Genomic DNA, 46184 nt, shown 5'->3' on the forward strand with positions numbered 1-46184 from the left:
ATTGGCGAGAAATCGGCAAGAGAAAACCTGAACATCAACTATCCCCTCATCGGAGCTTTGGGATATTCCGGAATGATGATCTGGCACGGTGGTATTTCCGGATCAGCTCCCTTAAAAGCAGCTGAAAAGGGTCACTTGCATTCACTTATGAGAAGTATCCCTCCGGGATTGCCCTCAGAAATTTCTACTTCTGAAACAATTTTCAGTTTAAGCAATCTTATCATTTTTGGAATAATTCTTTTAGTGGTTCCTCTCATTTTTAGAAGCATTAAGCGGAAATCATCTTCAAATCTTGAGGCCTCAAGGTTTTTAAGCTTCGATCATTTAAAACACGCCGGGTCTCTTAATCGGATAGAATCCAAAGGAGAATCAATTCATCCTTTGGAAAAGAATAATATATTAACCCTCATTTTTGGGGGTTTGATTACGCTATGCTTTTTTGTTGTTTATGGTGAAAACCTTCTCCAGTTGAACATAACCCCTAACCTGCTCAACTTTCTGATGCTGGGCTTGGGAATTTTATTTCATAAATCCATATCACACTATCTGGCTTCATTGGCAAAAGCGATCAAAGGCGCTTCGGGTATTTTAATTCAATTCCCTTTGTATTTTGGCATTATAGGAGTGATGAAAGAAAGTGGACTGGCAGTGAGTTTTGCCCAGTTTTTTGTAAACATTTCAACCGAAGCAAGCCTGCCCATTTTTACGTTTATAAGCTCTGGTATTGTCAATATTTTTGTACCTAGCGGCGGCGGACAGTGGGCTATACAAGGCCCTATCGTTTTGGAATCGGCTTCTAAGCTGGGTGTGCCCATTCCTAAAATCATTATGGCGTTAAGCTATGGAGATCAGGTTACCAATATGCTTCAGCCATTTTGGGCCTTACCACTTCTTGCTATAACCAAGTTAAAGGCAAGTGATATTTTTCCATTCACTTTTTTATTATTTATCATTGGCAGTATAATATTCATCACTGGTTTACTTATTTTTTAATACATGTATAAACTGACAAAAGACATCATATTTCCACATCCCAAATTTGCAGATGAAAAGGGTTTACTGGCCTTTGGGGGTGACCTAAGCTTGGAACGCCTGAAAGTTGCCTATGAAAACGGAATATTCCCCTGGTATGAAGAAGGACAGCCCATACTTTGGTGGAGCCCAGACCCCAGAATGGTTTTATTCCCTGAAAACCTAAAGATATCTAAATCCATGAAAAAGCTTTTTAAGGAAAAAGCTTTTAAAGTTACCTATAATGAGGATTTTGAATACGTGATTCGGCAATGTGCCAACATCAATAGAGAACGACAGGACGGGACCTGGATTACTGAAGATATGATTGAAAGTTATATCAAATTACATGAGGCAGGACTGGCGAAATCTGTTGAAGTCTGGAAAGACGACAAAATTGTTGGCGGTCTTTACGGGATATTGTTGAAAGATAAAAATGCATTCTGTGGTGAAAGCATGTTTACCCAAGTCGATAATGCTTCAAAATACGGATTCATTACTCTGGTCAAAAATATGGCGAAGAACGGCATCAGTCTTATCGATTGTCAGGTGTATACCAAACACCTTGAAAGCCTTGGGGCAGAGGAAATCAGCAGGCATAATTTTTTGACTCTTCTGCATTCTAAAGTTTAAGAAATCCGGGTTCCATTTTCGACCCTATGGTCCGGCGATAGCAGAGAAGTTCCTAAACCACCATCTACAGCGGCCAATACCAGACACTCACTCATCATCGTAGCGATTTGTTTGGGAGGAAAATTGAGCACAGCAATAACCTGTTTACCGATCAGTTCTTCTGCCTTATAAAGTTTTGTGATTTGAGCGGATGAACGCCTGATGCCAAACTCACCAAAGTCAATGTCAAGCTTCAGGGCAGGATTTCTGGCTTCCTTGAAAATTTCAGCTTTTAAAATTGTTCCTACCCTCATCTCAACCTTTTGAAAATCAGACCAGGTCAACTTGTGTTCAGAGGTATTCTTCATAAATATTTGGTTTAAGTATAAGTTTTATTTATAGCGAAATCAGTACAAGTTACTTTGTTTTATAATTGCCTTAACGAACAGGGATTTAATAAATATTAAGTTTACAAAAAAAAATGCAACTATGAGTAAGCAAGCATTATTAAAACCTATTCAAATAGGTGATATGGAATTGAAAAACAGAGTGATTATGGCTCCAATGACGAGAAATAGAGCCAATAACGAATATAATATGCCTACAGATCTTCACGCCAAATACTACAAGCAGAGGGCAAGTGCCGGCCTGATTATCAGTGAGGGATCTCAGATTTCATCTCAGGCTATAGGTTACATTTATACCCCTGGAATCTACAAGCCGGAACAAATTGAAGGTTGGAAAAAAGTTACCGAGGCTGTTCATGAGGAAAACGGTAAAATTTTCATTCAGTTATGGCATGTGGGCAGAATATCTCATCCAGATTTCCATGATGGAGAAAAACCTGTTGCGCCTAGTGCTTTGAATCCAAATACTCAAGCATATACCCATGAGGGTTTTAAAGATACTGTCGAACCAAGAGCAATGACAACAGATGAAGTAAAGCGAACGGTTCAGGACTTTAAAAAAGCGGCTAAAAATGCGGTAGATGCTGGCTTTGATGGTATTGAGATTCATTCGTCCAACGGCTACTTGCTTCATCAGTTCTTCAACAGAACATCCAACCAGCGGTCAGATCAATATGGAGGGTCCATTGAAAACAGAGCCAGAATTCTGTTTGAAATTCTTGATGCGGTTAAAGTGTTTTTTCCAGAAAATAAAATTGGCGTCCGGTTGAATCCGTCGCTGCACGGCATTTTTGGAATGGAAGCCGATGAAGAAACCATTCCAACGTTTGAGTATATCGTCAAAAAACTAAATGACTATAATTTAGCCTATTTACATTTATCCGAACCCTTTAACGATGTAAGTGATAAAGATTTTTTGGTCTCTAACATCGCTGAACATTTCAGACCTCTATATACTGGAAATCTGATGATCAATGCAGGATTCGATCAGGAAAGCGGGAATAAAGTGATTGAAGAAGGAAATGCTGATATGGTTTCTTATGCCAAACTATTTATTTCCAATCCCGATTTACCAGTCAGGTTTGAAAAAAATGCCGAATTACAGGACTGGGATGAAGATACTTTTTACGTTCCTGGAAAAGAAGGTTATACGGATTATCCGAAATTAGAGGATAAAAAATAAGTATACTTTGTTTATTAATTAACAATAAATAATTAAACAATATTTAATTTTATGCTGATTAATCATCAGCCTATTTTTATGACTCATTTTTCGAAACAAGACATCCTTAATTTACCAGGTTTAGAGCGCATGCACCTCATTAATTCGTGTGGTGGTTTAAAGTCGGCTAATCTCATCGGTACAATTTCTGAAGCGGGTGTGAGTAATCTCGCTGTATTCAATTCTGTTATTCATCTTGGCAGCAATCCTCCCATGCTAAGTTTTATGCTCAGACCTACCACAGTAGAGCGTCATTCTTACACTAATTTTAAAAAAAACAGTCACTTTACCGTGAATCATATCCACTCGGATTTTGTAAATAAAGCGCACCAGACCTCGGCAAAATATGATGAAGAAGTTTCAGAGTTTAAAGAAGTTGGATTCACTGAAGAATTCATAGCAGATTGTAAAGCGCCTTTCGTCAAAGAGTCTAAAATCAAAATGGGCTGTAAATACATCAACGAATATTACATCGAAGAACATGCCTGTCGGTTAATCATTGGAGAAATTCAGCACTTAGTTGTCGAGGAAGGAATTATGGATCAAGATGGGTTTTTGGATTTAACCAGGGCCGGTTCAGCCGGAATTATAGGGCTGGATGGCTACGTTAAAACTGAACTCATCGAGAGGTACGCCTACGCCAGACCAAATCAGGAACTAAAACCTCTAAAACCCTAATGGCACATAAGAAAGTTCATTTACCCGAAAAGGTATGCGCCACCTGTGGCCTGGCATTCACCTGGAGAAAAAAATGGGAAAAAAACTGGGATAACATCAAATATTGTAGCGAAAAATGCAGAAGAAACAAGACCTAAATATCGTATGGTTTAGAAATGACCTGCGTACAAAAGATCAAAAATCATTATATGAAGCCTGTCAGCAACCGGAACCTGTTCTCGGTGTCTACTGCTTTGACCCCAAGCAGTATGAAACCACCAAATACGGTTTCAAAAAAACAGAGAAATACAGAGCTAAATTTCTCATAGAAATGGTTTCACAGCTTTCGGATAACCTAAAAAGTTTAAACATCAGTTTACAGGTAGAACAGGATGCACCGGCAGGGGTATTTGAAAAATTATCAGAAAAATATAATATTAAGAATGTTTTTTTTCAGGCAGAATGGACCGAGGAAGAAAAGCAGGTAGAAAATGCGGTCAAATCGGTATTGAAAGACACTCAGTTTGCAGAGCAGTACAACCAGTTTTTATTTCATCCCGAAGATGTGCCTTATGATGACTTTAGCCAGGTTCCAGAGGTGTATACCGATTTCAGGAAAAAATGCGAAAAACAGTGTGAGGTAAGAGACGAAATTCCTGTTCCGGAAGCACTTACCCGGGAAAACTTACAGCATGTGAACACCAAAATACCAGGCCTGGCCGATCTGGGTCTGGAAGACTTTGAGACAGATGAACGTTCTGCTTTTCCTTTTCAGGGAGGCGAAGACGCTGCCTGGAAGCGATTAAAATATTATTTTTGGGAGACCAAAAAGTTGCAGTTTTACAAGAAAACAAGAAATGGACTGCTCGGTACAGACTATAGTTCTAAGTTTTCGGCATGGCTTGCCAATGGCAGCATATCTGCTGTATCTATCTATCATGAAGTCAAGAAATTTGAGAAGGAAGTCAAAAAAAATCAGGATACCTACTGGCTGATATTTGAGCTGATTTGGAGGGACTATTTTAAATACATTTCGCTCAAACACGGAAATAAAATCTTTCAGCTTGGTGGAATTTCAAACAAGGAATACGACTGGGGAAATAGTGAAAAAGCCTTCAAACAGTGGATTAACGGAAACACTCCAGAGTCTTTTGTCAATGCCAATATGATCGAAATACGAGAGACAGGTTTTATGAGCAATCGGGGCAGGCAGAACGTGAACAGCTACTGGGCCAAGGAGTGGAAACAGGACTGGAGAATCGGTGCGGCGTATTTCGAAGCCATGCTTATTGATTATGATGTCCACAGCAACTGGGGCAACTGGATGTATAACTCTGGTGTTGGCAACGACCCGAGAGATCGGAAATTCAACATAAAAAAACAGGCAGAGCGCTACGATACCAACGGAAAATTTCAGCGTACCTGGTTGCAGGAAAGTTTATTTTAGAGGTTAGAGGTTACAAAAAATAGTTATTCAAAAATTCAGGTTATGAAAAAGACTTTACGATTCATACTGGGCGATCAGCTTAATCACAAGCATTCCTGGTTTCAGGAAAAAAACGAAGATGTCATTTATTTCATGGCAGAAACGCTACAGGAAACCAGTTATGTCAAACACCATATACAAAAAGTAGTTGCCTATTTTCTGTCCATGAGAAATTTTGCCAAAGAACTTCAAAAGGACGGGCATCAGGTCATTTATTATCAAATCGACGATCAAAATAATGAACAGGATCTGCCCTCCAACCTCAACAAGATCATTGAGCAGGAACATATAGAACATTTTGAATACCTATTCCCGGATGAATACCGTCTGGATATCAAATTAAAAACCTTTTGCAATAAGCTGGAGATTACCAGTGAAGCTTATGACACCGAACATTTCTATACCCAAAGAGAAGACATTGAAAAATTTTTTGAAGGGAAGAAAGAAATGACGATGGAGTATTTCTACAGAGATATGCGAAAAAAACAGGGGATCATGATGCTGGATGATAAAAAACCAGAGGGTGGAAAATGGAATTATGACAAAAGCAATCGCAAAAAATGGACCGGGAAACCAGAAGTTCCTGAGGCTAAAACATTCGACAAAAATATAGAAGAGGTCTTAAAGCAAATAAAAGCCATGGATATAAAGACTATGGGGAGAATTGATCAAGACCACTTCCCCTGGCCAACTTCGAGAGAAGAATGCCTTGAGGTCTTAGATTATTTTTGTAAAAATCTTCTGATTCATTTTGGAGATTATGAGGATGCCTTGCATACCGACCAGAAATTTTTATTTCACTCCAGACTCTCTTTTGCAATGAACAGCAAAATGTTATCACCTAAAGAAGTCCTCGAAACTACCTTAGACTATTACTATGAACATAAAGAGGATATCGATATTTCTCAAATCGAAGGTTTTGTGAGACAAATCTTAGGCTGGAGAGAGTTTATGAGAGGAATTTACTGGAAAGAGATGCCTGGTTATAAATCCAAAAATGAACTTGGAAATACCAATAAACTTCCAGAGTTCTACTGGACAGGAGAAACCGATATGAACTGCCTGAAATATGCGGTAAATCAAAGCCTGGATGAGGCCTACGCACATCATATTCAGCGGCTCATGATTATAGGGAATTTTGCCTTGCTGACGATGACAGACCCCGACGAAGTAGACGCCTGGTATTTGGGTGTTTATATAGATGCTATAGAATGGGCCGAACTGACCAACACCAGAGGTATGAGCCAGTTTGCAGATGGAGGCATTGTAGCAACCAAACCTTATGTCTCCAGCGGGAGTTATATCAATAAGATGGGGAACTACTGCAAATCCTGTAAATATTCAGTCAGTAAAAAAGAGGGGGAGGATGCCTGTCCTTTCAATAATTTATACTGGAATTTTCTACATGAAAAACAGGAACATTTCAAGAATAATCAAAGAATGAATATGATGATGAGCCTTCTTAAAAAGATGAACAAAGACACCCTGAATAAGCATATAAATCGCTCAAAAGAAATTATAAATAATCCAGACAATTTTTAAAATATTTCATAAAATTATATACTTTTGGCACTTAAACAAAATCAAAACAAAATGAAAAAATCAATTTTATCAATCACTATGGCTGCTTTACTTGGATTAGGAGTAATAAGCTGTAGAGAGGAAAAAACCGAAGCTGAAAAAGCTGGTGAAGCGGTTGAAGAATCTATGGAAGAAACTGGCGATGCAATGGAAGATGCAGCTGATGAGACTGGTGATGCTATGGAAGAAGCTGCTGAAGAAACTGAAGAAGCTGCTGAAGAGACTAAAGAAGAAATGTAGTCAAACTAAATTTACCTTTTTAAAAAGCTTATATATCGTGATGTATAAGCTTTTTTAGTTAATGTATTTTGACATCGCACTTTGTAAATCTAGTGCTTTTTGTCCTGCCTTTTCTGCAAAATCTTCTTGATGTGAAGCATAAATAATGCCTCTAGACGAATTGATGAGCAATCCATAATCCCCAGTTAGTCCAAATTTACAAACCTCTTCTAAGGATCCGCCCTGAGCACCAACTCCCGGAATAAGCAAAAAACTATCTGGCAACAGCTTTCTTACGGTTTTAAGATAATCTGCCTTGGTCGCTCCAACGACATACATGAGCTGCCGGCTGTTTTTCCAGGTTTGAGAGGTTCTAAGCACTTTTTCGAATAAAAAATCAGAATCAGATTTTAAAAATTGGAAATCTTCAGCACCTGAGTTCGAAGTCAATCCAAGCAGTATGGTATGTTTGTCTTCAAACTCTAAAAAAGGCTCAACCGAATCTTTCCCCATATAAGGAGCCACCGTAATGGAATCAAAATTTAAATCTTCGAAAAAGGCTTTGGCATACATCGCAGAGGTATTCCCGATATCCCCGCGTTTAGCATCTGCAATGGTAAACTGATCTGGATACTCATCGTTGATGTAATCTATAGTGCGTTTTAAAGCCTTCCAACCTTTTACTCCGTAGGCTTCATAAAATGCGATGTTAGGTTTATAGGCTATGCAATACGCTTGTGTGGCGTCAATAATCGCTTTATTAAATTCAAAGATGGGATCATCAAGAACGAGAAGATGTTTGGGGATTTTATCCAAATCTACATCCAGGCCAATACAAAGCATGGATTTTTTAGTTTTAATCTGTTGGATGAGCTTTTGAATATCCATAAGGCTCTATAAATCGTCTGAAATATTCTTAAGCTTCTCGGTATTATCGACAAGTTTCAACTCATTAATAATTTTTTCAATATCCCCGTTGATGATGTTGTCCAAATCGTAAAGGGTAAGGTTTATTCTATGATCGGTTACCCTGCTCTGGGCATAATTATAGGTTCTGATTTTTGCGCTTCTATCTCCGCTAGTAACCATAGACCCACGCTTTTCCGCATCTTCTGCCTGCTTTTTGGCAAGTTCCATTTCGTAAAGTCTGGAACGCAAGACTCTAAAGGCTTTCTCTTTATTCTTATGCTGAGATTTTTGATCCTGACACTGAGCTACAATTCCCGTAGGTTCGTGGGTAAGTCTTACAGCAGAATAGGTAGTATTAACCGACTGACCTCCAGGACCTGAAGAACAGAAATAATCGATGCGAACATCTTTAGGGTTGACTTCAATATCGAACTCTTCAGCTTCGGGAAATACCATAACCGTTGCAGCGCTGGTGTGCACACGGCCCTGAGTTTCGGTTTGCGGAACGCGCTGTACCCGGTGAACTCCAGCTTCATACTTTAAAGTTCCGTAAACATCTTCACCGGAAACTTCAAACTGGATCTCTTTATAACCTCCATTGGTTCCTTCGCTATAATCCACAACATCTACTTTCCAGCCTTTAGCTTCGCTGTATTTAGACAACATTCTGAAAATATCCCCTGCAAAAATACTGGCCTCATCTCCTCCTGCTCCTGCTCTTACTTCCACCACTGCATTCTTCGCATCCTCGGGATCTTTAGGAATCAGCATCATCCTTATCTTCTCTTCAAGCTTAGGCAGTTCATCCTTGGCCTCATCGTATTGGAGCTTTGCCATTTCTACCATTTCGGGATCAGATTCACCGGAAATGATTTCCTCTGCTTCTTCAAGATTATTTTTCAATTCTACATAAGACTCTCGCTCATCCATGATGGCTTTGAGGTCTTTATACTCTTTAGAAAGTTCTATATATCGTTTTTGATCCGACATAATATCGGGTTGAATGATCAAATCACTAACCTCATCGAATCGTTGTTTTATGAAATTTAATTTATCTAGCATATGAATTTAATGTGATGCAAATTTAAGTGAATTATAGCGAATTATGGAATGGATAGCAAGCTTATTACGCCGTGAAAATGAAGATGGTTTTACAAGTCTAAAACTATACCGACACCGAGTTGCTGCTTAAGTTGTATTCTGGACCCCGCTTCTACAAGAGTGCCGTCTGCTGCCTCTTCTTTGATCTTAATATCATCATCATACCTGATGTGGGCACCAAGACTCGCTCTCATGAAATTATTGATCTTAAAATCGAAAACCAGTTCCCAATCCACATCTATGTTTCCGAAGTTATTGATGTAATCGGTATATAAAGTCAATCGGCTGGAAAGCACAGTACTGTCAAAAAGCTTTTGTTTAAACTCATTGGTCACTAAAATTCCCAGTTCATTTCTCGAGGTTTTACCTTCTCTTATAATATTCCCTTGTTCATCTCTAAGCGCTGCCTGGACACCAAAAGCTCCCTGATTGGCCAGACGCTGGTTCAAAACAAAGGTCGATTTTTGAGTCAGGGGAGACAGATAAAGTTCAAATTCCTCATTAGGTTCAACAAACTTAGCCCCCACACCTAAAAACACATAACCCGGAGCCATAAATTCTGATATAGAAGTCTCTATATCTGGATAATTATATCCTCTGGCAACTTGTGTTTTAAATCTAAATTTCCCTGAATAAAACCATTTGGAGTTTTTAGATACCTCATATCCAAAAGATGAAGTAAGTTCTAAATCATCTTCAGTTTTTCTTAATTCTTGACCTTCTTGCTGGTTAATCCCATACCTGAATAAAAATTGATTATCCCATCTAAAACCATCGTTTTTATATATTCTGCCTATATTCATTCCATAAAGACCAGATATAGAATTAGATCCACCCGCATTCCAATTCAAAAATGCAACTTCACTCAGATCCAGAGTAAACTTATTTATCTTTTCCCAAAAACTTGTCCTTCCAGTTGTTGGAACCAGTTCATTAAATTCAAATTGGTAAAAATCGACAATGTCAAAGCTTGTGCTTATTAAGGGCATTGCTCCTATAGGATAAATTTGATCCCCGATAGGCTCAACTTTTTGAATTTCACCAAAGGATTGTGCATTTACCTGGACAGTAAATCCCAAAATTAATATGCTGGTTAAAAGCTTTTTCATCAAAGTTTATTGATACTCGAAATGACCATGTTCTGAAAAAATACTCAAAGACTTCTGTTGTGATGATTCTACCCGACCCACGATTTGAGCATCAACATTAAAGCTTTTGGAAATCTCTATAAGCTCCTGAGCAATGGCTTCATCGACATAAAACTCTAGCCTGTGACCCATATTAAAAACCTGATACATTTCTTTCCAGTCGGTCTGACTTTCGTTTTGAATGAGTTTAAATAACGGAGGTATATCAAACATATTATCTTTTATAATTCTTAGATTATCAACAAAATGAAGTATTTTAGTTTGAGCGCCACCACTGCAATGTACCATCCCATGGATAGAGTGTCTTCCTAGTGTTTCAAATATTTTTTTTACTATTGGAGCATAAGTTCGTGTTGGTGATAATATAAGTTTACCAACATCCGGCAGATCTTCAGAAATAAGGTCTTTTAGAGATTTGGAGCCTGAATAAACTAAATCATCTGGAACTGAAGGATCAAAAGATTCTGGATATTTTTCAGCCAACGCATTATTCAGTACATCATGTCTTGCTGAAGTGAGTCCATTGCTTCCCATACCTGCATTGTATTCTGTCTCGTAAGTAGCCTGACCACTGGAAGAGAGTCCTACAATCACATTTCCGGTTTTTATATTAGCATTATCTATAACTTCCTCCCTTTTTAACCTTGCCGTCACCGTTGAATCGACAATAATTGTACGAACTAAGTCACCAACATCAGCCGTTTCACCTCCCGTTGTATAAATATTGACCCCATGAGTTTTTAAATCATTGACTAAATTTTCAGTTCCATTGATAATTTCTGCTATGATTTCCCCTGGGATTAGATTTTTATTCCTTCCAATGGTAGAAGACACCAAGATGTGGTCTGTTGCCCCTACGCATAGCAAATCATCAATATTCATGATAAGAGCATCTTGAGCAATGCCTTTCCATACTGACAAATCACCGGTCTCTTTCCAATATAGATAAGCCAGTGAAGATTTGGTGCCTGCACCATCTGCATGCATGACGACACAGTGCTCTTCGCTACCGGTAAGATAATCGGGGATAATTTTACAAAAGGCTTTCGGAAATAGACCTTTATCTATGTTTTTTATAGCATTATGAACATCTTCCTTTTGGGAAGAAACCCCTCTTTTAGCATATCTGGCTTGATCACTCATATTAATAATTTGTGCAAATTTATAAAAAATAAACCCAGTCCTGAGTGTTATCCAAAACTGGGTTTATAAGAAAATTTAATATTATTCCTATTTAGTGAACAATAACTCTCTGTATTTAGTCATTGGCCAAATTTCATTATCTACCAATAATTCCAGTTTATCACAATGATAACGGATATCATCAAAATAAGGCTTAACTTGATCGCAATAGGCAAATGCCATTTTAGTAGGATCTTTCAGTGCGTTGGATTTTTTACGCTCTTCAATCATTTGTTCTACTTTTTCGTTTATCTCTTCAATATGCTTAGAAATAGCCTCAATGATATTCATTTGTTGCTTAGCTTGATTTTTAAATTCAGAGCCGTAAATTTCTTTGAGTCCCTTTACATTCTTGATAAGTACGTTTTGATATTTAATAGCTGTAGGAATAATATGATTTCTGGCGATATCGCCCAGCACCCTTCCTTCAATTTGGATATGCTTGGAGTAATCTTCAATTTCGATTTCATATCTGGCTTTGACTTCCCTTTCATTCATGATGTTTAATTCGCCAAAAAGGTCAATAGCTTTTTTAGAAATCTTGGCTTTAAGGGCTTCCGGAGTGTTTCTATAGTTACTCAAACCACGCTTTTTTGCTTCAGCTTCCCAGGCTTCACCATAGCCATCTCCTTCAAATCTAATTTTGTTGGATGATTTGATATACTCTCTTAATACGTTGAAGATCGCATCATCTTTTTTCATTTTTTTATCAGAAATAAGACCATCAACTTCTTTTTTGAATTCGATAAGCTGTTTGGCAACAATGGCATTAAGCACTGTCATTGGATCGGCACAGTTGGCAGTAGACCCTACCGCTCTTAATTCAAATTTATTACCTGTAAAGGCAAAAGGAGATGTTCTGTTTCTGTCTGTATTATCCAGTAAAATTTCTGGTATTTTACCAACAACATTCAGTTTTAATTCTGTTTTCTCCTGGGGAGAAAGTTTTCCATCGGTTACTTTTTCCAATTCGTTTAAAACCTTGGTGAGCTGTGACCCGATGAAAACCGACATAACAGCTGGCGGCGCTTCATTAGCACCTAGTCTGTGATCATTGGATGCTGAAGCTATAGTCGCTCGTATTATCTCTTCGTTTTCATAAAAGGCCTTAATGGTATTGATGAAAAAAGTTAAAAACCTCATGTTTTTCATAGGGGTTTTTCCTGGACTTAGCAGATTAGAGCCTGAGTCTGTCGCCAATGACCAGTTATTGTGCTTCCCACTCCCATTAACCCCCTGAAAAGGCTTTTCGTGGAATAATACTTTAAAATTATGTCGTTCTGCAACTTTATCCATCACATCCATCAATAGTGAATTATGATCGACAGCCAGGTTAACTTCTTCAAAAATAGGGGCGAGCTCAAATTGGTTTGGGGCTACTTCATTATGCCTCGTTTTTACCGGAATTCCCAACAACATACACTCCCTTTCCAGGTCTCGCATATAACTCAAAACCCGGCTTGGAATAGATCCAAAATAATGATCATCCAATTGCTGACCTTTTGCCGGAGAATGGCCAAGCAGTGTTCTTCCGGACATCATTAAATCCGGACGGGTAGAAGCCAGAGCGGAATCCACTAAAAAATACTCTTGTTCCCACCCCAGAGTAGTTATGACTTTATTTACTTTTTTATCAAAATATCTTACCACGTCGGTTGCCGCTTTATCTAGTGCAGAAACAGAACGCAATAAGGGTGTTTTATAATCTAAAGCTTCACCCGTATAAGATACGAATATGGTTGGAATGCATAGCGTTGGCCCCCATATAAAGGCTGGCGAGGAAGGATCCCAGGCTGTATAACCTCTGGCTTCAAATGTATTTCTTATCCCACCGTGCGGCAGACTTGAGGCATCAGGTTCCTGCTGGACGAGTTGAGAACCACTAAATTTCTCCATGGCATCGCCATCTCCATAGGTGTCAAAAAATGCATCGTGCTTTTCTGCAGTAGAACCGGTAAGCGGTTGAAACCAATGGGTGTAGTTGGTAGCCCCTTTTGATATAGCCCATTCTTTCATTCCAGTGGAGATATTATCCGCTAGAGAACGGTCTATTTTATGTCCCTTATCAATCACATTGATTAAGCTATCATAAGAGTCTTTAGTGAGATACTGGCGCATGGCCTTTTTATTGAAAACATTTCTGCCAAAAAGGTCTGATCTGCGTTCAGTTTCTTCTATTTTAACCGGAGTACGATGAAGTGTTTCTTTTAAAGCATTAAATCTTAAAATTGCCATATTGATTAAATTTTAAATTCAATCAAAAGTAAATAATTTTGAGATATGAATAAAAAAACGAGGGTGTAAATTCAAAAAATAAATTTTAATCAATCTCTACCCCTATTATTTACCCCCTAAAAGCTAAAAATATAAATACTAAGTAGGCTAAAAACAGGAGAACACCTTTATAGCGAGATATTACATTTTTTTTAGGCAAGAATACCAAAGGCAAAAGAATTAACGCAAATCCTATCATCCATAAAATATCAACCGACAGCACTTCTTTAGATTGAAGAAAAATAGGCTGAATGAGCGCGGTAATACCAATTACTGAACCAATATTGAAGATATTGGAACCGATTAAATTACCTAAGGAAATGCCGTTTTCTTTCTTTAAGGCTGCAATAACGGATGCAGCCAGTTCCGGAACACTGGTACCAATAGCAATCATAGTGACTGATATGACTCTTTCGCTAACTTCGAAAGACTCTGCAATGCCCACAGCGCCTAAAACGAGAAATTCTGAGCCAAAATAAAGGCCAATGCCTCCAATGATAAACCAGATAATGATTTTGAATCCAGAGGTTTGAGTTAAGTTCTCATCGACTTCATCTGCGACCTCTACCTCTCCTTTCATGGCTTTTCTTATCAAAACCAAAATAAAAATCACCATAAAAATAATCAGGGCTATTCCCTCTATTCTTGAAATTTCATTTTCTGTATATAAAAAAACATAAAGCAGACCAGATAAAACCATCATCACAGGCCAGTTCATCTTGAGAAAATCTTTGTCGATATCCATTGAAGAAATGATGGCGGTTAAACCTAAGACCAGACCTATATTGGCAATATTGGAACCTATGACATTACCCAATGATATATCAGAATAACCAGATAGTGCCGCTTGCAAACTCACCAGGAGTTCTGGAGCTGAAGTGGCAAATGAAACCACCGTTAAACCGATGATCATTTTTGAAATATTGAATTTTAAAGAAAGGGCTACAGAAGATCTTACCAGGAATTCACCGCCAACTACCAAAAAAGTTAATCCTATTATCAGTAAAAAAATATCCATTTAAATAAATTTTTAGCGAAAATAGGATTTTGAGGGAAATCTCTTAGCCTTCTTAAAGATTAAATGCTAGTGTCAACCTATAATTATTAAAGATACTTTGAATTTCAGATTCTTGGGTCAAACCTGTAAAATATAAAACACCCTGTCTGTCCTGAATAACGCGCTGATAGGAAAAATCTAAAGTAGCATTTCCGAAATTATAGCCTAAACCAAAGGATGATCCCTCGGTATCTCCAAGAAAACTTTCATTTTCATAAGGGCTCTCCTGGAAGAAATAGCCGGCTCTTAAACTTACATTATTAATTTTATATTCACCTCCTAAATTAAAAGTCGAAGCACTAGTCATCAAGTTTGAAATATCTTGATTTTGAGTTTCAAATCCACTTGATGTAAACTCCATGGCTGAATAGTCTTTGTAGCTATAATCAAAACTTATCAATCCGGAGCCACCAAAAACATAAGCGGTGCTCAGTGACAGCCGCCCTGGTGTTTTGAAGCTATACTCAGGATAAATATTTAAAACCCTGGGATCCAGAATAGAAACATCCCCTCCGGATCTCACAGTCTCTATAGTTTGCAAAAGCTCATCAGAAATGCTCATCCAGGTCGGAGAATCATAGGTAAATCCAACTCTCCAGGCGTCAGTAATTTTAGCAATACTTCCCAGTTGGAAAGAAAATCCACTCCCTCGGGTGGATAGATCATTATCAAAGAAAATGTCGGTTACACCAGAGCCTGAGTTGAACTCGTCAAAGAGAGTTAATCGCCTGTAATCTAAAAAATGGTAATTCAAATTGAGGCCCAGGTGTATTCTATCCCCAATCATTCCACCTCCATTTAGGGTGTATTTACCAGAATTACCTCTTGATTCTTGAAAATACGTTTGCCTAAAATCAGATCCGGTTACATTGCTCACATACTGTGTATTATCCAAATCCGCGGAATTTAAAGCATCAATAATGAAAGTTTCATAACCCAAAAAGGCTTGCTGTGCTCCAAAATCCTGATTTTCACCTAAAAACCTATATAAGTCTGCAGGACTTTCACCATCACGAGGGGTGAGTAAATCCAAGGGAACACCTTGTGCGTTATTTAGAAAATAACCAGCTACACTCTCATTATTGCTCCCGCTTACGGAATATTCATCATTAAAGTTATTCGTCCGATTATATGAAAATCCTAATGTAAGTTTTTTAAACAAGGTGTTTTCATTAGTCGTTGTAAAAACAAACACGGCACCCAATTGATTTAAATCAAAATCGGAGCTGGATGAGGTGGTAAAACCACCTCCATAAAATGAATCGTTATCAATAGTACTTAAGTCCAGGGAAGCAGAAAATTTATTATTCAAAAAAATCGCCGAGCTTGCCGGATTAATTTGAATAGCTGAAATATCCCCTCCAAGAGCGCCAAAAGCTCCACCCATAGCAGTATATCTGGCGGTACCATTAATACTATTGCTGGAAAATCTTAAAGCATCTGTAATATCCTGAGCGAAAACACTCGAACTCATAATTAGAAATAATACAATTAGTTTTTTCATTATAACTTATTTAGTTTCAATTATCTTCTACCTGAACCTCTTCCTCCTGATGATCTGCCTCCGGAAGATCTGCCTCCAGAGGATCTAGAACTTCCGCCACTGCTTCTTACACCAGAACTTCTGGAACTGCTGCTTGAGCTTCGTGTACTGGAACTTCTGGTGGTTCTGGATGAAGAACGCACGCCATTGCTTCTACTGCTTCTGCCTGATGAGTTATAAGATCCTGACCTCGTTGAGGTATTTCCATAACGGCTGTTCGAGCGTGTTCTGGCATTTACACCATTGGTATTTCTTATACCAGCTCTAGAATAGTTGCCAGAGGTTCTGACGCCAATATTTCTGGAATTTCTAACTCTGTTTGAATAAGCAGAAGAGTTGTTTCGTGAACTTCTGGAAACGTTTTCATTTGATCTGCTTCCAGATCTTCTGGCTACACTACTTCTGGAAGTATTAGCACGGTTAACATTAGACCTTCCTCTATCTGCATATCTGTTATCAATCTGAGATCTTGTAGCGTTTCTTAAAGACATTCTATTTCGACCAAATCTGTTTGTTCTATTATAAGCTATATCATAATAACCTCCGTAGCCTGGATAAAACGGATGTCCAAATCCAGGACCGTAAAACCCAGGACCATAGAAGCCTCCGAAACCTCCGTAAAAACCACCGAAACCTCCGTAAAAACCACCGAAAAAGGGATCAGCAAAACCAAATCCCGGGCCATAGAAACCTCCAAAGCCGAATCCGCCCCATCCCCATCCAGGGCCATAAAATCCTCCCATAAAAGGATTACCAAATCCACCCCAGCCCCAAACAGGACCAAAGCCATTGTTGATATAATTTATACTTACGTTAGTAGGGTTAGTTCCCCACCCTGCATTATTACCATTGTATATTGGTTCTTCATAATATTTTTCTTCTTCCATATAATTTCCATCATCAGAAGAGTAATCATCTATATCAACAAATACTTCATTATTTAAATTTCTGGCTTCTGAAATCATCTGCCCTTGATCTTCAAAAAACTTTGTATAAGTTTCAGATTCTTTATTTACATTTCTTTGTGTTTCATTTGCATTAGAAATTGATCTTCTGGTCTCCGAAGGGACGCTAGATCCATAAATTCCATCAGGTGTAGAATTTACATTTCTGTAAGACGAACACGAAGTCAAGAAAACCACAGATAACATTCCTAGTGTTACCGAATTAAAAATTTTGTTTGAGTGTATCATAACTTGTGGTTTTATATTAATAAGTATTATCAAATTTAGTTAGTTTTGTGCTAACAAACATAATCATTAACATAGGTACAAGTTTTGTGCCAAACCAAACATAATGGGAAAGAGCCTGACGAGTAGAAAAGAAGATTATTCCAAGTGGTATAATGAATTGGTCGTTAAAGCAGACCTGGCAGAAAACTCTGCAGTACGGGGCTGTATGACCATAAAACCCTATGGTTATGCCATATGGGAAAAAATGCAAGCCGAATTAGACAGGAGGTTTAAAGAGACGGGACATGAAAATGCTTATTTTCCCTTATTTGTTCCTAAATCTTTATTTGAAGTTGAAGAAAAAAACGCTGAAGGCTTTGCCAAAGAATGTGCCGTTGTAACACATTATAGATTACAAAACGACCCTGATCGACCAGGTAAATTAAGAGTAGATCCTGAAGCAAAATTAGACGAAGAATTGGTAGTAAGACCTACCTCAGAAGCTGTGATCTGGAACACCTTCAAAGGCTGGATTCAGTCCTACAGAGACCTTCCCCTCAAAATAAACCAGTGGGCTAATGTGGTAAGATGGGAAATGAGAACGCGACTTTTTCTCAGAACCACAGAATTTTTGTGGCAAGAAGGACATACTGCTCACGCCACTAAACAAGAAGCTATTGAAGAAGCTGAGCTGATCAATTCTTTATATGCAGATTTTGCTGAAAATCATTTAGCTATCCCCGTTATTGAGGGATTGAAATCTGAAAGTGAAAAGTTTGCCGGTGCTGAAGAAACCTATTGTATTGAAGCCATGATGCAGGATGGAAAAGCTTTACAAGCAGGAACTTCTCATTTTTTGGGGGAGAATTTTGCTAAGGCTTTTGATGTTAAATTCACTTCAGATCAAGGTAAACAAGAATATGTATGGGCAACTAGCTGGGGAGTTTCTACAAGATTGATGGGTGCACTAGTGATGACACATTCAGATGATAACGGGCTGGTATTACCTCCAAATTTAGCTCCGATTCAAGTTGTTATTGTTCCGATCTTTAAAAATGAAGAACAACTCGATCGTGTATCCGAAAAAGCAAATGCTATTGCAGATGCTTTGAGGTCCAGGGGAATACGTGTAAAATACGACAACAGGACAACACATAAACCAGGCTGGAAATTTGCAGAATACGAGCTGAAAGGAATTCCTTTAAGAATTGCCATTGGTCCAAAAGACCTTGAAAAAGGAACTGTTGAATTGGCCAGAAGAGATTTATTATCCAAAACATTTGAAAATCAAGAAGGTTTGGAAAACCTTATAGAAAATCTTTTGAAAGAAATTCAACAGGAATTATTCATCAAAGCCAAAGCATTCAGAGACGCACATATTACTAAAGTGGATAACTTTGATGAATTCAAAGAGGTCTTAGAATCTAAAGGGGGTTTTATTTCGGCGCACTGGGATGGCACCTCAGAGACAGAAGAGAAAATAAAAGAACTGACCAAAGCTACCATCCGATGCATTCCCTTTACAGGAGATAAAGAAGGTGGAAAGTGCATGTTTACAGGTAAAGATTCTGCTCAGCGCGTTTTATTTGCAAAAGCTTATTAATTTTTCGAATAAAACATTTGTGCAATTTAAATAATTGGTTATTTTTGCACTCGCAAATTTAATGGTCCGTTCGTCTAGGGGTTAGGACGCCAGGTTTTCATCCTGGTAACAGGGGTTCGATTCCCCTACGGACTACAAAGTTTAAGTTCATTAATCACATTATTAACACGGTCCGTTCGTCTAGGGGTTAGGACGCCAGGTTTTCATCCTGGTAACAGGGGTTCGATTCCCCTACGGACTACTATTAAAATTTTATACTTAAAGCTATGGCTAATCATAAATCAGCATTAAAAAGAATAAGAAGCAACGAGGCAAAGCGCTTAAGAAATCGTTATCAGCACAAAACAACTCGTAATGCGATCAGAAGATTAAAGTCTACTGAAAACAAAGAAGAGGCGCTGAAAAGTCTTCCAGAAGTTATCTCTATGGTAGATAAGTTGGCAAAGAAAAACATCATTCATGATAATAAAGCTGCTAACTTAAAGTCTCAGTTAACCAAATATGTTGCTGCTTTATAAGCTTTAACACAGAACCCTTATTGTGGTCTCTTTGAGGAGACCATTTTTTTTGCGAAAAAAAGTTATTAATAATAAGTCTAAATAAGTTTAGTTATTTAAATTTGTAAAAAAAATAAAACCATGCAAAAAATACTTTACTTACTCTTTATCTCAGTTATTGTATTTGGATGTAAATCTGACAACAAAAAAGAAACTGAAAATGAATTAACTGTTTACACTCACAGACATTACGAGTCGGATCAGAAATTATTCAAACGCTTTGAACAGGAAAGCGGAATCAAACTCAATATCGTCAACGCCAGTGCCGACGAATTAATTCAAAAAATGAACCTGGAAGGTGAGCAGTCGCCTGCCGATGTACTCATCACTGTAGATGCCGGCAGACTATACCGAGCAAAATCCCAGGGTCTACTGCAGTCTTTTTCATCCAAGCTTATAGATTCCATAGTTCCAGAACATCTTAAGGATGAAGACGGACAGTGGGTTGGTTTAACCAAAAGAGCACGAGTCATTGCTTATGCCAAGGACAGAGTTGATTCGACTCAATTATCCACCTATGCTAATTTAGCTTCTGAAAAATGGGATAATGAAATATTGGTAAGAAGTTCTTCCAATATTTACAACCAATCGCTTTTAGCTTCTATAATAGCAAATCAAAGTAAGGAATTTGCCGAAGAATGGGCGCAGGGCATCGTTGAAAATATGGCACGAGCTCCTAAGGGAAATGACAGGGACCAGGTGAAAGCGGTAGCCAATGATGAAGGAAACCTCGCTATTGTAAATACCTACTATATAGGAAAGCTTTTGAATTCTGAAGATCAAAGCGAAGTAGAAGCCGGGAAAAGCGTCAATATCTTTTTCCCAAATCAGGAAACCACGGGAACCCACATTAATGTGAGCGGTATAGGTGTTGCAAAATACTCCCCCAATAAGGAAGCCGCAATACAATTTATTGAATTTCTTCTTCAAGAAGAAGCTCAGAAAATCTTTGCAGGTTCCAATTTTGAATATCCAGTAAATCCAAATGTAGAACCCGCGGAAATTTTAAAATCCTGGGGAGACTTTAAAGAAGATAATTTATCCCTCAATAAACTAGGAGAATATAATAAGGAAGCCGTCATTATTTTTGATAAAGCAGGCTGGAAATAGTTTTTAATTGAATCTAAAAAATAGATTTTTCAAACTCAAAAGAGACCTCAATCGATGGTCTCTTTTGTTGTTGTTGGTTCTGGGTATTGTCTCTATTCCAATTTTGACCATCGGTTTTAAATTATTTGGTGGTCCGGGGGAAAGCTGGAATCATATTGTAGACTATGTTTTATTCGATTATTTAAAAAATTCTTTCCTTCTTGCTCTTTTTTGCTCAATCATTGTTATTCTTTTTGGAGTGACGACAGCCTGGCTGGTGTCCAGGTTCGAATTCCCCTTTAGAAAACAACTGGAATGGCTTCTCATCCTCCCTTTATCTGTACCTGCTTACATCATGGCTTATGCATATGCAGGTGTTTTTGGATATTCCGGGATTTTTTCAAAGTTCATGGGGTTTATCGGGATTGGTGATTTCAGAATAGAGATCATGAATATTTATGGATTGTCCCTCATTCTCAGTATTTCGCTTTTCCCCTATGTGTATGTGAGCAGTAGAACTTTCTTTCTTGCTCAAGCTACCAATTTGCTTGAAGCTTCTAGAATGCTGGGGATAAGCGAATTCAAATCTTTTTTCAAACTCATTTTTCCCTTAGCCAGACCAGCCATCATAGCAGGACTGGTTCTGGTGCTGATGGAAGTTTTAAACGATTACGGGGCAGCAAGCTATTACGGAGTAAGCACGTTCACAACGGGAATCTTCAGGTCGTGGTTTTCACTCGGTGAACCGGAAACTGCCATCTATCTTTCTGCTATCCTACTATTGATTGTTTTTGGTCTGATTCTTTTTGAAAAATGGCAGAGAAGACATCTGAAATTTACTTCAGCAAAAACTTCAAAACAAAACTATAATTCGAGAATCAAGCCCAGGAAAGTCAATCAGATGTGGTTCAGTATCATTTGTTTTATCCCAGTTTTTTTGGGTTTTATTCTACCTGTTATTCAACTTTTTATTTGGTTAAAGCAAACCTTTTCAACCGTCTGGACTGCTGAATTCATTTCGATTACTTTAGAAAGCTTTGGAATCGCATTTTTAACGGCATCCGTAACTGTTTTCGTAGCTTTACTCCTGCTCTTCTTTACCAAATGGAATAAAATCAGATTGCTCAAAATCAGTTCAAAACTTGGTGTTTTGGGTTATGCTATTCCCGGAATAATTATAGCCATTGGTGTTTTGATTCCTAGTCTGTATTTAGACAAATGGCTCATTGAAAAAAACATAACTTCAAAATTGATTCTGAATGCAACGCTGATCGCTTTAGTCTATGCCTATGTTGTCCGATTTTTGGCAGTAGCATATCAGCCTCTGGAATCCTCAAGCCTGAAAATCGATCGAAGTTTATCCGATTCTTCAAAGGTTTTAGGTCAAGGGAATTTCAAAACGTTTTTCAAAATTGAATTTCCTCTGATAAGAGTTGGACTGCTGAGTGCCTTTATTTTAGTCTTCATAGACATTTTAAAGGAATTGCCACTTACTTTAATTATGAAGCCCTACGACGTCAATACCCTGGCCGTGAAAGCTTTTGAATATGCAAGTGACGAAATGGTAAGTTCCGCAGCACTTCCTTCTCTTCTCATAATATTAACGGCATTAATCCCGGCCATTTTTTTAAATAAGTTACTTTTGAAGAATGCAAGCAACTCTTAACATTACCAACTTGTCCAAATCTTTCGACCAGGGAAAGGTGAAAGCTCTGGATGGCATTACTTTCCAGGTGAATCCTGGTGATATTTGTGCTGTTGTAGGTGAAAGCGGAAGCGGTAAAACGACACTTATCCGCCTTATAGCAGGTCTCGAGGAATTAGATTCTGGAGAGATCCATATTGAAAATCACCTTGTAGCCTCCATCAAAAAGAATGTGGCTCCAGAGAAAAGAGATGTAGGAATGGTATTTCAGGAATATGCATTGTTTCCCCACCTTTCAGTCCTGGACAATATTGTGTATGGGATTAAAAAATCTAAATCAAAGAAAGATACCGCTCTGGACACTTTAGAACTTGTGGGGTTAAAAGGCTATGAAAATAGGTATCCACACGAATTATCTGGCGGACAACAACAAAGGGTAGCCTTGGCCAGAGCTCTAGCCCCAAAACCTTCGGTGTTGATTCTTGATGAACCTTTTAGTAATCTCGATGCCATGATGAGATACAGGCTCAGAAATGAGGTCTTCAATATCATAAAAAAAACAGGCGTAACAGCTATTTTTGTAACCCATGATACGCAAGACGCTCTGGCGGTAGCCGATGAAATTTTAATTCTTCAAAACGGAAGACTGGTTCAGAAAGATGAAGCTTCGGCATTATATAAAAAACCTCAATCCATATACGTAGCTTCGTTATTCGGGAATACAGTACAGCTTAATAAAGGCCTGCAAACAGCTTTCAAATGTCCTTTAAAAGAAGATTGCTGTCATGCGATTAGAAACGAAAATTTGACCGTCAATCAGGACTGTGATTATGTTTCTGAAGCTGAAATATTGAAAAGAACTTTTTTGGGCACGCATTCACAATTACTCCTAAAACTGGATAACGGTGAGCATCTCACTGTTGTCACCAATGAACCCGTACTGGGAAAAACCATTAAAATCGGATTTAATTCTAAGGATGTTTTAGCTTTCGACGAATAGCTACTGTCCTCTGAAAAAGATGATCGTGCTAATCGTTTTAAGTAAAATTCTCAAATCGAGAAAAACACTTCTATGTTTGATATAATAGAGATCGTACTGTAACTTTTCAATCATGTCCTCATTAGAATTAGCATACTTGGAATTGACCTGGGCCCAGCCGGTGAGACCTGGCTTAATTATTTGTCTAACTTCATAGAAAGGAATTTTTTCGGAAAGTGTTTTCACAAATTCAGGACGTTCAGGACGTGGCCCAATCAGACTCATATCACCTTTAAGGACATTGAAAAACTGAGGTATTTCATCAAATCGGGAACGCCTTAAAAATTTACCAAATTTTGTAATTCTCACATCTCCCTTTGAAGCGAATTGAGCTCCGTTAGATTCAGCATTCTTCACCATCGTTCTGAATTTTATGATATAAAATTCCTTACCCGATTTGCCTACTCTCAATTGTCTGTAAAACAGACTACCCCTATTGCCAATTAGATTACCGATGAGAATAATAAACACTATGAAAATTCCAAAAATTAATCCTATAATACTTATTATAACATCAACAATTCTCTGATACAGCAGGTAAAGCCGATTTTGATTACTCCTGCTAAATGGAAAATAAAAGTAAAAATCGTTATTCACATACTGCACGGGAACTTTACTTGTAATTTCTTCATAAACATGGGCATAGGCCTTAATAGGAAAACCAGTTTTAAGCAAAGGCACAAGAGCCTGATAGAGTTCAGAACTCAAGCCCTCTGTAGAATTGGATACTACAATTTCTCCAATTTTATACCTTTCCACAACATCCTGTATCTCACCCAAAGGATATGAATCAAAATCTGAAGACTCTCTTTTCGTCGAACTTATATAGCCTTTGATTTCATAATTCGGATCATTTTTGAGCAAATCATTACCAATTTTATCAATATCAAAATCATCACCAACAATAAGAACTCTCTTAAAAAAACGCGGAGAAGTAATAAGTCCGATATAAAGGAATCTCCAAATCAATAAAGTTGAAACCATAATACCAAAAAAGTACAGAATTTGAAATCTGTTTTCCGGAAGTGGTGGTGAAAGTATGGGTGTAAGCAGAAAGAAAAGAGTCACCAAAAGGCAGGTTAGAACCACGTTTTTTACAGTTGCCTTTTTAGATTCTGCCTTCTGAAGATTATAAATTTCGAAGACTGTACCAAATAATAAAATATAACAGCTGAGGGTGATAAGCCATACCCATACACTGGACTTAAAAGAAAAATAAGTGAAGCCTAAATTCTCTGATATAATATAGAGCGCTAAACTCACAAATACAACGTCAAAAACTCTTAGCAGTATCTTTCTCTCAGAAATTTCAAAATGAGTGACTCGGTTAATTTTCATGGTCTAAAATGCAGAAACAAATTTAGGAAAAGATATCTAAACGCCCCTTTTTTAAACCTCTTCTTTGGATATTTGTTTTTAACATTTATCTTTAAAATCCCTCATTTTTAAAGTAAATTTGAAAAAAAAAACGATTTGAAAAATATACTTCTTGCTGTAGCTTCAGGTTTACTTTTAGCTTTAAGCTGGCCTACCAATGGCTTTAGTCCCCTAAGCTTTATAGGATTTGTCCCCCTCCTTTTTGCTGAATTTAATACTAGACACGATCATTTTAAAAGAAAAAATTTAAGAACTTTTGGCCTTGCCTATCTCAGTTTTTTCATTTGGAACGCAGTTACCACCTATTGGCTTTACTTCTCCACTCCCTTTGGTGGAATATTTGCCATTTTGGCCAATTCTCTATTGATGAGTCTCATCTTACTGATTTACCATGTGGTTGCCAAGCGAGTAGCCTTTACTGCTGCCTCCAGTTTTTTTATCGCCCTTTGGTTAAGTTTTGAAAAACTACATTTAAGCTGGGAATTTTCATGGCCCTGGCTCAACCTGGGAAATGTCTTTGCTAATGACATAAATTTAATTCAATGGTATGAATATACAGGAACTTTTGGGGGAAGCCTTTGGATTTTAATCGCCAATTTTGTTCTTTTCAAAGGGATATTGCTTTACAGACGGCATAAAAAATCAAACATTCTGCTAAGGACCGGGGTCAGGCTCTTTCTAATTATAGCATTACCTATAAGCCTTAGCTTTTTAATAAAACCTGATACACATTCAGAAAACACCATTGAAACCCTGAGTTTACAACCGAATGTAGATCCTTATACAGAGAAATATTATACAGATAACCTAAAGATTTCCGAAAGTTTAATTGAATTAGCAGAACCTCTTTTTAAAGATAAACCTCAACTGCTTATCGCTCCAGAAACTGTTTTTGCTGAAGGTATTGAAATCAATGACTACAGATACTCGCAAGCCAAGCGATTTTCTCAAGACCTTTTAAATCAAAATGAGCAGCTCAATATTTTGTTTGGCATTTCGATGTATCAAATTCTTCGTGATGAAAGTCAGGTTTCAGGTCAAAGCAATGTTTTAAGAAAAGGAGTCTGGTTCAATGATTTCAACAGCGCTGTTTTTGAACGAAAGGACGTAGAACATGAATTTTATCACAAATCAAAATTGGTCGTAGGTGTAGAAAATTTCCCCTACCAATCCACTTTGAAACCCCTACTCGGTGATATCATGATAGATCTTGGAGGAACGGTCGCCATGAAAACCACACAAAAAGAACGCAGTGTTTTTAAATTAAACAACGGTTACAGCATCGCCCCTATTATCTGTTACGAATCGGTTTATGGTGAATTTGTAAACGGCTATGTCTCCAATGGAGCCCATGCCCTTGCCATCATCACCAACGATGCCTGGTGGGGAGATACTCAGGGCCATAAACAACACTGGATATTCGCTAAACTTCGAGCCATTGAAACCAGAAGGGCTGTGGCGAGAAGTGCTAATACCGGGATTTCTGGTTTTATTGATAAAGATGGATCTGTTCTGAAAAAATCAAACTACAACGAGAAAACGATTTTAAAATACGATTTACCCTTATATGAAGGAGAAACCTTTTATGTAAAACACGGAGATTATATTCCAAGAATCTCTAACTTTTTAGCTTTATTCATTTTATTATTTGCAGTAACAAGAAGAAGGGAATAAAGGTGTATCCCCAGACAGAGCTATCCAGTCATCTTTCTGATATTAAAGTGCTGTCAAATATTAGCATTTGAAGGAAAGCGGCTGCTTATTTATACAACCCAAGCAGGATGTATTGAAGAGTTCACTTCTAAAACTCTCTTAGAATCTTATCGTAAATTTTGGACTTTAACATATAAGTCTCACCTATAGGCTAAGTAGTTGAGCGTTTTTGATATTATTTATTCTGCTCGCTCTGAGGCCCTGGTATCATGACAGATAGCATGAGATAAACCAAAATGATGATAGGAATCGCTACAAACTGAAGCCAGACTAAAGCAACAATAGAAAATACTACAATAAAATACCTGAACCAGTTTTCCTTAAACTTCAGGTTCTTAAATTTTAAGGCAAACAGCTTTATTTCTGCATTGAGCAGCAAAACACTAAGCACAGAAATAGTAACAAGTACGTAAGCATTCTCAATCCAGGGAGTGATAAAAGATTCCGGATGGTATTCTAAGATGAGACCTAGACTCAAAATCAGAAGCGCGTTGGCTGGTGTTGGCAAACCTATAAAGCTATCGGTCTGCCGTTCATCTATATTAAATTTTGCCAACCTGTAGGCCGATCCTAAAGTGATAATAAGACCGATAAAAACCATCCAGCTGGTTTCCGGAGAAAAGAAATCTAATTCTGAAGACGGGTTTAAACTTCTAAACAATAGCTGACACATCACTATACCCGGAACCAAACCACTGGTAACCATATCTGCCAGGGAGTCGAGCTGTAAACCCATGTCGCTTTTTACGTTGAAAGCTCTCGCAGCCAGGCCGTCGAAAAAATCAAAGAAAACACCTATAGCCACGAATAAGGTAGCCATGCTAAGCTCTCCTTGAACTGCAAAAACACTGGCTACACTTCCCGCAAGCAAATTCAGTAAGGTTATAAAATTAGGGATTTGTCGTTTTATCAATGTCATAAAGTAGAATCTTGGATGCAATAAGAAAAAGCAAAATAAGTTTTAATATTATTAATTGTAGCATATTTGCCCAAAATAATTAGTGTATTGAAGAGGTTTAGCTTCACATTGATTTTTGTATCTGCTTTATCTGCTTTTTCACAAACTGCAAAATATTCCAATGAATTTTTAAGTATTGGCGTAGATGCTGCAGCATTTGGAATGGCCAACGCAGTGACAGCAACTACAAAAGATGTAAATTCCGGCTACTGGAACCCGGCCGGTCTGGTTCACCTGGAAGACAATCAGGTTTCAGCCATGCATGCCAATTATTTTGCAAACATCGCTACCTATAATTATGTGGCTGGGGCTATGCCGCTCGACAGCAAAAGCGCCGTTGGGTTCAGCATAATTCGCTTTGGTGTGGATGATATTTTAAACACCACTCAACTCATCGATGAGCAAGGGAACATAGACTATAACCGCATCAGTTTGTTTTCCAATGCAGATTATGCCTTCACCTTATCTTATGCCAGGAATCTGCCTTTGGAAGGGTTTTCTTACGGAGTGAATGCGAAAGTAATAAGACGAATTATCGGTGATTTTGCACAAGCCTGGGGGTTTGGATTTGATGCAGGAATTCAATTTCAAAAAAACTCCTGGTCTTTTGGAGCCATGGCAAGAGACATCACTACCACTTACAATACCTGGACCTTTAATGATGCTGAACTGGCTACCATACAGGATGCCGTTGAAGGTCAAAATCAAGTCGTCCCGGAAGCTTCTGAAATCACCTTGCCCAAACTTCAACTTGGGGTGGCTAAAACTACACCCATCCGAAGGGATTTTGAACTCACCACCTCCTTAAATATAGATATGAGGTTTGCTCAAACCAACGATATTGTTTCTTCTGGCGCTATGAGTATGACCCCAGCCTTCGGTTTTGAAGTGGGTTACATCAATTTGGTTTACTTGCGCGGAGGTGTAGGCAACTTTCAAAATATTGAACAACTTGGCGGTAACGGAACTGAAATTGGCTTCCAACCCAATTTTGGCGTGGGCTTTAAATACAAAGGTATACAGATTGATTATGCGCTCACTGACATCGGTGATCAAAGCCTGGCCCTCTACTCCAATGTCTTCTCTTTAAAACTGGACTGGTCTGTTTTTAGATGATCCAAAACCTCAGTATTGATTTCTCTTTTTTTGATTTTAATCCTAACTTTGACCCATGCTAAAAACCCTATTTTTTATGCTTTTCTCCGTTGGCTTTTGTTTTGGCCAACAAACGGAGAAAGTTGACTTTTTGGAAATGAATGCCAGAGTTGAAATTGATACGGTCAATTTCAAGGTAAACGGACAAGTTCAGGTAACATTTAAAGCGCTTCAGAATACTGACTCTGTTTACCTGGATGCGGTAGATATGAAGGTGAAAGCTTCGGAAGGGAGTCCGTTTAAAATAGTTGAGGAAAATGATGAACTCTGGATCACCAGTAACTTCAAAAAAGGGGAGAACTATACCGCTGAGTTTACTTATGAAACCGAACCCCGGCAGGCCCTCTATTTTGTTGGATTTAATTCCGATTTGAAAGACTACCCTTCCCAGGTATGGACACAAGGCCAGGGAAAATACACCTCGCACTGGTTACCTAGCCTGGATGACATGAATGATAAACTCATTTTCAATATCGCCTATCTGGCTCCCAAGAATTATGAAGTCATCGCCAATGGAAAACTTGCAAATACAAGATCTCGCTTTAATAATAAATCATGGCAGTATGAAATGAACCAGCCTATGAGCAGCTACCTGGTGGCGTTTGCCATGGGAGACTTCAGAGGAACGACCAGCAGGAGTAAAAATGGGACTCCGCTTCAGTTGTATATTGAAACCAGACATAGTGATAAAGTGAGTTCCACCTTCCAGCACCATGACACTATCTTCAATTTTCTGGAAAACAAAATCAATATAAACTATCCCTGGCAAAATTTTAAGCAAGTACCCGTAAGGGATTTTTTGTACGCGGGGATGGAAAATACGACGCTCAATATCTTTTCTGAAGAATTTGTAGTCGATGACACTGGCGCCAACGACAGGAGTTTTGTGAATGTACAGGCCCATGAACTGGCCCACCAGTGGTTTGGGAATCTAGTGACCGAAACCTCATCCAAACACCACTGGCTTCATGAAGGTTTTGCTACCTTTTATGCGCTGGAAGCCGAGCGGGAAATCTATGGAGAAGATTATTATTATTTCAAAATTTATAAAACAGCCGAAGATCTCAAAGCTTTAAGTGATACAGGCAAGGGCCAGGTCCTGGTTAATATCGGAGGCTCTTCCCTCACCTATTACCAAAAAGGAGCCTGGGCCCTGATTATCTTGAGAGAACTGGTAGGAGACGAGGTCTTTGATAAAGCCGTTGAAAATTACCTGAGGAAAAATGCTTTTGAAAATGTAACGACAGAGGATTTCATGAGTGAAGTGGAGCTAGTCTACGGGCAATCCCTCACCGATTTCAGAGAACGATGGCTTAACCAAAAGGCATTTCAATCCAGGGAAACCCTCGAGTTTTTGAAGAAAAATGAATTTGTTCAGGAATATATGAAACTGGCTGCATTTCGCGAAACCCGATTGGCTCTGAAACAGGGCCTGTTGAATGAAGCAATCGATTTTCCGGTAAATGAATACCTGGGCCAGGAAGCGGTATACCAGTTGAATGGAGAGGATTTGAAATTAGCCTTACCACTATATAAAAAAGCCCTTGAGACCAATAATCTGTATGTGAGACAGGCCGTTGCCACTTCACTGACGTCCGTTCCCAACGAACTCAAAACCGAGTATGAAAGCCTTTTAGAGGATCCCTCTTATCTGACTATTGAAAGAGCCCTGCTACACCTCTGGATGTCTTTTCCTGAAAAAAGATCTGACTACCTGGACCAGACCCAGGCTATCGAAGGTTTTCAGGATAAAAACGTAAAATTGCTTTGGTTAACCCTGAATTTGGTCACCCCGGATTATCAGTCGGAACAGAAATCGAAGGTGTTTAGAGCGCTAAGCAACTACACAAAACCGGGTTATCCTTATCAGATTAGACAACATGCCTTTGGGTATTTGTATCAAATCGATACGTTTACAGAAGCGAATTATAAAGACCTGATGGAAGGTGTTTTTCACCCTGTGTGGCAATTCAAAAAATTCAGCAGAGAGCTATTGGATACCCTTATGGACTCTGAACGGCATGAAAAAGCAATTCTGAATCTGGTTGATGAGTTTTCATTGAAAGAGAAGACTTTTTTCAACAACCGGTATTAAAACAGTTTTTTGATTTCGTTTTTCAGAAAAGCGATGCCTGTATCGCTAGGTGTAGATTTCTCAATCAAATCGGTTAGAATAACTTCCCTTAGCATTTGTGCATCGGTAATCGTATCGCTCATGGTGGTCTTACGAATTAGGGAAATCGTTGAATTTTTGGATGCTTTGACAGCGTCCCAGCATCTCTGGCTCACATAAACCTGTTGTACCAGGTTATGCTCAAACTCTTGCTCTATAGAGGCAATAAGCAGATTTTGATAGTCAAATTTATCCTCCCCAACAGGTTTCACCCGAGCGAGAAGCTGCCCAGGAGCAATCCGTTCCAACAAAAGAATTAAACGCTCAAAGGCCTGGAGTCTTAAGGGTAAAACCTCACTCCTGTTTTCTTTTCTCAATTCTAAGTACTGCATTTCTTTTTGATGGTCGACAAAAGCTTTAAAAAAGTAATAGCCTATTCCCCCGGCGATAAGTGCAGGCAATAAGTAAGCCAGGTAATTTAAAAGTTCTGTCATAGAAGTCATTTGTAAGTTTTGATTCAAATATAATTATATTAGTCAACTAAAAGTTTTTCTGAATTAATTTTACTGCGGATCGAATAAAATATGACTTCAAATTCACTAATTTTGAAGTAAAAGTGATAATCTTAAAAAACCCATTTCTTGCAGAATTATATTGAACAATTGAACGAAGCTCAGCGTGAGGCTGTCTTACAAAAAGACGGCCCGATGATCGTCATTGCTGGCGCCGGATCTGGAAAAACGAGAGTTCTGACCTATAGAATTGCTTATTTGATGAGCGAAGGTGTAGATGCCTTCAATATCCTGGCGCTCACCTTTACCAACAAGGCTGCAAGAGAAATGAAACACAGGATTTCCGAAATCGTTGGCCCTGAGGCTAAAAATTTATGGATGGGCACTTTTCATTCTGTTTTCGCTAAAATCCTGAGATTTGAAGGGGATAAATTAGGCTTCCCTTCCAATTTCACCATTTACGACAGCAACGATTCCCAACAGCTCATCAGGACTATCATCAAGGAAAAGAATCTCGACAAAGACATATACAAGTACAAGCAGATTCAATCGCGAATTTCGTCCTTTAAAAACAGCTTAATCACAGTAAAAGCTTACAATCAAAACCCAGAACTGCAAGAAGCAGATGCGATGGCGAAACGTCCGCGAATGGGAGATATTTACCAGGAATATGTGGACAGGTGCTTCAAATCCGGCGCCATGGATTTTGATGATTTGCTGCTGAGAACCAACGAATTGCTAACCCGTTTTCCGGATGTACTGGCCAAATATCAGCAGAAATTCAAATACATTTTGGTAGATGAGTACCAGGACACCAACCATTCTCAGTATTTGATTGTAAGGGCACTGAGCGATCGTTATCAGAACATTTGTGTGGTAGGCGATGATGCGCAGAGTATTTATGCCTTCCGTGGGGCGAACATCAATAATATTTTGAATTTCCAAAAAGATTATGATGATGTAAAATCCTACAGACTGGAACAGAATTACCGCTCCACTAAAAATATTGTGGAAGCGGCTAATTCGATTATAGAAAAAAATAAAACCAAACTGGATAAGGTGGTTTGGACTCAAAATACAGACGGCTCCAAAATCCACGTTAACCGTCTAACAAATGATGCAGAGGAAGGCCGGTTTGTAGCCAGTTCGGTAACTGAAAAGCGCATGCAGGAAGGTGCTAAAAATGGTGATTTTGCAGTTTTATACAGGACCAACGCTCAAAGTAGAGCCATTGAAGATGCTCTACGTCGCAAAGATATTCCCTACCGTATTTATGGGGGATTGTCCTTTTATCAGCGTAAAGAAATCAAGGATGTTCTGGCTTATTTGCGATTGATTATCAATCCAAAAGACGAAGAATCTTTAAAAAGGGTCATCAATTATCCTTCTCGAGGAATTGGACAAACTACCTTGGATAAACTGACGCTGGCTGCCAATCATTACAAGCGAACGATTTTTGAAATCATTGAAAACATCGCTAAGCTGGATCTCAAAATCAATAGAGGGACGCAAACCAAGCTGATGAACTTTGTGAATATGATCAAAAGTTTTCAGGTTCAGAACGAGAAGTTGAATGCGCTTGAGATCACGGAAATTGTAGCCAAAAAAACGGGACTGCTCCAGGAATTTAAAAAGGACGGTACCCCAGAGGGTATCGCCAGAATTGAAAACATTGAAGAACTCTTAAATGGTATTAGCGATTTTGTAGAAGGTCAGAAAGAACTGGTAGATGCCACAGGATCCCTGTCAGAATTTATGGAAGATGTGGCCTTAGCCACCGATCTGGACAAACAAACCGCAGACGAAGACCGTGTGGCGCTGATGACCATACACCTGGCCAAAGGGCTGGAATTTCCTTATGTCTATATCGTAGGGCTTGAGGAGGACCTCTTCCCTTCTGCCATGAGTATGAACACCAGGTCTGAACTGGAAGAAGAACGGCGTTTGTTCTACGTGGCTTTAACCCGTGCCGAAAAGGAAGCTTATCTGACCTATGTGCTTTCCCGTTACCGCTGGGGAAAACTGATAGATGCTGAGCCCAGTCGATTTATTGAGGAAATAGACGATCAATACCTGGATTATATGATTCCTAAAGATGATTATCGCTATAAATCCCTGATCGATAAAGATATTTTTGACGAGGTGGACAAAAGCAAATTAAGACAGACCAAGCCTTCCAACGGAACGCCACCCCCTAGTCATAAACCTTCGGAACAACAGCTAAAACGCCTTCGAAAAATAAAACCGGAGGGAGAAAACTCATATCCGCAACGCGCTAAGCCCATTCAGCTCGATGCCGGACAGATCGTAGAACACAGCCGATTTGGTCAAGGTGAAGTTTTGAATGTGGAAGGCGCTGGCATGGATAAGAAAGCCTCCATAAAATTTGAAAATGGTGGCGTAAAGAACCTCATCCTAAAGTTTGCCAAGCTTAAAATCATTTCTTAATGAATTCAGTCACCAAGCTAATTGTCGCTTTACTTTCGATTTTAAGTATCCTACTTTTAAGCTTTACGTTTTTTATCGACGAAGATTCAGAATTAAATCAACTTATCCATTACTATGATTTTGGATTATGCGCCGTGTTTCTGTGTGATTTCTTTGCGCAACTGATCAAACGAAAAAAACGCTGGAGGTATTTTGTGACTTACGGCTGGCTGGATTTACTTTCTTCCATCCCGGTGATGTCGGAGTTTAGTTATATTAGAATATTGCGGGTGGTCAGGATCATAAGAATTTTGAGAGCCTATAAAATGATTCACGCCTTCATCATCAAAAATAAGAAAGCCAGCCTGTATGGCTTGATTGTATTTATGTCGACCATGATTTTGATTTTGAGCAGCAGCATGGTCTTATACCTCGAACAGGATGTTGGTAATATAAAAACCGCTGAAGACGCTTTATGGTGGAGTTATGTCACCATTACCACCGTAGGCTATGGTGATTATTATCCGGTGACCAATGCAGGTAAACTTGCGGCCAGTATTTTGATTCTTAATGGAATCGCGATCTTTGGCGCCATCGTATCCTACATCAATGATAAAGTAAATACCGTCAAAAAAAGGTCATCAATGGGTGAATAATTTTGTAAATTAGGCTTCACTAAAACTAATACTCATGGCAGAACTTATTAAACTTTACGAAGAGAATCCTTCAGAAAAAGAAATAAAACGCATCGTTAAGGTTTTAAAAGACGGAGGCTTAATCATTTATCCTACAGATACGGTTTACGGGCTTGGCTGTGATATCAATAACACCAAAGCCTTAGAAAAAATAGCTCGCCTCAAGGGCGTAAAACTGGAGAAAGCCAATTTCTCTTTTGTTTGTGAAAATTTAAGCAATCTCTCGGAATATGTTGCTCAGTTAGATTCAGCAACCTTCAAAATTTTGAAGCGAAACCTGCCCGGGCCTTACACCTTCATTCTTCCCGGAAACAATAATTTACCTACGGTTTTCAAAAAGAAAAAAACAGTGGGGATACGGGTTCCCAACAATAAAATTGCTCAACTGCTGGTCCATCACCTGGGAAATCCAATCATTTCAACTTCCATAAAAGACGATGACGATGTGGTGGAATACACCACAGATCCGGAACTCATTGCAGAGAAATGGGATAAGCTTGTGGATATCGTTATAGATGCAGGTTATGGCGATAATACACCCTCTACGGTCATTGATTTAACTCAGCCCGAACCCGAACTCATACGGCAGGGAAAAGGCTCCGCAGAGATTTAATTCATACTGACCAATCTGTACTGTATGAGGATGATCAGCTGAATCTAAAGCCTTGCCTCCTATAACTTTACACAGGCTCATTTGCCTCACAGATTCAATACAACCAGAAACGGCAACCTGTTAGAGTTGCCGTTTTAAGATTGTAATGCTAAAGTTATTTATAAGGTAGGCTTATCTACAAAGGGTCTTTCCTCGCGGTTGGCGATTTCCCAGGCGGTAAAGAACACCAGTTTAGCACGTTTTTCCAAAACCTCGTAATTTATTTTTTCTGCCGTATCTGTAGGCATGTGATAATCTGCATGCACACCGTTAAAATAGAAAATAATTGGAATATCATATTTAGCAAAATTGTAATGATCACTTCTGTAGTAAAATCGGTTAGGATCATTCTCGTCGTTGTAAGTATAATCCAGATTCAAATCGGTATAAGCTGCATTGGCTTCTTCCGAAATCTCATGAAGTTCTGTACTCAGCTTATCGCTGCCTATCAGATAAATATAATCAGGATCATTTTCATGAGCTTCATCCACTCTTCCTATCATATCCATATTCAAATTAGCCACTGTATTATCCAAAGGATAAACAGGGTATTCTGTATAATATTTAGAACCAAGCAGGCCCTTTTCTTCACCAGTTAAATGTAAAAAAACGATCGACCGTTTAGGTCGGTAACCTTCTTCTACTGCCTTTTGAAAAGCTTCAGCTATTTCCATCATGGCCATAGAACCGGAGCTGCCATCATCAGCGCCATTGTATATTTCACCATTTTTAATACCTTCATGGTCATAGTGCGATGTAATCACCAGGTATTCTTCTGGCAATTCGCTTCCTTCGATGATTGCAATTACGTTTTCACTAGAAGAAAATCTACCATTAAAGTAAGAAGAATCTATGCTTTGAAAGTAAGGCTCAACTTCCTCAGAGCCGCCTTGAATATTGAGGCTGCTGTAATAATTCTTGAGATACTGTGCCGCTCTTTTCTGTCCGGGTTCACCAGTTTCTCTTCCTTCAAATTCATCAGAACTGAATGTATAGAGGTAATCGCTTAATTCTGAGGATGTAATCGTTTTTGAAAATCGGGTAGGATCGACTTCAGTGACGTCTTTCTTTTGTGTTTTGCAGCCTACTAAGCTTAAAGCCAAAACAAGAGGTAATATTATTTTTTTCATTTGTTATTTGTTTGTCGCTAAAATACTAGGAAAACCCTGATTTGGAAACATTACCACCGGAAAAATATTTTTTGTGCTTGTGCAGAACATATTTTGAGAGCTTCGACACAATTCACTTTGCTTTTTAGTGATTTAAAGAACCTGTCCCGGGGCAGGATTTCCGGGAATGTAACAGCAAAATTGGAACAGCTAAGTTCAACTAAAGCTTGACCAGGCCAGGAAGTTTACGGGAACACTTGTACATAAATAATTTTAAAAAAACCAAGACGAATAATTTTGAGAAACCAAAAAGCTTAGTATATTTGCAACCGCTAAAGAAAACCATGGAAATGGTTTCTGGAGAACTGGCAGCCCCGATAACTATCGGGGGGTCGAAAGTCCAGAAAAGCTGGAGAAATGGCAGAGTGGTCGAATGCGGCAGTCTTGAAAACTGTTGAGGGTCACACCTCCGGGGGTTCGAATCCCTCTTTCTCCGCAAAAGGAAAACCCACAACGAAAGTTGTGGGTTTTTTAATATCCGGACGCGTCGAAAGCGGAGCTTTTGTAAGAGGCAGGGTATTAAAAAAGCAAAGCAAGCGCCAGCTTGATTCGGGTTTCCATGCTTGCACAGGATAACCTTTTAGGGATCAACGCAGTTAATCCTCTTTCTCCGCAAAAGGAAAACCCGAAACGAAAGTTGTGGGTTTATTAGCTTCCAGGCCCATCGGAAGTATTCTGTATTAGGATAATAATGAAGAAACTTAGCCTTAAGCATAGCTTAATTTTAATGCCAATATCATTAATTCCTTATCTGTTCCGTAAATCAGAAATAGGCTCATAACCAGAAACACCTATTAGTTCTTGTTCATAGGATTTTAATCTTTTTGAAATTTTAGAAGGGTTGATTTTGACAATTTTTATTAAATCCCCTTTTTGTAAACTGATTTGCCACTTCTCTTTATTGACACTACTACCAGTCCCATTAGCCGCATACTTAGTTTTCGTAATCGTCCATCCATTATAATCGTGAAATAATTTCTGACTCAAATCAAGAGGTAAAGCTCTGTCTTCAAATTTTTGGAAGATACCCAATAGTTCTCCCTTTCGATTATAAATAGCCTTTACATAGCCCTTTTTGCTTCTCAGTTTCACTACAAAACGATCGGTGTCTTCTGAATCTATGGATTCTATGAGTCCCGTAATATCAATGTTCTCATTACAAAACTTTACCGGATCTCTTAGAAACAGCTTCTTGTGTTCATTCCTTAATCTAAATCCGGCATCCTCAGAATTTACTCTAACTTTAATTTCGTATCTGTGAGCATCATTAACATTATTCAGTTGCTGTTCTGCTTGTAGCTCCTGCTGAGCTGTTAAATTGCTAAAAGTAAATACCAGTAGCAAAAAAATCATTATTGTTTTCATGGTTTATTTAATTTAATTTTTTAAAAAATAGATTTTACTCTTGTCACAGCAGAAATGGGCTGCTTTTTTTTGGCTAACTCAAATTTGTGTTTTTTCTTATAGATTAGAGTTTAGTATTTATTAATAATTCCACTTTACTTTTCAACAAAACAAATTTCAACATTAATTACATGGATAGTTTTTTTTAGGGGTTAAGCTTAGATTATCCAGGCTTTAATTTTCAAGTATAAATATCTAGTCCTTAATAAGTTAAGGTTAAATAAAATCAATAAAATGCTCAATAACGTAACACTAGATAGTCTATATGACTTTAAAAAATATCAAAGCGATAACTTCTCACTTAAAAAAGCGGACTAAATTTATAAGTTGGGCTCAGTAATGAAATTTTCTTCCCCAGTAGTCCCTCAGATTATTGATGAGAAAGAGTAATGGAAAGCTAAACTTGGAGACTTTGTCCAAGCCTTTTAGTTAAACGCATTACATAGAATGCAGTTTTTTGCGAAATGGAAGGGAATGGGCTGAATGTATGTTAAAACGATTATTCAATCAAATTAAGATTTTGCAACAAATTAAGCATGCCTGTCCAAAATTATTCTTAAGATTTAATTCATTCTCTTAATAATGGCTATTTATGACGAAAATAAGGTCTGTGAAAATAAAAATGCGCAAAGCCTTTTAAAAATAAACAGTTCAAATTAAGGAAATCTAAACTGCTAAAATTTCTGACTAAATACTCTCTCAGTCGATCGTAATACTGGTATCCTTCATTTCTTATTCATTCCACAGATCTGGTATGAGTTCATACCCGGTGGCCCCTAAAGGTTTTTGATCATAAGGCTGTAATTTCCCGGCATGTACCTCATACACCCGTTTTGCTGTTTTTTTGATGGCCTCCACCATATGTGGATACGGCCGATCGGTTACATCCACGATGCCACAATTATAATTTTCACCATCATAACGTCTTCCGGTCAAATCCTGATCAGCCCATTGAAAATAAGCGACACCAATTAAGCCCGGGTGGTTAAAAGCCTGCTCTGTGTAATGCCTATAAGCAACACCCCGCTCCTCCTGATTTTTCACTTGTACTAAGGCCTGAGCCATGCCCCTGTTGACTGTCCCGGAGTGATATTCCCCAATAATCATGGGCAAACCTGTCACCTTACTTATCCTGTCCATCGTTTCTTTTGGAGGAACTACTTCATAGGCATTGAAACTAAATACATCAAACACCTCTTTACACAGGTTTAAAACCTCGTCCTCCGGAACATGACCGAAACGTATACCTAAGGTGAGATGGTTGGGGTCATATTTTCTGACTGAGGCTTCCACAGTTTGGAGAAATGTTTTAAAAGCATCGTAAATAAATGCCTTACGCCTTTCAGGCGTATCTCCTTCTGCCAGATAATTCTTCAAAGCGATTCGGATCGGTTTCTCATCCTCTTCAGCCAGAATCAAATCACATAACCTGGATTCCTGACCCAACCAGGAGGGTTCATTACCCGTAAAATAACCGATCAGCCATTTGTTATCCCTGTAGGGGGAAACAGTCTTCCTTACTGCGTCTTCGATTCTCCTTTGGAAATCTGAAGCGTATACATCGGCAAGTCCCATTACTCCCTCTTCAATACCAAGCCCAGAGAGTTGCAGCATAAAGGGTTTTTGATTCATGTCTATCACTCCCTTACTGCTCCAGTTGGCTATGGTATTGATCCCCCAGCTGGACATTCGCTCTATAATCATTTCCCTGGACTTGTCAGGATATTCATCTCCAAAGCGCCGGTGCAAATTCCAGGTACCAAAGGATACTGAATTAGGCTTATCCGGATTGTAGCCTATACCCTCCGGAGGTAATGTCTTTAGGAAAGCAGACCGGTCCCGCTTATCCAGTCTGTTCACCTGTCCGCCATTACCCGGCGCTATACAATCCACCCCAAGAGATAAAAACTGATAGCCTTCGGGATCCACAAACCACCATTTATCCTTTACTTTTTGAGTTCTAAAAAAGCCTGTGCCTTCTACTTTGGCATTCAGATATCCCCCATATTTTGAATAGTTATAATCTTCGTCTTTAGTTAAGCTTGCTTCTTCGGCTTTCCAGGCGGTTTCTAACTGGTTCAGGGATTTGATTTTATTCTCAAAATCCAGGAGGTTAGATTGACCAAATTCATCGACGATTGGTGTTTCGCCAAGGTATTCATCACCCGGATCCTCTTGGTGAAGACTCACAGCACGCAATTCAAAAGTGGGGTTGCCAATGGGCGCATGCATTCGGATTCCTATAGAATCCACCCCTTTCAAGGGGCCTCGCTCACCTACCAGATTAAACCAGCCGGTATACCGCGGCTGATTCATGGTTCCTGCAATATCATTAGCTGCATCGGGGAGCTGCCTGTAAAACCTTAGGGGAATTGCCAGTTTTATCCAGCCCCCTGGAGCATAGCTCATGACCCGCAGTTCATTATATCCTGAGTCTGTAGAGAATCCAATCTGAAATCGCTGCGGCGTACTAATCCTCATTTCTAGCAACACAAAATTATAGTCACTCCAGTCGGTCTCAAGACCAGGGTTTATATCCCGAAGGGCAAATTTTTCACCTGATACGGTTTTAGTACTATCGAATTGAACTTTAAAGGTTTTGCTTTCAGGATCATCACATCCTAAAAAGGACATGCAGGCCAGAGTGAGAATAGCCATAGGCGATAAGATTTTTGTTCTAAAATTGCTTTTAATTGTATTCATAAGTTAATTTTTAATTCTGAACAAGGCTGTATAAGCCTTAAAATTACATGTGTTTAATTCAGCAAGTGTTTTCAGTTTTTTCAATTAATTCTTTACACTTTAAAACTTAGGTCTTGGCGTATTCAGGATAAAGCCAATTCATTTTTATTGTATTTTAGACGCATAAATACGACTTGTATTCCATACCTAAAACAACTCCTATGCATTATATTCTTTTTTACAAAGCCATAGCTGACTACATCGAGAAAAGAGCCCCTTTTCGGGAAGAGCACCTCAGCTTAATCAAAACCGCACATGACCAGGGAACTTTACTCATGGCAGGAGCCTTTGCTGAACCCGCCGATGGCGGTGCTTTTATTTTTAAAGCCAGTGACCCCAAGGTCGCCGAAGACTTCGCCAAAAACGATCCCTATGTCAAAAACGGACTGATTGTCGAATGGCAGGTGCGCCCCTGGACCGTAGTCGCAGGAGACTAAATAATTCAGGGCTATATTGTGTTTATGCTTCACATCAAAAAGTCCTATTTCAGACATACTTTTAAGCTTTATCATTTAGACTATGCTTCAAGTTGCGATCTATGGCTGAACCTGCCGGTCCGTCCCTGTGTTTGGTTTCTCCAAGAATTTCAAAATCGAGCTCCCGGGAAAAGGCTTCTAAAATAGCGATTCTCAAATCCCTGTTCACGGCATTTTCGTATGGCGAGGCGATGCTTACAGCACTGTCCAATAAAACGGCATTTAAATTTACAGATTCTGCTGACTTTCTCTCCCATTCCTTATCCGGGTAGTATTGCCCGAACCCGATATTTGAACAAAACAGAAAAACACAGGTGAGTGTGAATACAATTTTCATGTTGAATATTTTAGGGTTAACTAGTCAAGTTATTCATAAAACCCGAACTACAGTTGAGCAAGCTTAATAAATTTTAAATTTCGCTAAAATAGTAAAGCAGATTAGAATCAGGCTAAGCTGAAATAGGTTTTATTTGTTTTAACTGATCCATGAAATTTATAAATTATATATTGAATCCTTTACATGAAACCTTCCCCGATGAAAAATCAAAACCATCTTTTTAGCCTTCCCCAAAATTTACATTATCTCAACGGGGCCTATATGTCTCCTAACCTGAAATCAGTTGAAAAGGCCGGAATGGAGGGTGTCTTAAGAAAATCCGATCCTACCTCCATCAAAGAATCCGATTTCTTTGAGCCGGCCCTGGAGATAAAGTCACTGTTTGGGAAATTAATTAACAGCCCTGCTTCCCAAAATGCGCTAATTCCCTCTGCCTCTTACGGATTGATTAATGCCCTGCGCAATGTCCCCTTTAGAAGCGGGCAGCATGGCATCATGGTCAGTGAAGAATTTCCAAGTGATCACCTTGCTTTGAGAAAAATCTGTCAGGACCACAAGGCTGATCTCAGGGTGATACCTCCTCCGGTATTTATAAAAGGAAGGACTTTGACATGGACGGAAGATATCATCGAAAGCATCACTGAAGAAACTGCCGTTGTGGTGATGTCTTCTATTCATTGGATGCAGGGCCTGAAATTCGATTTGAAGGCCATAGGTGAAAAGTGCCGGTCAACCCACACGTATTTTATCGTGGATGGCACTCAATCTGTTGGCGCTTTGCCTATGGATGTTCAGGAATTCAACATAGATGCATTGATATGCGCTTCTTACAAATGGCTCCTCGGACCCTACTCTTCAGGCTTAGCCTATTACAGCGAAAAATTTAACCAGGGCGAGCCTGTTGAATATTCATGGATGACCCGAAAAGACAGTCATGATTTTGACAAACTCACCAGCTATCCTGAGGACTACGGAAGCGGTGCCATGCGCTATAATGTGGGTGAGTTTAGCAATTTTATCGCCCTCCCTATGCTGAAAGCTGGCCTGGAACAAATTCTGAAGTGGAAGGTGGAAAACATTCAATCCTATTGCTTTGAATTGCTTGAGCCCTTAAGAGCATTTCAAAAAAGAAAAGGCCTGGAGATGGAAGATGAGGTCAACATGAGTTCACATCTGTACGGATTGTTTCTGCCTGAAAGCCTGCTTACTCCCAAATTGAAGGACGACTTTAAAACCCATAACATTCACGTGTCTATCAGGGGTAATTTCATCCGGGTTTCTCCTCATGTTTATAATACCGCCCATGATATTGACGCATTTATAAAGGTTTTGGACAGGCATGTATAGAATAAAGCAGGGATTATTTATACGTCATAAAGAGCAACCGCTTTCAATAAGTTGCTAAAGACGTCCATTATTCTTCAGGCCCTAATTTTGGCTTACCTCCACCTTATTCTCCTTTACTAAAGCTGGTTTGTAAAGCCTTCAGTACATCCTCAGGCCAGACTGGATGTTGAGGATAAGGTTAAGCTTTAAGAAATGTATCGCAGAGCATCAAACCGGTTACAGGCAAAATCAGAATAAAACCTAAAAAAGAAGGTCTTAAGCCATACCCCCGGGTTGTAAAAAGCGGAGATTGATATCCTCATAAAGTAAGATTAAAAAGGCTAGCTTTAGCCGCGTTTTGAGTAGAAGTGACTGATATTCAGGACTCATTTTGAAATCTAAAATCCGGACAGATGCAGTTCAAAAAATTGACCAGTGAAAAGCCTTTTGATGTGGCCGATTATGTGCACGACTATTATGCGCTCCATCCCGATGAAAAGCTCAGCCTATACTTGGGTTGCGATAGTCAAAACCGATTACGGACGACTTACGCCACCACCCTGGTCTTTAATGTTTCAAAAACAGGCTGTCATGTGATTTATCGCAAGGAAGTGATGCCCTTGATTGCCGATATGTGGACCAGACTCTGGGGAGAAGCAGAACGTTCGGTAGAAACTGCGCTTTATCTGCGCGAGAAGGGGATTGAGATCGACACCATTGACCTGGATTACAATGTGAATCCCAAATTCAAATCCAATAAGCTGGTTACGGCTGTGGTGGGTTATGTTGAATCCTTAGGCTTTAAAGCACGAATAAAACCCGATCTTCTTCCTGCCGTCTATGCCGCCGATCATATTGTGGGGTAAAGAAGAGCTTACCGCCATAAAGCAAAAGACGGTCTCTTTTTTCTGAAGGTTAAAGAACAGACTCTGATAAAAAGCCAAAAAGCCCTGAAAAGGGCTTTAAACGACTTGTGTTTTAGATTTTTAGTGGCTTGCCCGCCCCTTCCATTCGGATGGGTGCAAGGGGTGCCGGTGAAGGGCAACCTTATTTTTTATTTTCCAATATTTCCAGAAGCTTTTTTGGATTTTGTCTATTGTCCCAAAAAGCTGTGATTATAATTTCTTTTTCAGCAACTTTATACTAAATGCTGAAATTACCCATCGAGGCAAGTCTTACATCTTTAAAATCGGTCGCTTTATAAATCAAAGGTTTTTCAGCAGTCTGCTTTGTTCTTTCGGAGACAAGTTTAAGGAGTTTTTTTGAATAGGTTTTGGAATTATTTCGTTTAACCCAATATTCTAAAATTCCTGCGAACTGAATGTCGGCTGTTCGTGTCCAAATCACATTGCGTTTAGCCATTCTAGATTTCTTTTATCCATAGCTTCTTGAGAAATCAGTTTTCCGTTTGCGATATCGTGTTCGCTCATTTCCAGCATTATTTTTTGCTCTTCAGTCAACTCAAGCATTTCTGATTCAGAAGAACTTGAAGAAATTAGCTTGTCAAGGGCTACTAAAACATCTTAATCTTTAATTGAAAGTATCTTGTCAATCAATCCGTTTCTTATATGATCTACTGTTGCCATAACATTTAAATTTCGTTCTAAATATCCGAAAATTTCTTTGTTTTCCCTAAAGTCGCCCAACTCGCTATACCTTGATAAACATACCTATATTCATAGTATTTAGGGGTAAGTCTTAGTTTTATTTAACTGATTTTAAATCATCTACTTCTTTAATAATTATAAAGATTATGGTTTAAAGCCAGAATGCATGTTAACTTTTTTTCTTTTTCGATAGGTGAGAATGCTACCAATAATAATCAGAACTATTGAAGGGTAAAAACTCAGCATTGCTAAAATCCCAGGTCCTACAGCATTACCAGCATCAATGAAGCCTAAAGCATCTAGTCCTAATAAAATTAATAATGGTCCAGCCCCTAAAACAAATACGATTAATCCAATCTTTAATGTTAAATGTAATTTACGCCAAGTTGATTTCATAAGAATTATTTTAGATGAATGGTTGTTAAGGCCCGGGGCTTTGGAAAGCGATAGATTTTTAAGGCTTTCTTGCATACCCACCCCTCCTTTTATTTAGTTGTATAATCTTCATTTTAAACAGTCAGCCCGCATTTGCTATAGCCGATGCTGTGCGGTTGGCTTTCGTTTTTGTATGTTTTTAATTCGTTCAATTTGTATTCTATGATTCCTTTGAAGTAAAACTGGATAAAAATTCAAGATAAAGTTTAATGATGTCGTCAAAATGGCTATCAGGTAATGTTCTTGTATTAACATTGTCACTACGCCAAGTTGAATACATACCAATGCTGCTATATGTCCAAATTCAGACTGTCTTGTTTGATAATCTAAGTTTTCTAAGCCTGATTTTGTACCGTCAAAATAGTTCTGCCTATTTTTCTTTTTGCCCCAAAATATAACCAAAAGAAACTTTTTGAAGTAGTCAACCTTTAAGAGTCTGGATGATTTTAATATTAAATTTTCATTCTTAATTCGGTAATAATTTTCGGGCAATAGTCGATTTGTCTTATAGGCAAATCCCATAAATGCAAAAATTCCTGTGACAAATAAATTCAACAGAAAAGATAGTAAAAACTGAATCGAAAAACTGAATTCAGAAGGCTCCACCAACCAAATCGTTTTCAAGATTTCGTAAGACCTATAGGCCAGGAATATCGCAATTAACGGGAACAAAATCTTCTTGACCACTTCTTTAATTCGATTAATGTTACTCACCTATTAAGAATGCTTAGATTTTTCATGTTTTAGCTGCCGCACAACTCGTTATATCTTGATAAACATACAGTTTTATTTATAGTATTTAAAGATAAACTCTATTTTTATTTAATTTATTCTGAATTATCTACTCCTTTAGTAATTATGAAGATTATTGTTTAAAGCCAGGCTGTATTTTAACTTTTTTTCATAACTCTGTTACCAGCATTTCTATATCACCTGATGGAATAGGAGAGATATTAAAGCTAAAGGGGAAAATTTAAAACGTATGAAACAGTGTGAAGCACTTGAGAAGGCCTCAAATTCGACTCACGAACAGCGGATGGAAATAATGACTTATCCTCTTTACTGGCAAGCTACGCTGAACAAAGTCGTTCAACTGGGGGAATCCGCAAAAACGTGTAATAAGAACTCAAAGACTTCGAGGATATTATGTAGGCTCTTTATCTGATCAGATTTATTGATAAATAAAACGGCTCACCTCTGAGGTCACCTTATTTGGTCAAAATGTCTTTTAAAGGGATCAATCTCAAAAGTTGTGTGTGAATTGAAATAGAATTTAGATTTTTGTCAATAAAAAGAATCATTGGACACATATCTAGACCTACTCAAACTCATCCTACCTGAACTTTTGATTACTCATTTTGATCTGGTAAGGAATACTAAAAACGGAGAAGTCATACATCTTTATTTTGAAGAGCGTAAAACGCCACCCACAGAACAGATCTCCCGTGTGTTAACAGCCCATGGCTTTCACAAAGAGATAACCATCCAAGACTTCCCATTGCGTGGAAATACGGTATATCTTCACTTAAAACGACGTAGATGGCTGGACAAAACAACTAAAGAAATTGTCCA

The 46184-nt window shown here is 38.6% G+C and carries 42 protein-coding genes and 3 tRNA genes (1 of these 45 only partly in view); 26 read left to right on the top strand and 19 right to left on the bottom strand.

Going from position 1 to position 46184, the window contains the following annotated elements; all coding sequences use genetic code 11:
- A protein-coding gene (locus tag BLP81_RS10965) for a short-chain fatty acid transporter (protein ID WP_093368713.1) crosses the window boundary here: on the top strand, positions 1-993 show its 3' portion. Its footprint begins 387 nt before the window's first position; only the last 993 of its 1380 coding nucleotides appear in the window; the start codon falls outside the window, past its left edge; it ends in the stop codon at positions 991-993.
- A 3-nt stretch (positions 994-996) separates the two neighbouring features.
- On the top strand, positions 997-1644 hold the full coding sequence (gene aat, locus BLP81_RS10970; RefSeq protein WP_093368602.1) for a leucyl/phenylalanyl-tRNA--protein transferase: 648 nt from the start codon (positions 997-999) through the stop codon (positions 1642-1644).
- On the opposite strand, the gene BLP81_RS10975 is transcribed toward aat, so the two are convergent.
- Positions 1641-1991: a tRNA-binding protein gene (locus BLP81_RS10975; protein WP_093368605.1), complete on the bottom strand. Its 351-nt coding sequence runs from the start codon at positions 1989-1991 to the stop codon at positions 1641-1643. The genes aat and BLP81_RS10975 overlap by 4 nt on opposite strands.
- Positions 1992-2112: 121 nt before the next feature.
- Between BLP81_RS10975 and BLP81_RS10980 the strand changes: the two genes are divergently transcribed.
- From BLP81_RS10980 to BLP81_RS11005, 6 genes are all read left to right on the top strand, one after another.
- On the top strand, positions 2113-3213 hold the full coding sequence (locus BLP81_RS10980; RefSeq protein WP_093368608.1) for an alkene reductase: 1101 nt from the start codon (positions 2113-2115) through the stop codon (positions 3211-3213).
- A gap of 78 nt (positions 3214-3291) precedes the next feature.
- Entirely contained in the window at positions 3292-3930 is a 639-nt protein-coding gene (locus tag BLP81_RS10985; protein WP_093368716.1) for a flavin reductase family protein, read from the top strand.
- Entirely contained in the window at positions 3930-4067 is a 138-nt protein-coding gene (locus BLP81_RS10990) for a DUF2256 domain-containing protein (protein WP_093368611.1), read from the top strand. The genes BLP81_RS10985 and BLP81_RS10990 overlap by 1 nt, the downstream gene beginning before the upstream one ends.
- Positions 4046-5356: a DASH family cryptochrome gene (locus BLP81_RS10995; RefSeq protein WP_093368614.1), complete on the top strand. Its 1311-nt coding sequence runs from the start codon at positions 4046-4048 to the stop codon at positions 5354-5356. Before BLP81_RS10990 ends, BLP81_RS10995 begins: the two co-directional genes overlap by 22 nt.
- 42 nt (positions 5357-5398) lie before the next feature.
- Positions 5399-6937, top strand: a complete 1539-nt coding sequence (locus BLP81_RS11000; protein ID WP_093368617.1) for a cryptochrome/photolyase family protein — start codon at positions 5399-5401, stop codon at positions 6935-6937.
- Positions 6938-6961: 24 nt separating this feature from the next.
- Positions 6962-7216 (top strand): hypothetical protein, encoded by a 255-nt coding sequence (locus BLP81_RS11005; protein ID WP_317039078.1) that lies wholly within the window; start codon positions 6962-6964, stop codon positions 7214-7216.
- A gap of 54 nt (positions 7217-7270) precedes the next feature.
- On the opposite strand, the gene pyrF is transcribed toward BLP81_RS11005, so the two are convergent.
- The 8 genes from pyrF to BLP81_RS11045 all read right to left on the bottom strand — a co-directional run bounded on the left by pyrF (position 7271) and on the right by BLP81_RS11045 (position 17602).
- On the bottom strand, positions 7271-8083 hold the full coding sequence (gene pyrF / locus BLP81_RS11010; protein WP_093368623.1) for an orotidine-5'-phosphate decarboxylase: 813 nt from the start codon (positions 8081-8083) through the stop codon (positions 7271-7273).
- A gap of 6 nt (positions 8084-8089) precedes the next feature.
- Positions 8090-9166: a peptide chain release factor 1 gene (gene prfA / locus BLP81_RS11015; protein ID WP_093368630.1), complete on the bottom strand. Its 1077-nt coding sequence runs from the start codon at positions 9164-9166 to the stop codon at positions 8090-8092.
- Between the two features lie 89 nt (positions 9167-9255).
- Positions 9256-10314 carry a DUF3078 domain-containing protein gene (locus tag BLP81_RS11020; RefSeq protein ID WP_093368634.1) on the bottom strand — a complete coding sequence of 353 codons (1059 nt, stop codon included), beginning with the start codon at positions 10312-10314 and terminating at the stop codon, positions 9256-9258.
- Positions 10315-10320: 6 nt separating this feature from the next.
- Positions 10321-11496 carry an AIR synthase related protein gene (locus BLP81_RS11025; RefSeq protein ID WP_093368637.1) on the bottom strand — a complete coding sequence of 392 codons (1176 nt, stop codon included), beginning with the start codon at positions 11494-11496 and terminating at the stop codon, positions 10321-10323.
- Between the two features lie 87 nt (positions 11497-11583).
- Entirely contained in the window at positions 11584-13770 is a 2187-nt protein-coding gene (locus tag BLP81_RS11030; protein WP_093368640.1) for a glutamine synthetase III family protein, read from the bottom strand.
- Between the two features lie 109 nt (positions 13771-13879).
- The gene (locus BLP81_RS11035) at positions 13880-14827 is read right to left on the bottom strand and encodes a calcium/sodium antiporter (RefSeq protein WP_093368643.1); all 948 of its coding nucleotides are present in this window, start codon (positions 14825-14827) and stop codon (positions 13880-13882) included.
- A gap of 52 nt (positions 14828-14879) precedes the next feature.
- Entirely contained in the window at positions 14880-16370 is a 1491-nt protein-coding gene (locus BLP81_RS11040; RefSeq protein WP_093368646.1) for an OmpP1/FadL family transporter, read from the bottom strand.
- Between the two features lie 20 nt (positions 16371-16390).
- Positions 16391-17602 (bottom strand): hypothetical protein, encoded by a 1212-nt coding sequence (locus BLP81_RS11045; protein WP_093368650.1) that lies wholly within the window; start codon positions 17600-17602, stop codon positions 16391-16393.
- 103 nt (positions 17603-17705) lie between these two features.
- Between BLP81_RS11045 and proS the strand changes: the two genes are divergently transcribed.
- From proS to BLP81_RS11080, 7 genes are all read left to right on the top strand, one after another.
- Positions 17706-19184: a proline--tRNA ligase gene (gene proS, locus BLP81_RS11050; protein ID WP_093368653.1), complete on the top strand. Its 1479-nt coding sequence runs from the start codon at positions 17706-17708 to the stop codon at positions 19182-19184.
- A gap of 63 nt (positions 19185-19247) precedes the next feature.
- Positions 19248-19319: transfer RNA gene (locus BLP81_RS11055), tRNA-Glu, on the top strand.
- A gap of 34 nt (positions 19320-19353) precedes the next feature.
- Positions 19354-19425 (top strand) — tRNA-Glu (locus tag BLP81_RS11060).
- Positions 19426-19450: 25 nt separating this feature from the next.
- Positions 19451-19702, top strand: a complete 252-nt coding sequence (rpsT, locus tag BLP81_RS11065; protein ID WP_093368656.1) for a 30S ribosomal protein S20 — start codon at positions 19451-19453, stop codon at positions 19700-19702.
- Between the two features lie 120 nt (positions 19703-19822).
- Positions 19823-20851 carry a Fe(3+) ABC transporter substrate-binding protein gene (locus tag BLP81_RS11070; protein ID WP_093368659.1) on the top strand — a complete coding sequence of 343 codons (1029 nt, stop codon included), beginning with the start codon at positions 19823-19825 and terminating at the stop codon, positions 20849-20851.
- Between the two features lie 7 nt (positions 20852-20858).
- Complete coding sequence (locus tag BLP81_RS11075; protein ID WP_093368662.1) at positions 20859-22496, top strand: ABC transporter permease; 1638 nt, start codon at positions 20859-20861, stop codon at positions 22494-22496.
- Positions 22480-23475: an ABC transporter ATP-binding protein gene (locus tag BLP81_RS11080; RefSeq protein ID WP_093368664.1), complete on the top strand. Its 996-nt coding sequence runs from the start codon at positions 22480-22482 to the stop codon at positions 23473-23475. The genes BLP81_RS11075 and BLP81_RS11080 overlap by 17 nt, the downstream gene beginning before the upstream one ends.
- On the opposite strand, the gene BLP81_RS11085 is transcribed toward BLP81_RS11080, so the two are convergent.
- Positions 23476-24852, bottom strand: coding sequence for an exopolysaccharide biosynthesis polyprenyl glycosylphosphotransferase (locus BLP81_RS11085; protein WP_093368666.1), 1377 nt, complete (start codon positions 24850-24852; stop codon positions 23476-23478). It lies immediately after the preceding gene.
- A gap of 135 nt (positions 24853-24987) precedes the next feature.
- Between BLP81_RS11085 and lnt the strand changes: the two genes are divergently transcribed.
- The gene (lnt, locus tag BLP81_RS11090) at positions 24988-26565 is read left to right on the top strand and encodes an apolipoprotein N-acyltransferase (protein WP_093368669.1); all 1578 of its coding nucleotides are present in this window, start codon (positions 24988-24990) and stop codon (positions 26563-26565) included.
- A 214-nt stretch (positions 26566-26779) separates the two neighbouring features.
- Here the strand turns inward: lnt and BLP81_RS11095 are convergent, their stop codons facing one another.
- Positions 26780-27517, bottom strand: a complete 738-nt coding sequence (locus tag BLP81_RS11095; protein WP_093368719.1) for a CDP-alcohol phosphatidyltransferase family protein — start codon at positions 27515-27517, stop codon at positions 26780-26782.
- Between the two features lie 93 nt (positions 27518-27610).
- Between BLP81_RS11095 and BLP81_RS11100 the strand changes: the two genes are divergently transcribed.
- Positions 27611-28678, top strand: coding sequence for a putative type IX sorting system protein PorV2 (locus BLP81_RS11100; protein ID WP_093368672.1), 1068 nt, complete (start codon positions 27611-27613; stop codon positions 28676-28678).
- A 76-nt stretch (positions 28679-28754) separates the two neighbouring features.
- Positions 28755-30812 carry a M1 family metallopeptidase gene (locus BLP81_RS11105; RefSeq protein WP_245686458.1) on the top strand — a complete coding sequence of 686 codons (2058 nt, stop codon included), beginning with the start codon at positions 28755-28757 and terminating at the stop codon, positions 30810-30812.
- Here the strand turns inward: BLP81_RS11105 and BLP81_RS11110 are convergent.
- Positions 30809-31324 carry a DUF7935 family protein gene (locus BLP81_RS11110; protein WP_394330533.1) on the bottom strand — a complete coding sequence of 172 codons (516 nt, stop codon included), beginning with the start codon at positions 31322-31324 and terminating at the stop codon, positions 30809-30811. The two genes, BLP81_RS11105 and BLP81_RS11110, sit on opposite strands and share 4 nt — an antisense overlap.
- 147 nt (positions 31325-31471) lie before the next feature.
- On the opposite strand from BLP81_RS11110, the gene BLP81_RS11115 reads away from it, so the two are divergent.
- The 3 genes from BLP81_RS11115 to BLP81_RS11125 are packed head-to-tail and all read left to right on the top strand — an operon-like array spanning position 31472 to position 35077.
- Positions 31472-33790: an ATP-dependent helicase gene (locus tag BLP81_RS11115; protein WP_093368680.1), complete on the top strand. Its 2319-nt coding sequence runs from the start codon at positions 31472-31474 to the stop codon at positions 33788-33790.
- Positions 33790-34425 (top strand): potassium channel family protein, encoded by a 636-nt coding sequence (locus BLP81_RS11120; protein WP_093368683.1) that lies wholly within the window; start codon positions 33790-33792, stop codon positions 34423-34425. Before BLP81_RS11115 ends, BLP81_RS11120 begins: the two co-directional genes overlap by 1 nt.
- A gap of 34 nt (positions 34426-34459) precedes the next feature.
- The gene (locus tag BLP81_RS11125; protein WP_093368686.1) at positions 34460-35077 is read left to right on the top strand and encodes an L-threonylcarbamoyladenylate synthase; all 618 of its coding nucleotides are present in this window, start codon (positions 34460-34462) and stop codon (positions 35075-35077) included.
- A 158-nt stretch (positions 35078-35235) separates the two neighbouring features.
- On the opposite strand, the gene BLP81_RS11130 is transcribed toward BLP81_RS11125, so the two are convergent.
- On the bottom strand, positions 35236-36246 hold the full coding sequence (locus BLP81_RS11130) for a M28 family metallopeptidase (RefSeq protein ID WP_093368689.1): 1011 nt from the start codon (positions 36244-36246) through the stop codon (positions 35236-35238).
- 390 nt (positions 36247-36636) lie between these two features.
- Between BLP81_RS11130 and BLP81_RS11135 the strand changes: the two genes are divergently transcribed.
- Positions 36637-36721 (top strand) — tRNA-Ser (locus BLP81_RS11135).
- A 311-nt stretch (positions 36722-37032) separates the two neighbouring features.
- Here the strand turns inward: BLP81_RS11135 and BLP81_RS11140 are convergent.
- Both BLP81_RS11140 and BLP81_RS11145 read right to left on the bottom strand, forming a co-directional pair.
- Positions 37033-37650, bottom strand: coding sequence for a hypothetical protein (locus BLP81_RS11140; protein ID WP_093368692.1), 618 nt, complete (start codon positions 37648-37650; stop codon positions 37033-37035).
- A 771-nt stretch (positions 37651-38421) separates the two neighbouring features.
- Positions 38422-40392, bottom strand: a complete 1971-nt coding sequence (locus BLP81_RS11145; protein WP_143002833.1) for a hypothetical protein — start codon at positions 40390-40392, stop codon at positions 38422-38424.
- Positions 40393-40592: 200 nt separating this feature from the next.
- On the opposite strand from BLP81_RS11145, the gene BLP81_RS11150 reads away from it, so the two are divergent.
- Positions 40593-40868: a YciI-like protein gene (locus BLP81_RS11150; protein ID WP_093368698.1), complete on the top strand. Its 276-nt coding sequence runs from the start codon at positions 40593-40595 to the stop codon at positions 40866-40868.
- Positions 40869-40929: 61 nt separating this feature from the next.
- Here BLP81_RS11150 and BLP81_RS11155 read toward each other — a convergent pair whose 3' ends face one another.
- Positions 40930-41244, bottom strand: coding sequence for a hypothetical protein (locus BLP81_RS11155; RefSeq protein ID WP_093368700.1), 315 nt, complete (start codon positions 41242-41244; stop codon positions 40930-40932).
- A gap of 198 nt (positions 41245-41442) precedes the next feature.
- Here BLP81_RS11155 and BLP81_RS11160 point away from each other — a divergent pair, with 198 nt between their 5' ends.
- Both BLP81_RS11160 and BLP81_RS11165 read left to right on the top strand, forming a co-directional pair.
- Complete coding sequence (locus tag BLP81_RS11160; RefSeq protein ID WP_093368722.1) at positions 41443-42591, top strand: aminotransferase class V-fold PLP-dependent enzyme; 1149 nt, start codon at positions 41443-41445, stop codon at positions 42589-42591.
- Between the two features lie 392 nt (positions 42592-42983).
- Positions 42984-43436: a ribonuclease H-like YkuK family protein gene (locus tag BLP81_RS11165; RefSeq protein ID WP_093368702.1), complete on the top strand. Its 453-nt coding sequence runs from the start codon at positions 42984-42986 to the stop codon at positions 43434-43436.
- 277 nt (positions 43437-43713) lie between these two features.
- Here BLP81_RS11165 and BLP81_RS11170 read toward each other — a convergent pair whose 3' ends face one another.
- From BLP81_RS11170 to BLP81_RS11185, 3 genes are all read right to left on the bottom strand, one after another.
- Complete coding sequence (locus BLP81_RS11170) at positions 43714-43932, bottom strand: type II toxin-antitoxin system RelE/ParE family toxin (protein ID WP_245686459.1); 219 nt, start codon at positions 43930-43932, stop codon at positions 43714-43716.
- Between the two features lie 389 nt (positions 43933-44321).
- The gene (locus tag BLP81_RS11180; protein WP_143002834.1) at positions 44322-44573 is read right to left on the bottom strand and encodes a hypothetical protein; all 252 of its coding nucleotides are present in this window, start codon (positions 44571-44573) and stop codon (positions 44322-44324) included.
- A gap of 135 nt (positions 44574-44708) precedes the next feature.
- Positions 44709-45236, bottom strand: a complete 528-nt coding sequence (locus BLP81_RS11185; protein WP_245686460.1) for a glycosyl-4,4'-diaponeurosporenoate acyltransferase CrtO family protein — start codon at positions 45234-45236, stop codon at positions 44709-44711.
- 676 nt (positions 45237-45912) lie between these two features.
- On the opposite strand from BLP81_RS11185, the gene BLP81_RS11190 reads away from it, so the two are divergent.
- A partial coding sequence (locus tag BLP81_RS11190) for an ISAon1 family transposase N-terminal region protein (RefSeq protein ID WP_093368221.1) occupies positions 45913-46184 on the top strand: 272 nt, incomplete at its 3' end.

The organism is Psychroflexus sediminis (assembly GCF_900099815.1).
Classification (GTDB): domain Bacteria; phylum Bacteroidota; class Bacteroidia; order Flavobacteriales; family Flavobacteriaceae; genus Psychroflexus; species Psychroflexus sediminis.

Bases quoted from the DNA above. Each gene is read 5' to 3' on its own strand.
- BLP81_RS11035 (WP_093368643.1), bottom strand. From the start codon at position 14,827: ATGGATATTTTTTTACTGATAATAGGATTAACTTTTTTGGTAGTTGGC.
- BLP81_RS11120 (WP_093368683.1), top strand. From the start codon at position 33,790: ATGAATTCAGTCACCAAGCTAATTGTCGCTTTACTTTCGATTTTAAGT.
- pyrF (WP_093368623.1), bottom strand. From the start codon at position 8,083: ATGGATATTCAAAAGCTCATCCAACAGATTAAAACTAAAAAATCCATG.
- BLP81_RS11070 (WP_093368659.1), top strand. From the start codon at position 19,823: ATGCAAAAAATACTTTACTTACTCTTTATCTCAGTTATTGTATTTGGA.
- aat (WP_093368602.1), top strand. From the start codon at position 997: ATGTATAAACTGACAAAAGACATCATATTTCCACATCCCAAATTTGCA.
- BLP81_RS11000 (WP_093368617.1), top strand. From the start codon at position 5,399: ATGAAAAAGACTTTACGATTCATACTGGGCGATCAGCTTAATCACAAG.
- BLP81_RS11045 (WP_093368650.1), bottom strand. From the start codon at position 17,602: ATGATACACTCAAACAAAATTTTTAATTCGGTAACACTAGGAATGTTA.
- BLP81_RS11170 (WP_245686459.1), bottom strand. From the start codon at position 43,932: ATGGCTAAACGCAATGTGATTTGGACACGAACAGCCGACATTCAGTTC.
- BLP81_RS11110 (WP_394330533.1), bottom strand. From the start codon at position 31,324: ATGACAGAACTTTTAAATTACCTGGCTTACTTATTGCCTGCACTTATC.
- BLP81_RS11020 (WP_093368634.1), bottom strand. From the start codon at position 10,314: ATGAAAAAGCTTTTAACCAGCATATTAATTTTGGGATTTACTGTCCAG.
- rpsT (WP_093368656.1), top strand. From the start codon at position 19,451: ATGGCTAATCATAAATCAGCATTAAAAAGAATAAGAAGCAACGAGGCA.
- BLP81_RS11140 (WP_093368692.1), bottom strand. From the start codon at position 37,650: ATGAAAACAATAATGATTTTTTTGCTACTGGTATTTACTTTTAGCAAT.
- BLP81_RS10990 (WP_093368611.1), top strand. From the start codon at position 3,930: ATGGCACATAAGAAAGTTCATTTACCCGAAAAGGTATGCGCCACCTGT.
- BLP81_RS11025 (WP_093368637.1), bottom strand. From the start codon at position 11,496: ATGAGTGATCAAGCCAGATATGCTAAAAGAGGGGTTTCTTCCCAAAAG.
- BLP81_RS11180 (WP_143002834.1), bottom strand. From the start codon at position 44,573: ATGAAATCAACTTGGCGTAAATTACATTTAACATTAAAGATTGGATTA.
- BLP81_RS11150 (WP_093368698.1), top strand. From the start codon at position 40,593: ATGCATTATATTCTTTTTTACAAAGCCATAGCTGACTACATCGAGAAA.
- BLP81_RS11030 (WP_093368640.1), bottom strand. From the start codon at position 13,770: ATGGCAATTTTAAGATTTAATGCTTTAAAAGAAACACTTCATCGTACT.
- proS (WP_093368653.1), top strand. From the start codon at position 17,706: ATGGGAAAGAGCCTGACGAGTAGAAAAGAAGATTATTCCAAGTGGTAT.
- BLP81_RS10980 (WP_093368608.1), top strand. From the start codon at position 2,113: ATGAGTAAGCAAGCATTATTAAAACCTATTCAAATAGGTGATATGGAA.
- BLP81_RS10995 (WP_093368614.1), top strand. From the start codon at position 4,046: ATGCAGAAGAAACAAGACCTAAATATCGTATGGTTTAGAAATGACCTG.
- BLP81_RS11040 (WP_093368646.1), bottom strand. From the start codon at position 16,370: ATGAAAAAACTAATTGTATTATTTCTAATTATGAGTTCGAGTGTTTTC.
- BLP81_RS11125 (WP_093368686.1), top strand. From the start codon at position 34,460: ATGGCAGAACTTATTAAACTTTACGAAGAGAATCCTTCAGAAAAAGAA.
- BLP81_RS11080 (WP_093368664.1), top strand. From the start codon at position 22,480: ATGCAAGCAACTCTTAACATTACCAACTTGTCCAAATCTTTCGACCAG.
- BLP81_RS10975 (WP_093368605.1), bottom strand. From the start codon at position 1,991: ATGAAGAATACCTCTGAACACAAGTTGACCTGGTCTGATTTTCAAAAG.
- prfA (WP_093368630.1), bottom strand. From the start codon at position 9,166: ATGCTAGATAAATTAAATTTCATAAAACAACGATTCGATGAGGTTAGT.
- BLP81_RS10985 (WP_093368716.1), top strand. From the start codon at position 3,292: ATGACTCATTTTTCGAAACAAGACATCCTTAATTTACCAGGTTTAGAG.
- BLP81_RS11105 (WP_245686458.1), top strand. From the start codon at position 28,755: ATGCTTTTCTCCGTTGGCTTTTGTTTTGGCCAACAAACGGAGAAAGTT.
- BLP81_RS11145 (WP_143002833.1), bottom strand. From the start codon at position 40,392: ATGAATACAATTAAAAGCAATTTTAGAACAAAAATCTTATCGCCTATG.
- BLP81_RS11155 (WP_093368700.1), bottom strand. From the start codon at position 41,244: ATGAAAATTGTATTCACACTCACCTGTGTTTTTCTGTTTTGTTCAAAT.
- BLP81_RS11130 (WP_093368689.1), bottom strand. From the start codon at position 36,246: ATGAAAAAAATAATATTACCTCTTGTTTTGGCTTTAAGCTTAGTAGGC.
- BLP81_RS11160 (WP_093368722.1), top strand. From the start codon at position 41,443: ATGAAAAATCAAAACCATCTTTTTAGCCTTCCCCAAAATTTACATTAT.
- BLP81_RS11165 (WP_093368702.1), top strand. From the start codon at position 42,984: ATGCAGTTCAAAAAATTGACCAGTGAAAAGCCTTTTGATGTGGCCGAT.
- BLP81_RS11085 (WP_093368666.1), bottom strand. From the start codon at position 24,852: ATGAAAATTAACCGAGTCACTCATTTTGAAATTTCTGAGAGAAAGATA.